This window comes from Peptoniphilus olsenii (genome assembly GCF_040545475.1).
Taxonomy (GTDB): Bacteria; Bacillota; Clostridia; order Tissierellales; family Peptoniphilaceae; genus Peptoniphilus_A; species Peptoniphilus_A olsenii.
The window spans coordinates 115,344-173,014 of the sequence record NZ_JBEPMA010000001.1 but is presented as its reverse complement, the minus strand read 5'-3'; the positions used below and the strand labels follow the sequence as shown (position 1 = coordinate 173,014).

Below are 57,671 nucleotides of genomic sequence, written 5' to 3'. Positions count from 1 at the left end.
TAAAAATATATAATTATTTGAAAGATAATGATATTGATATAAATGATTTTTATTTAGTTAATTATATAAAAGAAGAGATTTTAACCAAGAGATCTTATGATAAATTGATTGAAATGAAAAATCAAATTGATAATATTCTGAATAAAGTTAATAACGAAATTAATAAAAAAAATATTGAAGTACTTACAATAATTGATAAAGATTATCCAAATGAACTTCGTTATATTGAAAATCCTCCATCGGTATTATATATACGAGGTAATTTGATATTGAATAATCCATTGGCTTTTGTAGGAGCAAGGTCACATTCAACTTATGGGAAAGCTATGGTAAATAAAATAATTGATGATTTAAAAGGTTATGATTTTACAATAGTTAGTGGTATGGCTTTTGGCATAGATGCTCTGTCTCATCGGAGAGCACTTAAAAATGATTTGAATACAGTTGCTGTATTAGGTAGTGGAGTAGATTATATTTATCCAAAATCGAATAGAGATTTATATAATAAGATTTTAGAAAGAGGAGCAATAATAAGTGAACTTCCATTAAAAACTATTCCAAATAAATTCACTTTTCCTATGAGAAATAGAATTATATCTGGTCTTTCGAAAGCAGTTGTTGTAGTTGAAGCAAAAGATAGAAGCGGAAGTTTAATTACCGCTAGACTTGCTGCTGAACAAGGAAAAGAAGTCTTAAGCGTGCCTGGTAATATTAATTCTATATATTCTGTAGGAACAAATAAGCTAATTAGAGATGGTGCTACTCCTTTAATAGAAATCCAAGATATATTGGATATATATCCTGATTTAGTAAATACTGATGAGAAGATATTTAATATAGATTTAGATCTTGAAGAATTAGAAATTTACAATTTAATACAAAATGGACACACTAGTGTAAATGCTCTTTGTATTAAAGCAAAAAAAGAGATAAATGATACGAATAGAATATTAACTATACTTGAACTCAAGGGATTAATAGAAAGACTATCGATGAATGAATTTCAAATTATAAAATAAATTTATTTCTGAAATATATTTGCTTTTATTAAGGAATTGATATAAATTATATAATTAGTAATTGTAAAATGTAAAAAGAATAATTTAAGAATAGATAGGAGAGTTAATATTGGCGAAAAATCTTGTAATTGTAGAGTCACCTACAAAAGCCAAAACTATTAAAAAAATGCTTGGTCGCAATTACAAAGTAATTGCTTCTGTTGGACACGTAAGGGATTTACCTAAATCTAAACTAGGTATTGATATTGAAAATGATTTTGAACCACAATATATGAATATATGGGGTAAAGGTAAATTAATTAATGAAATAAAAAAAGAAGCTAAGAAATCTGACAATATAATACTCGCAACCGACCCAGATAGGGAGGGAGAAGCTATTTCATGGCATTTATCCCATATATTAAATTTAGATCCCCAAGGCAAAAATCGAGTTACTTTTAACGAAATTACTAAAAATACTGTCGCTAGAGAAATAAAAAATCCTAGACAGATAGATATGGATTTAGTTGATGCTCAACAAGCTAGAAGAGAGCTAGATAGACTAGCAGGCTATAAAATATCTCCATTATTGTGGAAAAAAGTAAAATCTGGATTGTCAGCTGGAAGAGTACAATCTGTTGTTTTAAAATTAATTTGTGATAGAGAAGATGAGATAAATAACTTCATACCAGAAGAATATTGGACTGTTCAATCAGATTTAAGAAGTGGAAGAAAGAAAATTTTAGTAGATTATTATGGTATAAAAGAAAGTGACAAGATTAAAAAAATAAATTTAAAAACAGAAAAAGATGCAGATAAAGTAATAAACAATATTGATAAAGATAATTTTAAAGTAGAAAATATAAGAAATGGGAAAAGGTCAAAAAAATCTTCAAAACCGTATACTACTTCTACTATGCAACAGGATGCTTCTAGAAAGATTAATTTTCCAACAAGAAAAACAATGATGGTTGCTCAAAGTCTTTATGAAGGTATTGAAATACCGGGAGAAGGGTCAGTAGGTCTTATCACTTACATGAGGACTGATTCTACTAGAGTTTCTGCAGAAGCAAAAAATACAGGATTAAAATTTATCGAAGAAAATTACGGGAAAAATTTTTTAGGTGCAAAAACGTCTAAAATAAATAATAATAAAGAAAAAATTCAGGATGCACATGAATGTATAAGACCGACAGATGTATTTAAAACACCTTATTCAATTAGTGATTCGTTGACGAAAGATCAATTTAAATTGTATTCTTTAATTTGGAAAAGATTTGTGGCCTCTCTTATGGCAAATGCAATATATCAAACAATAAGTGCAGACATAAATTCTAATAATGAAATTTTCAGAATAAATGGTTCAAAATTAGAGTTTGAAGGTTATTTGAAAATTTATGATGATATTTTAGCTAAAGAAATAAAGAAGGCCTTACCAGATCTTACAGAAGGTCAAGTCCTAAAATTCAAAGATATAATGAAAGAACAACATTTTACTAATCCACCAGCTAGGTATAATGAAGCTTCTTTGATAAAGGAACTTGAAGAACTTGGAATTGGCAGACCTTCCACTTATTCACCAACAATCTCAACTATAAAAAGCCGATACTATGTAGTTCTTGAAGAAAAAAAATTTGTTCCTACTGAACTGGGTTTTACTGTCAATGAAATTATGGAGGATAATTTTAAAGACTTAGTAGATAAAAAGTTCACAGCACAAATGGAAGATGAATTAGATTTAATAGCTGAAGGTAAAAAATACTGGAAAGAATTAATTAGAAACTTTTATAGTGGTTTAGAAGACGATTTGGAAAAGGCTTATAAAAATATTGAAAAAATTCAAATAGAGGATCCAGTAACTGATATAAAATGTGATAAATGTGGTAGAAATATGGTTATAAAAATGGGACGATATGGTAAATTTTTAGCTTGCCCAGGATTTCCAGAATGTAAAAATACCAAACCTCTTGTTGAAAAAATAGGAGTTAAATGTCCAAAATGTTTTGATGGAGAAATTGTTATAAAAAGAAGTAAAAAAGGAAGAATTTTTTATGGATGTGATAATTTTCCAAAATGTGATTTTGTCTCATGGAATAAACCTATTGATGAAAAATGTCCTAAATGTGGAAGTATCTTAACAGAAACTAAAAGCGGTAAAAAACAAATAATAAAGTGCAGTAATAGTACATGTGATTATAGGAGATAATATGGTTTCAATTTCAAATGATTTAAAGACAAAAATCACACAGATTTTTTGCAAAAAACACAATATTGTTCCAATAATGGAAGATAATACAGTAGCGATATTTAATGTTTTAAATTATGATGAAAATTTGAAATCGAATCTAGAAGAAATTTTAGGTAAAACAGTTGAATTTAAAATTTCTCATAAAAATGATATATTTAGAAAAATAGAAGAAATTTATAACTACGATATTAATAAAGAAATCAAAGACATTACAAGTAAAGAAATAGTTGATAATCAAGCTAGTCTTTATGAAGAGGACTCTCCAGCAGTGAGAGTTCTAAATTATATTTTGGACACTTCTATTCAACTGGCAGCTAGTGATATTCACATTGAACCTCTATTCGTTGATGTTTTAGTTCGTATAAGAGTGGATGGTTCTTTAGTAAAACTTAAAAAAATTCCTAATTCATTATATCAAACTGTTGTGTCAAGAATTAAGATATTGTCTTCATTAGATATTTCTGAGAAAAGATTACCTCAAGATGGTAGGTTTAGTTACAATTTTGGTAAAGAAAATATCGATATACGTGTGGCAATTATACCAACTGGAAATGGTGAAAAAGTTGTATTAAGAATTTTAGATATCCAAAGAATAGCCTATACTCCTGAAGGTATAGGACTTTATGGTGAAAATTTAACTAAAATTATGAGTCTTATTAATCAACCATCTGGTCTGATCCTTTGTTGTGGTCCTACTTCATCTGGAAAGACATCAACACTATATACTTTGTTAAAAAGGCTTAATAAAACGGATATTAATATTATGACTATAGAAGATCCAATTGAATATAAAATTGAGGGGATAAATCAAATCGAAGTCAATCATAATACAGGTTTAGATTTTGAAAAAGGACTCATGTCTATATTAAGAATGGACCCAGATAAAATAATGATAGGAGAGATTCGCAGTTCTAATACTGCAAACATAGCTATATCATCTTCAATTACTGGACATCTAGTGTTATCGACACTCCACACGGAGAGTTCACCTTCATCTATAAATAGACTAATTAATATGGGTATAGAACCATATTTAGTATCTGCAGGCTTAATAGGGGTAATATCACAACGTTTAATTAGAAAATTATGTCCCGACTGCAAGAAAAAAGTAAAAAATAATTTTGAACTTATAGATAGTGATTATATATATAAAGCTGTCGGTTGTTCCAAATGTAATAATGGTTATTTGGGGCGAAATGCTGTATACGAAATTATGATAGTAGATAATGAAATAAGAGAGTTGATTATTTCTAGAAAAAGTACAGCTGTTATTAAAAGTATTGCAATAAAAAAGGGCATGACTACTTTATCTGACGAGATTTTAAAATTGATAAAAAATGGGGAAACAACTATGGAAGAATATTTTAAGAATATTCATACATTAGGCGGTTTTTGACTTTTAAATATTTGTAGATAAAGTATATTAATTATGTTAGGTAATCGTTTTTTAATTTTTTAGATGGTGAGAGATGATATTTGATTATAAAGTTTTTAAAAATAAAGAAATCTCTATTGGTAAAATAGAAGCTGATAATAAAGAAATTGCAATTAAAAACTTAAAAGAACAAGGACTAGAGCCAATAAAAGTCGAGGAATCTATTACAGATAGTAATAAGACTACATTTACTAAGTGTTTCAAAAATGATGAATTATACATACTTTTTAAGGAATTATCTTTGTTATTAGATTCAGGTTTAAATATTGAAAAAGCTATAGATATTTTAAGTGAGCAATTCAAAAAAAATAAATATATTGCTTTGAACAAGATTAGCATTGGTCTTAGAAAAGGGTTGAATCTGTCAGATGCTATGGAAGAAACTCACGCATTTCCTATTTTTGTCACGAGTCTTGTTTATGTTGGCGAAAATACTTCTAGTTTAAGAGATGTTTTTTCTAATTTAGCAGTTTTTTATAAAAAAAATAACGAGATTAAATCAAAAATTATTAACGCTTTGGCTTACCCTATTATACTTTTAATAACGACTGTTTTAGTGGTTAATTTTTTGGTCAGCAATGTTATACCGGGTTTTCAAGAAATATTTGAAAACTCTGGAACTCAACTACCTTTGATTACTAGTATTATCGTTAATATTTCTAGATTTTTGAAAGAATATAATTTATTTATATTAATACTTCTTTTTTGTTTCTTCGCTATTCTTTTATATATTAACAAGAAAAATCCTAAAATAACACATAATCTATGGATTAAAAACAAATTTTATATGCTAGTTAAGTGTCTATATTTTTCGTTTAATATGAATATTTTACTTACTTCTGGTTTAACTATAGATAGGAGTTTATTGATAATTTATCAAACAGAAAATAATATTATCTTAAAAGAAAAATATATTTGGATTATTGAAAATTTAAAAAAAGGAAATTCATTGTGGGATAGTTTTAAAGAAATTAATATTTTTCCAAAGATATTAGTCTCCTTAATAAAAGTTGGAGAAGAATCTTCAAATCTTCAAAATTCTTTTAAAATTAGTAGTGAATTTTATAGTGAACGTTTAAATATAATGAGTAAAAAATTTCTCAATATTTTAGGACCCATATTAATCATTATTTTGTCTTTTATTATAGGTGTTATAGTATTAGCTATTGCACTACCAATTTTTGATATGGTTAATCAATTTTAGGAGGATATTATGAAAAACAATTTAACAAAAAACAAAGGGTTTACTTTATTGGAACTAGTTATCGTTATAGCTATCATAGCAATTTTGATTTCTGTTGCTGCAATGAAGTATTCAAATTCAAGTTTATCTGCACAAGCAGCAGCACATAACTCAAATGTAAGAGTGCTAAAAAATGCTGGTATTTTATATTTAATTGATAATCCAGAACATTCAGGAAAGATTGATGAATCAAATTTGAAGTCTTACTTGGAAGATGGCAAAATGCCTAAACCTGCAAAAGCTTTAGGAAAATCGAGTTCTTTTTCTGTAGAAGCAACTGAAGGGGACATAATTGTGAAACCAGGTTTAGTCAAAATAAAAGATAATAAAATTATAATGGACAATGATGAGTAATAATTTATATTTTTATTATATAATTTTATTTTTATTTGGAAGTTCATTATCTTCATTTTATTATTTATTTTTTTATAGAAGAGAAAGAAAAGAGGATTTTATCTTCAAAAGGTCATATTGTGAAAATTGTAAAACTACCTTAAGTATTGTAGATATAATTCCTGTGGCTTCATATATTTTAAATAAAGGTAAATGTCATTATTGTAAAAATGAAATTGGAATTGATAAGTTTTTGACAGAATTAATTGTAGGTTTATTATCATTATTATTTGGATATAAACATGGATTTAGTTTATCGTTGATTCTAATTATTATGGAGCTAAATATAATTTTTTATATAGGATTTATTGATTATTTAACAGGTTATATTTATAATATCGATGTGGGATTGTTATTTATTATAAATTGTATATACAAAATTTTATATACTGAACAAATAACTTATTCATTGATAATATCCTTAATTCTAGGGCTTATATTCTTATTAATTTATTTTTTCACCCATATGATAGGACTGGGTGATTGTATTTATGTGTTTGTCTGTGGTTTTATATTGCATAGTATTTATGATGCATTTTTATTCTTTAATGTCACTTTTTTAAGTGCTGCGATTATATCTATTATTCTACTTGTTACAAAAAGAAAAATGTTAAAAGATTCTATTTCTTTTGGCCCTTTTATAAGTGTTGGACTTTTAACTGCATTATTTTTTAGGTGAAATATGTTTAAACGTAATTATATTATAAAAATTAAAGATGGTTATTTCGAATATATAAATACTGAGAAGGAAATTTTTTCTGAAAAATTTTATTTTCCCTATAAAATCTATAAAGATGGACGTATTTTAGATTATCATCACTTTTTTTATAAATTTAAGAAAATGATTGGAAACTTAAATTTAGATAATTATTCAAATCTTATTTTATTAATAGAATCTAGTGAATTTTTGCATTTTAATCTCAATATTCCTAAAATAAATGAAGATGAGATTATGAATTACTTAAAAATTAATATTACGGACTATATCAATGAAGAAATCAAAAATTTTAAAATTTTTTATGATTTTATATATATTGATGATAGTATAGCTTTATCCATAGATTTAGTTAATAAAGAATTTATAAATACTTTAGAACAAATTTTAAAAAAAATAGAAATAAAAAATTATGAATTTTTTCCGATTAATCATATTATTCACACGAATGGAATATTTTTAGAAATTGGAACTAATTATATTAATAAAATCACTGTTAAAAATCACTTAGTTTATAAAAGTGAAAAAATATATAATAAAAATTTAGAAAATTTAATTGCTGACTCTAATTTAGAGACTAAAAATGTTGAAAACATTTTAAACAGAAAATATGATCCAGAACTGAATAATTTAGATGAAGATTTTGTTTTTAAGTATACAAATTATTTTTTAAATAATATTTCTTTTTTTCAATCATATGAAAATGAAGAAAAAAATATATTTATCCTAGGTTCATTAAATGAATCAACTCCAGTATTAAAATTACAAGAATTTATTCCTATCCCCCTAAAGGATGGAAATAATCTTGAAAAATATGATGTTTTTATTAAAAAACCTAAAAGAAAAATAGTTTTTAATAAGGAAAAAATTTTTAATTATATATTACCTATCATAATTTTCAGTATATTTCTAATTAATATTTTGTACATTAAAAATTTAAATTCACAAATAAATGAACTGACTAAACTTGAAAGTAGATATATTACAACAGAGGATGATAATTCTAGTGATAAATTTCAACAAAATAATAAAAAATTTATGAATTTAGTAATTGAAATTCAAAAACTAGAAGATTCGAACTTCTTTGTAACTGATTATTTATTTGATAAAGGAGATATATTAATTAATGGAGTAGTAAAAGATGAAAACTATCTCCGCAATAAGTTAAAAGGTTTTAAAATTATCAATAAGAATATTTTTAACGAAGATGGTTTTTATAAATTTGAGATTAAACTTAAAAATTAAACAGGAGTGTTATCTTTGAAGATAGGCAAACTTAAAAGTAGTGAATTGGAAAAATATGTTTTAAAAAATATTAAAGCATTAAGAAATGAAGTATTAATTAGGGGAGGAACAGGTATAGATACTGCAGTATTAGATTTTGATGGTGACTTAATTGTTACATCTACAGACCCCATTACAGGTGCTTCAAAAAACATCGGAAACCTGTCTATTAATATTTCAGTTAATGATATTTGTTGCCAAGGAGCGGACCCTGTTGGAGTATTATTAACAGTATTACTTCCAACAGATGCTGAAATAGAAGATTTAGAACTTATTATTAAAGATTGTAATAAAACTTGTGAAAAACTAAATTTAGAGATAATAGGTGGTCATACAGAAGTTACTGATGCTGTTTCTAAAATTATTATTTCTACAACTGTGTTAGGGCGCGTTAATATTAAACATATACCGAAGGTAGATCAAGTTCAAGAAGGTGATATAGTTGCTATCTCAAAATATATTGGCATAGAAGGTAGTAGTATTATTTATCACGACCTATATGACGAACAAAAGATATTGTCAAAAAATGAGAAAAAATTTGCTAATGAATTAAATAATTTTATTTCGGTTATGGAAGAGTCGAAACTTGCATCTTATTATAATGTAAAATATATGCATGATATAACTGAAGGTGGCATATATGGTGCAATTTGGGAGAGCTCAAAGGCAATAAATATGGGAATTGACATTGATAAAAATAAAATACCAATATTAGACCTAACCAGAAAATTATGTGAGTATTATAAAATTAATCCATATAAGTTAATTTCTAGCGGCAGTATGCTTATGATATTTAATCCGAAAGATTACAATGAATTTAAAAAAGAAGCAAGTTTTACGAATATAAAAGTTACAGAAATAGGAAGTATTACAAATACTAACTTACCGCGTGTTATTGATGGTAATAAATTTATTTTATTAACTGATCCTGAACCCGACGAATTATACAGAATTATTATATAAAGATTTCAATTTGGTTACAATGTTGACAAAATAGTAAATAAAATATAAACTAAAATTGCCAAGGAGGGTTTTATGAAAAAAATATTTTCAATAGTACTTTTGATTACGATAATTGTAATAAATCCAATATATGCTAGTAGCAATTTTAGTGTGAGTATAAATAATAGTATTTTTAAGGTTAAGTCGGCTAGTGTAAAAGTTAATGGTGAAAAACTCAATCCTGAATTTAAACCTTATATTAAAAATGGTAGGACTTTTGTACCAATTCGTGATATAACCGAAAAGTTAGGTGCTGATGTAAGTTGGAATAACTTAAACAAGTCAATTACAATAAGCTTAGATAATAATACAATAAAGATGCAAGTGGATAGCCCAACGGTTTTTGTTAATAATAAAAAGATTAATGTGGGTAATGATCAAGCACCGCAATTAGCCCTTTATCAATATCCCCGTAAAGAAACAAAAACAATGGTTCCTCTTCGATTTATTTCTGAAACTTTTGATTATGAAGTTGACTGGGACAATGATGAAATAATGGCAGCAATAAATACTTTTAAATCTGCAAATTTAACTTACGAAGATAAAAAGTCTAATATACAAAAAGTTTCTTTAAACAATAATAGCTCTTTAAACAAAAATTCAAATGGTTATTATCAATCTAAAGAAGAAAAAAATGAAACAAATAAATTAGATAAGAATATTCGTGGTGGGAGAAAAGAAGAAGTTTATGATTCATTATCACTGGATTTAGAAGATGAAAAAAACAATCGAATTATTAACGAAAAACTCAAAGTTAATGGCAAATTAAGAATAGTAATAGATCCAGGGCATGGAGGTAAAGATTCTGGGGCTATTGCAGCAGATTCAAAAACATTAGAAAAGAATCTTAATTTAGACGTTGCAGAAAAATTAACTTCGAGGTTACAACAGAAAGGTTTAGATGTTATTCTTACAAGAACAAGGGATGAATACATTAAGTTAGTGGATAGGGCCTCTATTTCCAATGATAATAATTCCGATCTATTTTTGTCTATTCATTTTAATAGTGCAAATAATTCAGATGCAAATGGTATAGAGGTATTATACGCATCTGAGAAAAATGTTAAAATTAAAGATACAGTTCAAAAAAATTTTGCTAATTGTTTACAAAAAGCATTAATAAAAGAAACAGGTGCTAATGATAGAGGAATAATTAATAAACCAGCTATAGCTGTAATTAGTAAGACAAAAACGGTCGCAGCATTAGTCGAACTAGGATTTCTATCTAATGAAGAAGAATTAAATAAATTAAAAGATGAAGATTATAGAAATTTATTAGTTAGTGGTTTAGTAAACGGAATTGATACTTATATCAAAAATTATACAGAATAATAAGAGTGATAACGTGAGAGAAGATAGACAAAATAATGAAGTTCGTCCTTTAAAAATTATACCTAATTATTTAACTCATCCAGATGGTTCAGTATTAATTGAATGTGGACAGACTAAGGTGGTTTGCTCAGTAATGATTGAGTCAAAAGTACCATCCTTTCTTCGTGGAAAAAATAAAGGATGGCTTTCTTGTGAGTATTCTATGCTTCCGGGCTCAACAGCATCTAGGAAGATTAGAGATATATCTAAAGGGAAAGTAGATGGTAGAAATAGTGAAATATCTAGAATGATAGGTAGATCATTGAGATCTTGCATAAATCTAGAGAAAATTGGAGAGAGGACTATATGGGTGGATTGTGATGTGTTAACTGCTGATGGAGGGACAAGAACCACTTCTATTACAGGATCCTATATAGCGTTAGAGCTGGCTATAAAAAAATATTTAAAAGAAGGTCGATTGATAGAAAACCCTTTAATATATAAAATCTGTGCCGTTTCAGTAGGAAAAGTAAATGGAACTAGACTTGTAGATTTAGATTTTAAAGAAGACTCTAATGCACAAGTCGATCTAAATTTAGTTATGAATGATAAATTCGAAATTATTGAAATACAAGGCACTGGAGAAAAAGGTACATTTTCAATTGAAGAATTAAATAGTTTTATAGAGGATGCAAAAGTAGGTATTATTGATATTTTTAGGTACTTTGAAATTTTGGAGAATTATATATGAAATTAGTTTTATCTACTGATAATAAGAATAAAACAAAAGAAATTACAAATTTATTGAAAGATTTAGATATTGAAGTTTTAACTAAGTCAGATATTGGATTTAATATAAATGTTGAAGAAAATGGGAGAACTCTCTATGATAATGCGTTACTAAAGGCAAATGAATTAGCGAAAAAAACAGATTACTATATATTAGCAGACGATACTGGCTTATTCGTGAACAGTTTAAATGGAGAACCAGGAGTGTATTCTGCTAGATATGCTGGAGTAGAACATAATGATAAACTTAATAGAGAAAAACTTCTCGAAAATCTAAAACTATATCAAGATAGAAGTGCTTATTTTAAGACTCAGTTGATATTAATTGATAACAAAAAAAACATTATTCCTATTGAAGGAGTATGTCAAGGAATAATCACAGAAGAAGAACGTGGAAGTTCAGGTTTTGGGTATGATCAGATTTTTCAGCCACTGGGATATAAGCAAACTTTTGCCGAAATGAGCATAGAGGATAAAAATAAAATCAGTCATAGAGGCAAGGCTTTACAGAAATTAAAAATAAAATTGACAGAAATAAAATAATCATTGACAAATTTTAAAATCTTTGTTAAACTAATATTGTTGTGGTGGATATGGCCTAGCTGGTTAAGGCGTCAGATTGTGGTCCTGAAGATCGTGGGTTCGATTCCCACTATCCACCCCACAATATTTGAAGTGTCTTTTGACACTTCATTTTTTTAAGCTAGAGTGGCGGAATTGGCAGACGCACCAGACTCAAAATCTGGCGATCGAGAGATCGTATGGGTTCAAGTCCCATCTTTAGCACCAGAGTTATTATTTTTGGCTTTATAAAAAATGGCATAAGATTTTTGGCTAGACAAATACATATTTGTTGCCTGTAAACTTTATTAGTTTTAGTATCTTTTCCAATCAAAAAAGCCAATAGGCATAGAATTGCGTACTTTACATTTAATACGTTGCTTCTATGCCTGTTTTTTTAAATAATTTTAACTTTTATATTTTATAATATTATTTATTTTGAAGTGAATTTCTAATTTTTCTATATTCTATTATAGGTAAGTCTCCCTTAATTAAATTCTCATTCATCTTAAGAGTACTTTTTTTAGGGAACTGTGTAATTACAACTCTTTTATCTTGCCTTTCTACCACAAAATTTCCTATTTTGCCAATTTGTGCAATAATTAAATTTATAAATTTTGAACTTGTTAACCTGTTGTAAAATCTAATATATAAAATTGTGTTATGCTCATCAACAGGTGCAAAAAATATAATTATTTTTATTTTATCCGATACATTATTAAGCCATATATTAGGAAAAAGGAAGTGTAAACTAGTATTTTTAATTTCTGCTTCATTATGATCTTTAGGTACTTGACCTCTATCAATTTCATTATCTGCAGAAGTTTTAATATATTGTTCTTGTATTATTACTTTTGGACCGTTTACTAAAGTTTTTCCACCTCTCCCAATAGTATTATGATGTACAAAAGGTAAGTGAACTACGTCTAATTGGTTTTCTATAGCCCTAGAATAGTGAGTATTCCACTTATCTTGAAATTCACTAAAAGAATAAGCTTAAAGAAGCTCCTCTATGTGGACAATATTCAGACAGACAGGATAATTTAGAATCCGAATCTCTGAAAAGAACTAGATTCAAACCACATCGTTTAACAGAAACTATCTGATTGATATTTATATCTGAGGAAGAAAGTATTGCGTACCACTGATTTTTTATCATAATCTCTAATAATTCTTTAAAATTTTCTATATAACCCTACAACTTTTCCAAGAATTGTCAAATAATTAAAGTACATAGGTTCCATAGTATCATTTTCAGGTTGCAATCTATATCTATAATCTTCCTTATAAAAAGTTTTAATAGTGGCTTCATCATCTATTAAAGCTAATACCTTGTCTCCATTTTTAGCAGTATTCGTTTTTTCTATAATAACATAGTCTCCATCTAAAATTCCAACATTGATCATACTTTCTCCTGAAACCTTTAATATAAATAAATCTCTATCATTTACAAAATTTAAAGGTAATGGCATTGTGTCGTCAATATTTTCTACGGCTAAAATTGGAGATCCTGCTGTTACTTTACCTACTATGGGGATATCTGTTGTTTTCTTTTTTGTAATTAACAAATCGTTGTCTTGAGTTATAATTTCTAAAGCACGTGTTTTAGATGCATCTTTACGAATATAATTTTTATCTTCTAATTTCTCTAATGCGTAATAGACAGTAGAAGTAGATTTAATTTTACATCCTTTACATATTTCTCTTACGGTAGGGGGATATCCCTTTCTCTCTAAAAACTTTTTTATAAATAGTAATATCTCTAATTCTCTTTGATTTAAATCTTCATACATTTATTTAACCTCCAAATAATTGTTTAGTTAAAGTTTATTAAATATATAATATCATAGATAAACATGCATTTCAAACAAAAGTTTAATATTTTATTTAAAACTATTGACAAATCAAATGTTTAATATTAACATATGTTTAGAATGGAAGTTTGGAACTAACATTCTAAACAAACTTTTAAACATATATTTAATATTTGGGGTGAATTTTAATGAAAAGAAGATATTATATTAAAAAGACTAAAGTTGTTATGTTTTTACTATTTATATTTATTTTTAATACTGGACTTACATTACAAAGAGAATCACATATACCTGATAAGATGGAATTTGAAGTATATACGGTGAAAGAAGGAGACACTATATGGTCCATAGCAAATTTTTATGAATTTAAAGATAAAATGATCTTTGTGTTAGAAATAGAAAGAATAAACAAAACAAATTCTCAAAAATTGCAACCTGGTGATAAACTAGCTATCCCTGTTATTTCAAGCATCTAATGAACTTTATTTATCAAGTACAAGGACATTAATCTGTTTGACTTATTATAATAAAAGATATACAATTAAGTGTAGGTAAGTAAAAATTACCTGCATTTTTTGATTATGAAACTTGAAAATTAAATATAGGAGGTGTAGAAATTGGGATTTAATATATTAATATCTATTATTGTTGGAATCATAGGTGTAGCTTGTGGCTATGCTGTTAGAAAATATATTTCTGAAGGCAAACTAAATAATGCTGAAGAATTATCTAAAAAAATTATTTATGATGCACAACATCAAGCACAAACTCAAAAAAAGGAATTACTTGTGGAGGCAAAAGAAGAAATTCAAAAGCTTAGAAGCGAACAAGATGCTGAAATAAAAACAAGAAGATCCGAATTAAAAGATATGGAAAATCGTATTCTTTCTAAAGAAAAATTAATAGATAAAAAATCTATACAAGTTGAAAAAAAAGATGAAAAACTTACTAGAAAACTAGAAGGATTAAAAGAAAGAGAAGACTATGCAGAACAATTAGTTGAAAAGCGTGAAGATGAGTTACAAAAAGTTGCAGGCCTTACTAAAGAGGAAGGAAAAAGCATTTTATTAAATGAATTAACAAAAGAAATTACTAACGAATCCGCTTTAATAATCAAAGAAAATGAAAACAGAATTAAAGAGGAATCAGGTAAATACGCTAGAAATGTGATTGCTCAGGCTATTCAAAGATGTGCTGCAGATCAAGTAGCAGAATCTACAGTATCAGTAGTAAATCTCCCTAATGATGAGATGAAAGGTAGAATAATCGGTCGTGAAGGACGGAATATACGTGCTATCGAATCATTAACAGGTGTAGATTTAATAATTGATGATACTCCAGAGGCAGTAGTTTTATCTTGCTTTGACCCTATTCGTAGGGAGGTAGCTAGAGTTGCTTTGGAAAAGCTAGTTAATGATGGAAGGATTCATCCAACCAAAATAGAAGAAACTGTAGAAAAAGCAAAAGATGAAGTTAATACTATTATCAAAGAGTCTGGTGAACAAGCAGCTTATGATGCTGGAGTTCATGGTTTGCATCCTGAAATAATTAAATATTTAGGCAGATTAAAATATAGGACTAGTTATGGTCAAAATAATTTAAAACACTCTGTAGAGGTTTCAGAGATAGCAGGAATATTAGCCAGTGAAATCGGAGCAGATATTAAACTCGCTAAACGTGGTGGTCTATTGCATGATATAGGAAAATCTATTGATAGGAATTATGATGATCCCCATGTTGATTTAGGTATTGAAATAGCAAGAAAATATAATGAATCGGAATACGTAATCAATGCTATTGAGTCTCATCACGGAGATGTAGAGCCAAATTGTGTAGAATCAGTTTTAGTACAAGCCGCCGATGCAATATCGGCAGCAAGACCTGGTGCTAGAAGAGAGACTGTTGAAGCTTATATACAAAGACTAGAAAAACTTGAGGAAATTGCAAATGATTTTGAAGGAATTGAAAAATCATACGCTGTGCAGGCTGGTAGGGAAGTCAGGATTATTGTTAAACCTGATAAGATATCAGAAGCTGAAATTACATTAATGGCAAGAGATATAACAAAAAGAATTGAATCTGAATTGGATTTTCCAGGACAAATAAAAGTTAATGTTATACGAGAAACTAGAGCTATTGAATATGCTAAATAAACCTGACTTGAATAGTCAGGTTTTTCTTTTTTATTAAGAGGTGATAAAATGATTAAATCAAATTTAATTGATGATTATTTAGATTATATGAAATCTACTAAAGGTTCATCTGATAACACCCTAAGAGAATATTATTATGATTTAAGAATATTTGTGCGATACATTAAGAGAAGAAAAGGTCTTGTTTCTGATGATATTAAATTTGATGAAATTACTATTGAAGATATCGATGCGAGAACACTTGGTGATGTAAGTAAACAAGATATATATGCTTATAATTCTTATTTAGAACGAACTAGAAAAATATCAAATCGTTCTAAGTTTAGAAAACTCTCTTCAGTAAGATCTTTTTATAATTATCTATTTAAAAAAATAGATGTCATTAAATATAACCCGGTTCAGGATATTGATATGCCTAAGATTGAAAAGACATTGCCAGTTTATCTAAGTTTGAATGAATCTTTAAATTTATTAAAAACTATTCAATCTTCAAAACAGAAAGAAGTATATAAAACTCGTGATTTTGCAATTGTAACAATTTTTTTAAATTGTGGTCTGAGATTATCTGAATTATCAAATATTAATATAGATCATATTACAGAAGATCACACTCTTAAAGTTTTAGGTAAGGGAAAAAAAGAAAGAACAATCTATTTAAATAATTCATGTATTGATTCTATTGATAGATATTTGAAATTTAGACCAGATATAAGCGAAGATGCTTTATTTCTATCTATGCGTCAAAAAAGGATGAGCAATAGATCTATACAACACATGATAGAAAAACATATGAAAAATTCAGGTTTAGATACTACAAAATATTCCGTTCATAAATTACGACATACTGCAGCTACTTTAATGTATGAATATGGAAATGCTGATATTAGATCTCTTCAAGAGATATTAGGACATGAATCGGTCAATACAACAGAAATTTACACTCATGTTAATAACGAAGCTTTAAGAAAAATGGTAAATTCAAACCCGCTTTCTAAATTAGAGGTTGATATAGATAATGAAAAAGATAATAATGAAAAGTGAGTAAAATTCTGATACAATAATTAATATGAAGGAGTGAAATAATGAAAACTAAAATTAAACTTACTGCAGCTTTGATTAGTCTGTTGTGTATGACACATATAAATATTTTTGCTGCAGGTAAATTACCAAAAGAAGCAAGTGATAGCAAGATAAGTATATATATTAATGATATAGAACAAAATATACCTGAAGATTATGGAAGAGCATACTTTGACAAGTCAACTAATAGAGTCATGGTTCCAGTTAGGTATATATCCGAAAATTTAGGTGCTAAAATAAATTTTTATAATAAGATTAATGAAAATAAGAGAGGAATACTTATAGGTAGTGTAGACGGTTTAATTGAATTAGACATCAATTCAAACAAAGCTAAAGTTTTGGATGGTGATAATGCTGAGTTTAAAGAATTAGATGCACCTGCGATTCTTTATGACGGCAGAACATATGTACCTATAAGATTTATTTCTGAAACAATGGGAATGAAAGTTGATTGGAAAAATAATACTGTTTATATAAAAGGTACTTTAGCAGGTGGAAAAAAACAAAGAGAAAAAAATAAAGATAAAAAAAATAATAATACGGACACTGTAAATGATTTAAATATCTTAGAAGAGAAAAAAGATAGTATAAGTAATAGAGATAATATACTTCCTAATAAAAGCTCTTCTAAAAATGATATCAAGATTAAAGGATCTTTATTTAATTATGAATAGTTTTAATAATTTATACTTTTATCTACAAAATATACATTATCAGTAATAGAAGAGGGCAAAAAACTTCAAATAATAGAAATAAAATTAGTCACAAAATAACAATTTTGTGACTAATTTTATTTTTTTGTTATTTTCTCCTAAATATATATTTTTTATGGTTAATAATTAAGCTTATTTATCATAATTACTTTTTAATATTAATTTTATTGTTTTGATCATTGTTTTATGATTTTTTTATTATTTTTAGATATCATATTAATTGTAAAAAATCCCAATGTCACATTTCTATCTAATTATTATATTATCTATTTTAATTAAATATTTTACTTCAAGTTTATCCATTTCTTAGTAGTTTATTTTTAATAAATTATATATGAATGGACATTCATAAAGTTCTAAATTAAAGATTTTTCTAATTTGTATTTAATAATCTTAATCATATATTTTATTGATTTTCCCTATTATGTTATAATTATTTATGGTGATATATATGTCCTTAGATGGAATTGTAACTAGAAATATTGTATACGATTTAAAAAATGAAATTATAAATGGAAGAATTGATAAAATTTATCAAAATGATAATTTTGAATTGTTAATAAATATTAGAAATAATGGAAAGAATAACAGATTACTGATATCAGCTTCTGCAAATCAACCGAGATTATACTTAACAAATAATAAAGATTTTAATAATCCTGTTAATCCCCCACCATTTTGCATGTTATTAAGAAAACATTTAGAAGGTGGTAAAATACTAAATATAAGTCAATTTAAAATGGATAGAATAATTGATATTGAGATAAGTTCAAAAGATGAGTTAGGAATTGATAAATCTAAAAGTCTTATAATAGAACTAATGGGTAAATATTCTAATATTATATTAATAGAAAATGACAATAATAGGATAATAGATGCTATAAAACGGATAAATTTTACCATGTCCAGTGTAAGAGAAATATTGCCAGGAATAACATATAATGTGAAAGATATATCTTTAGGTTTAGATCCTATTAACAACAAGGACTATATTTTGAATATAAAATCCTATTCTACTGAAAATGGGTCTTCATCAGTAAAAAATGCTTTAATGAAAATATATACTGGCATTAGTCCCAAACTATGTAATGAACTAGAATTTATTAGTGGAATTGAATTTTCAAGAACAATTAATAGTTTAACTGAGGATGAATTAGAAACTATAAATGAAATTTTAACGAAAATAATGATTAAAGTTGAAAATAATAATTTTAGCCCAATTATTGTTGTCGAGGATGGCTCATATAAAGATTTTTATTCATTAGACTTATATTCCATTGCAAAACAAAATAAAATATATTTCGGGTCAATTTCGGACGTTATTGAAGAATATTCTGCAAAAAAGCTTGTACTAAATACTATAAATTCTAAAAGTGTGAATTTAAAGAAAATAGTCAAAAAAGAAATTAAACGAATCAGAAAAAAAATTTCAAAGCAATCTGATGAATTAAATGAGGCTATCAATAGAGAGAAATATAAAGTATATGCTGATTTGATTTCTTCCAATTATCATTTGATTGAAAAAGGAATGAAAAATATAAAATTAGAAAACTTTTATGATGACATGAATATCATAACAGTTCCTTTAGATGATAAATTAGATGCTCATCAAAATGCAGCTCATTTTTATAAGAAATATTCTAAATTAAAAAGTGCTTCTCTTTTCCTAGAGGAGCAAATTGATGAAGGTACTGCAGAAATAGATTATCTAGAATCAATTCTTCTTAATTTAAATTTAGCACAAAATATCCAAGATGTAGAGGAAATAAGAGATGAACTTATACTCGCTGGATATATTAAAAAGAGAAATAAAAAAAATAATGATAAAGTAAAATCTAAAAAAGACAATATTTTAAAATTTACTACGGATGATGGTTTTATTATATATGTTGGTAAAAATAATAAACAAAATGACTTTATAACCTTTAAGATTGCTAACAAAAAAGATCTTTGGTTTCATGTAAAAGATGCACCAGGTTCTCATGTAATTTTAAAAAATAATGGGAATATTTTTACTAACGATTCAATGCTTATGGCAGCTAAATTAGCTGCTAAATATAGTTCATTATCAAGTTCTAATAATATACCTATAGATTATACCTTTAAAATAAATGTTAAAAGACATCCTAGTGGAAAATTGGGTCTTGTAAATTATATAAATTATAAAACAATTAATATTAATAAAAAAGATAATTTTTCTTAAAAATAAACGGTTGATTTTATTTAAAATCAACCGTTTATTTTTAATCTTCGTCTTCTTCAACGATACCTAGTCTTGTAAGTACTAGTTTATAACCATCAGCTCCATAATTTAAAGATCTATTTATTCTAGAAATTGTAGCAGTAGAAGCTCCAGTCTCGCTTTCAATTTCGTGATATGTTTTATTTTTAACAAGTAATTTTACTACTTGTAATCTTTGGGCTATTGCTTGAATTTCTTTTACTGTACATATATCTTCGAAAAATCTATAACACTCATTAAGATCTTTTAAAAGTAAAATAGCTTCAAATAAACCATCAGTTTGTTCGTTTTTTATTTTCGAATTGTAAATCATATTGTTATTCGGCCTCCTGTACAAATTATATACGTAGTTTATAGTAATAAAGTATTTTTGTTATTAATAAAACACGTAAGTATTTCATTAATATAGTAACAATTTTATATATTAAAGTCAAGTGCTTTAACTTATTAAATTATCCTCTTCCTGATTGTTTTCATTGACCTCAGTGATGCCATTTTTTATACTTACATTAAAAGATTTGTCACTAATTTGAGAAAGATGTGGATTATGGGTGACCATTATTATCTGTCTATTAAATAATGTAGAAGATTTTTTCAAAAACTCCCCTAAATTGAAAATATAATCATCACTAACATGTTTGCCAGGTTCATCTAAAATAATAGGGCCATCTAATCTTGGTTGGTGAATTTGAATGAAAGCAATTCTTAAAGCTAATGATACTATATCAACAACTCCTCCGCCACTCGATAATTCAGGTTTAGCTTTTACAGAATAACCTTCAGGATAGTTATTTTGTACAAAAAAGTCAGCTACAGGTATATCACGAGAGGTGGATAACTCTATTAAAAACTCTATATCAGTTTCGAAAATAAATTCTAAACACTTTGTTACCAAATCTTCTACTTGTTTTTTAGATTGTTCTCTAGCATATTCAGCCGTCTTTTCAAATAGTATTTTTACTTTACTTAAAGTTTCACTATATTCGGCAATATTTTTTAATTTACTTTCAATTTCATTTAAATTTTCTTTAAGAATATCGATTTTTCCTTGTTCAGAAAATATTTTTTCATTTAACTTATTTAAATTATCATCTAATTGTTTTAGACTATTCATTAAATCACAACCTTGGCATTAAATCTTCTGCCTTTTTAAATAATTCCTCAATTTCATTAGATAGTTTATTAATTTCTTCATCTAATTGGTCAGGTTCTACTCCCTCTTTAGATAGCTCTTCTAAAAGCTCTTTTTTTTGTATGTTTAGTTGTTCTAATCTAGCTTCAGCTTTATATTTTAAATTTTTTGCTTTATCCAGTCTTTCTTTTAAGTCATTTAATTGTTCTTCATATTTCATTTTAATCATTCCTTAAGTGATATTTTATGTGATCTAAAGATTCTTTGGTTATTTCCCTGTAACAAAATGGACATACATGACTCTCGATAATAATTTTTTCGTATTCATCAGCAAATTTCTTAATTCTATCTTTACATATATTTAAATTATTTTTAATCTCATTAATTTCATAATTAACAGGTTCAATGCGTTCTTTAATTGAAGTTAAATAATTATATTTATTATTTAAATATAGTAGTTTATTATCAACTAATATAAAAAGCTCATCTAAATGTTTAAAATTATTGTAATAATTATTGCCTATATTTAAAGACTTTTTATTATCTTTATAAGAAATATTATAACTATTTATTAGTTTAATTTTATCTATTTTAGACTGAGCTACCTCAATTATATCTTGTGATTCTTTTATATTTGAATAATAATGGGATATAGCATGTATTTTTTTAAATTCGATAATTAAACTTTTATATCTATTACTTAATATTTCATACCTATTTAATAAATACGATTTTTCACTTATAATATTTTTATATTTATTACATATCTTAATATCTTTTAAGCTTTTTAGTTGTATTTGTAAATTTTCTATCTCTTCATTTATAGAAGTTTGTTTTATATTTAAATTTTTTAATTTTATATGGTTATAAATATATTTTTCTAAAGAAAAAGCATATTTTTCTAATTTATGAATGGATTTATATTTTTTAAGTTCTTTTAAAGTAGAATCAATTTTTTGGTTAATATCAGACAAATTAATTGCATATTCTTTTAATTTAATTCTTTTATTTTGCAAGTTCTCAATTCTTTCCCTATAAGACTTTAGAGTTTTGTAGATATCTTTATAAGATTCCAAATATTCATATTTTTTGAGTTCTTCTTTAAGTCTTTGGGATTCATCATTTAAATTAGTTATATCAGAATTTAATCGTAAATTATCTCGTCGTACATTTCTTAAAGCATCATCTATATAGTTAACGCCTATTAATCTACCTATTGCAGCAGCTCTTGTAGATGGGGATTCGTTTAATAAAAAAGGACCTTCAAGTTGAGCAGAAATATTTAATATAGAGTTTTTATTTTTCTCAATTGTAACTTCATATATATTTGTAAGTTCTGTAACTTCTTTAGGTATTGTATTACCAAAATTTTCAAAACGCTCTTCTTCTCCATTTGGTTTTTTTATATAATAGCCATTTTTAGAAGGAGTTCTGTATCTTTCTAAAAATCCTCCATTGGAGAAAGTAATTTTCACAGATACATCTCTTTCACCTTGCCTAATAAAATAATCTCCTCTGGGGTCATTGTATAAAGCCCAACGAATTGCCCTTATGATAGCTGTTTTACCAGAATCGGAATTACCTAGTATAACATTTAAACCTCTATCGAAATTAATTTCGGTATAATAATGTGATTGAAAATTTTTCAGTTCTAGTTTCTCAATATATATCAATGTATATCAGCTCCGTCTATTTGCGCTTGTTCTATTCTTTTTAAAGCCTCTTTTTTCACATCTTCATTGATATTATTATCCCTAGATATTTTCAAAAGTAGTTCAAAAATATCTAGATTTTTCAGATTTATAGATGAGTCAATAATTTCTTTAAATTCTGCTATTTTTATACCTTTAAATTTGTGTCTTTCTATCTCAGACCTATCCATTATTTCAGCCCCAGGACGAGCTGTTTTCAAATAATAGTCAAGTACTTCCACAGTGTCTTTAGTTAATTCAATTATGTTTACTTTCGGCATTCTATTTATTTCTGCCATACTATTAGAAATTCTAATTAAAGCACCTGGATTAATAAAATATTTCCCATCTTTAAAAATAGTCTTAAATCCATAGTGATAATGACCAGCTAAAGTGATATCTGCTTTTGTTGATATAATATCTTCTACTAAAGTATGAGGGACTTCTTTAATAAATGGTTTATCTATTAAGAAGCCATGTGTCATATGAATGGCGTATTTACATGATGAATCCACTTCTTTAACTATATAATTGTCTGTATTATTATTTTCATCGATAGAGTAAATATAAGGAGATCCAGTTAATTGAACTCTAACATCTTTATTTAATATAATTTTTTTGTTATTTACTAAATTAAGCACTCCAATATTGCAAAGTAGACCCAACATAGTTCTATTTAAAGTATCAGGGTTATGTCCAAAAATATCATGATTTCCACTAATAATATAAACTGGAGCATTAAAACTTTGGAATATATTTGCAAATTCAGAAACAATACTTACAGACACATCTGGTCTATCAAATAAGTCTCCTCCGTGCAAAACATAATCAATTTTTTCATTATCTATAATTTCTTTTATTTCATTAAATTTAATTTTTAAAGTTTCATAATAATTATCTAATCGGTTTTTAGGATTAGTTCCTCTTATATGAGTATCAGTAAAATATAATATTTTCAATTAATCACATTCCAATATATTTATTAATATTGTTCTAAAATATTAATCTTTTGTGTCATCTTCATCAATTAGATTAAATTCTACTCTTACTTTTTCTTCAATTTCTGAAAGTATTTGAGAGTTCTCTTCCAAGAATTCTTTAGCCTTTTCTCTTCCTTGACCTAGTTTATATTCACCATAAGAATACCATGCACCAGCTTTTTTGACAATATCTGCATCAGCAGCAACATCAAGTATATTACCAACTTTAGAGATACCTTCACCGTACATAATGTCAAATTCAGCCTGTTTGAAAGGAGGTGCAACTTTATTTTTAACAACTTTTACTCTTACTCTATTACCTATAATTTCATCACCTTTTTTGATGTTTTCAGTTTTTCTAATATCTAATCTGACAGTAGAATAAAATTTTAAAGCTCTTCCCCCAGTTGTAGTTTCAGGATTACCAAACATAATTCCGACTTTTTCTCTAAGTTGATTAATAAAAACTACAGATGTTTTTGACTTATTAATAGCACCTGTTAGTTTTCTGAGTGCTTGTGACATTAACCTAGCTTGAAGACCGATTTGTGCAGCCCCCATTTCGCCATCAATTTCAGCTTTTGGAACTAGTGCAGCCACTGAATCAATTATGATTAAATCGACAGCATTAGATCTAACTAATGCTTCCGTTATCTCTAAAGCTTGTTCACCAGTATCAGGTTGTGAAATAATTAAGTTTTCTACATCAACACCTAATTTTTTTGCATATCCAGCATCTAAAGCGTGTTCAGCATCTATAAAAGCTCCAGTTCCGCCTCCTCTTTGCACTTCTGCTAACATATGAAGAGTTAGTGTTGTTTTTCCAGAAGATTCTGGACCATATACTTCAATTATTCTTCCTTTAGGAATACCACCAATTCCCAATGCTAAATCAAGTGCTAATGAACCAGTTGGTGTTGATTCTATATCAAGTTTAGCATCTTCGCCAAGACGCATAACTGCACCTTCTCCGAATTGTTTTTCAATTTGATTTAACACGTTTTTTAATGCTTCTTGTTTGCCGTTAACTTCTTTCATTTGCTAACTCCTTTTATTTTTTATTTAATACATACAATAACTGTGATAATACTGAATTTACAGTCCTATTACGTATTTTATTTCTATCTCCGTTGAAAAAATAATGTTTTAAAAAATATTTATCTTCATCAAAATATATACAACTATAAACATTTCCTACATCTGTTTCTGAAGGTTTAGGTCCAGCTTCACCTGTTGTAGAAATAGCTATGTCAGTACCTGTGCGTTTTTTTAACCCTCTTGCCATTTCTAGTGCTGTCTGCTGACTAATTGCACCATATTTAGACAGAGTTTTTGGGTTAACATCAAGATTTTGTATTTTTGAATCATTTGAATATGTCACATATGATGAGTCCATAATCTCAGCGGCACCGCCTATATCAGTTATTGAAGATGCTAACATTCCTCCAGTTATAGACTCAGCAAAGGATATTTTTAATTTATTCTTTTTTAAAACTGAAACTAAAATTTGAGATACCTCTACATTTTTTTCTGAATATATATGTTCTGAAAACTCAGTATACAATTTGTCAATAATGGTATCAATATCAAGAATAATATTTTCTGAATTTTGACTAATTCCAATGATTTTAATTTCAGTAAATCCTTGATGAGCAAAAGTATTTATTGAAATATTATCTTTTTCTATATTCAATCTTCTGATAGTATCTTCTACTTTAGATTCACCTAAACCTATGACATCTAGTGATTTAATTATTATTTTGTCTGTTGAATTAATGATATTTGGTATAAATTTATCTACCATTGGTTCCATCTCGTTAGGTGGCCCTGGTAAGAGAATATACGTTGTATCTTCGTACTCTATTAATTCCCCTAAAGCCACTCCCCAATCATTATTTAATTTTGTCGATCCTTCAATTAAACAAATTTGTTTGAGATTATTAGATGTCATTTTACTTGAATTATTTAAAAACCTTTTTTCCATTAATTTTTTTTCTGTTTGGTCTAAATATATTTTTTTATCTAAAAATTTAGCAAGACTTTCCCTAGTTATATCATCATTAGTAGGACCAAGACCGCCAATTAAAATAATTAAATCAAATTTTTTTGAGTCTGTTTTCAATTCCTCAAGTATATCTTCCATATTATCATCTAAGGAAACTTGTTTTAAAACTTCTACACCTAAATCAGTTAGTTTTGCAGAAATATATTTTGAATTAGAATTCAATATGGAACCTATCAAAAGTTCTTTACCGATTGTTATAATAGCTGCTTTCATATTTTCACCTAGATATTCTTTAAATCAAGAACACTTTTATTCTTTATAATGTAGTCAATGCCAGATACAACAGTAAAAAAAGTTGCTAAATAGAAAATTATTATCCCTGGCGCTTTTAAAAATTCTATATTTGTCAACAATAGAATTAAAGAAATTAATTGTGTTATTGTTTTGAATTTACCCAAAGGACTAGCTGCTATTGTAATATTATCAGAAGCAGCTATAGTTCTAAAGCCAGTAATCGTAAATTCTCTAGCAATTATAACAATAACCATCCATGCTGGAATTTCATTAACACTAGCTAGTAAAATTAAAGCTGAACACACTAGTATTTTATCTGCTAAGGGATCTGCAAATTTACCAAAATTTGTAACCAAGTTATTTTTTCGGGCTATATAGCCATCTAAAAAATCAGTAAATGAAGCTACAGAAAATATTACTGTAGCAATTAATCTAGCAGAACTAAAATCTTGATACATGAAAATAACAAAAATTGGTACCATTAATGTTCTTACTAGTGTTAATTTGTTTGGAGTATTCATTTTGCATCACCTATTAAATCATAATTTAAACTATCTTTTATTTTCACCTGAACAAATTCCCCATTTTCAAGAGCAATATTAGAATTTATATATACTATTCCGTCTATCTCGGGAGCATCCATATAAGTTCTGCCAGAATAAGTATTTTTATCTATTTTTTCTTCTACAATAGTTTCAAAAGTTTTATCGCGTAGAGATTCTAAGCGTTTGGCAGATATTAAACTTTGTTCTTGCATAATTTTATTGCGTCTTAACTCTTTGATATTTTCATCGATTTGAACGCTTAACGAAGAAGCAGGTGTATCTTCTTCTCGAGAATAAGCAAATACACCTAATTTATCAAATTCAAATGATTTAATGAATTCTACTAATTCATTAAAATCTTCTTCAGTTTCTCCTGGAAATCCGACGATAAAAGTAGTTCTAATAATAATATCTTTAACTTTTGCTCTTAATTTATTAATCAAATTAACAATATCATTTTTATTCGTTTTTCTGTTCATTTTATTTAGTATATTATTAGATACGTGCTGAAGTGGTATATCAACATATTTTAATAGTTTATCATTATTAACAAATTCATTGATTAATTCATCATCAAAATGGTCAGGATATAAATATAAAATTCTAATCCATTTTAAATCTTCAATTTTTGATAATTCTTTAATTAATTTTGGTAATGAGAATTTAGAATATAAATCAATCCCATAATCTGTCGTATTTTGAGCAATCAATATAATTTCACGAGTTCCATTTTGAACTAAATACATAACTTCATCAAAAATATCCTCGATTTTTCTAGATCTGTTAATTCCTCTAAGTTGAGGAATTATACAATAAGAACAATTGTTATTACAGCCTTCAGAAATTTTTACATATTCTGTTACTTGTACATTTTTCTTTCTAATACCTTCAATATAATCACTATTTAAATTATCAGTTTTTATAACTTTATTACCAGCAAGTGTTGAGTCTAATAATTCATTTATATAACTAATATTACCAGTACCAATTATTCCATCAACCTCTGGAATTTCTTTTAGTAATTCTTCTGGATATCTTTGTGCCATACAACCAGAAAGTAGAATTTTTTTACATATTCCGTTTTTCTTATATTCAACACATTCTAGTATTGTATCTATTGATTCCTCTTTAGCTGCAGCTATAAAACCACAAGTATTTATTATAATTATATCGGCCTCATTTACATTATTTGTAATAACATATTTATCTCTATCTAGAATCGAATACATAAGTGTAGTATCTACATCATTTTTCGAACAACCTAAAGTTACGATATAGATTTTATTCATTTTGCTCCCCCAATATTTTTTGAATTTCATCTTTTGTCATTAATAGTTTACGCGGTTTTGAGCCTTCATGAGGTCCAATAATACCAAATTCTTCCATTTGATCTACAATTCTTCCAGCACGGGAATACCCAATCCTTAATTTTCTTTGTAAATAAGAAATTGAAGCTTGTTCGTCTTCTAATACTAATTCAACTGCATCTTTAAAAAGTTCATCCGTTTGATTAGATATATCAGTTTTTTTATTTTGAATAGCTTTTTCAATTTTAGATTCTATTTTTTTATTAACTGCGTTATTATCTTTTACAAAATCAACAACTCGCTCAACTTCAGCATCTGTAATCATGGTCCCTTGAATTCTTTTTGGCTTAGGGTACTTTACAGGATAAAATAGCATATCGCCTTTGCCAAGTAATTTTTCAGCTCCGCCCATGTCCAAAATAGTCCTTGAATCTACTGATGAAGTTACAGAAAAAGCGATTCTAGAAGGAATATTTGCCTTTATAGTTCCTGTTATTACATCTACAGATGGTCGCTGAGTAGCTAAAATTAAGTGCATACCTGCAGCTCTAGCTTTTTGGGCAAGTCTTGCAATATATTCTTCGATTTCTTTAGATGCAACCATCATTAAATCTGCTAATTCATCTACTATAATTAATATTTTAGGCATTTTTTCTTCTGGTTTTCCTAGTTTTATCATTTTTTCATTAAATCCAGTCAAGTCTCTTACAGAATATTTAGCAAAAGCCTCATATCTTTTTTCCATTTCATCAACAGCCCAGTTTAGAGCAAACGCAGCCTTCTTAGGATTAGTAACTACATCAATCAAAAGATGAGGTATTCCATTATATACACTTAACTCAACTATTTTAGGATCTATTAGCATCAATTTTACCTCAGAAGGAGAAGATTTATATATAATGCTTGTAATTATTGAATTTATACATACAGATTTACCCGACCCAGTGGCCCCAGCTATTAACAAGTGAGGCATATCTTCAAGAGATGAAACTATTATATTGCCTTCGACATCTTTTCCTAAAGTAAGAGGTAATTTTGAATCTAATTCTTGAAATTCATTAGATTCAATTATTTCTCTAAGACCAACCATATCTTTTGTTTTGTTTGGTACTTCTATTCCAACTACAGTTTTGCCTGGAATAGGTGCTTCAATCCTTAAATCGGAACTTGCCAAAGCCATAGCTATATTATCACTTAAGCTTACAATTCTTGATAGCTTAACTCCAGGAGCAGGCTTAAGTTCATATGAAGTGATAACGGGTCCTCTATTAATGGCTACTATTTTTGACTCAATACCAAAATTTTGCATAGTAGATTCTATAATTTTTCCATTATTGAGAACTAGGTCTTTTGAAAAACTTTTTTTATTTCTATTAGAATTTAAAAAAGCAATATCGGGATATATATATGGCGCTAATCTTTCTTGCTTTTCTATATCTTCTTTTATAGAATCTTTTAAATTATTAGTTTCTTTTATATTTTCTTGGTCTAATAATTCTACAGATTGAGAATTATTGTTTTCTGTTTGCGTATCTTCATTCATTGATGATTCTTCGTTATTGTAATCTTTAACTACAATATTATCGGTGGATACACCATTATCAATTAAAATAGGTTCTTCAGATTGTTTTTTTGTTTTTTCTTGTTTTATAATATCATATTGAGCTTTCTTGTCTTTGATAGATAATTTTTTATCTTCTATATATTCTCCAACATGTTCAAAAAATATTATAATTTGATCAATATTAGTTCTAAGCATAAAATAAAGAGAAAACAATATTACACATATTAAAATCAAATATGTCCCTATTGACCCGAATAGCTTATAGCAAAAGAAGCCAAAAATAGCTCCAATAACCCCACCACTTATTGTTATATCTAAATATTCGGCAGAACGATTTATTCTATCAATAAGAGTCATATCTATTTCTTTTGAGCCATCTAAAAATATAAGAATACATAAAAGTATTATGAGTGTTGGAATTATGTATCTTTTCATATGAAATTTTGTAGAAGGTAAATTAAATAATATTCCCCAGAAAATAAATAAAAGAGGGATCAATATATTTGCACTTCCAGCTATAATTGAAAACAAACTATAAATTAAATTTCCTATTATTCCCATTTTTTGACTAAACAGTGAGATGAATGATATAATACCGATTACCATTAAAAAGAGTCCAGTCATTTCTTTTTTAGAAGAGATTTCAGCAATATTTTTATTGACATTCTTTTTAGTATTTTTATTAAATAGATTTAATTTATTTTTAGATTTTTTCGTATTTCTTTTTTTATTCACTAAAATCGCACCTCATTAATATTATAACAATAAGAAAAAATTATAACAATAATGTTTAGATTCCAGTATGACCGAAACCTCCATCACCACGTTCAGTTTCACTTATAGTATTTACTTCTATAATTTCAGGTCTTTCAATTTTCATAAAAACTATTTGAGCTATTCTATCCCCATTTTGTATTATTGCTTCATTCTGACTCAAATTAATAATTATAACTTTTATTTCTCCTCTATAATCAGCGTCGATAGTGCCAATTCCATTTACTAAGCTTAGTCCCTTTTTAATCGCTAAACCTGACCTAGCTCTAACTTGTGCTTCATAACCATCAGGTATTTCTAAAAAAACCCCAGTAGGTATTAATCTTCTTTCAAGTGGTTTAAGTATTATATCCTCACTAATATTGGCCCTAATATCTATTCCTGATGCCCCATTTGTTTCATAACAAGGATTAGGGTGTTCACTTCTATTTATTAGTTTTACTTTCATTATAACTCCTTTAAATTTATATACAGTTAAAAAAATCGCATTAATTTTCTTTTAATGCGATTTTTATTAATTATTTGTCTTCCTTTTCAACCTTAGGTATCAGTGCTTTTCTAGAAAGTGATATTTTTCCGTTATTATCATCAATATCTATTACTTTGACTTCAACATTATCACCAACATTTAAGACGTCAGTAACTTCTTTAGTTCGTTTATGAGCTATTTCTGAAATATGGAGGAGACCTTCTGTTCCTTTTTTTAATTCCACAAAAGCACCAAATTTCACAACTTTTTTTACTTTACCTAAATAAACATCACCAATTTCTACTTCTTTAACTATAGATTCGATTAATTTAATAGCTTCTTTAGCTTTGTTATCGTCATTAGAAAGAATAGAAATTTTGCCATCATCATCAATATCGATTTTAACTTCTGTTTGTTCAATAATTTTATTGATGATTTTACCCCCTGCGCCAATAACTTCTCCAATTTTATCTGGATCAATTTTAATTATATGAATTATAGGAGCGTATTTCGACAATTTTTCTCTCGGGGATTCAATTGTGTTTCTCATATTTTCTAGAATATGAAGCCTAGCTGTTTTAGCTCTTTGTAAAGCAACTTCTAATATTTCTTTTTTTATACCTTCTACTTTTATATCCATTTGCAGAGCTGTTATACCATCACGAGTACCAGCTACTTTAAAGTCCATATCCCCAAAATGATCTTCTAAACCTTGTATATCGGTTAGAATTTTAATTACTCCATCTTCTTCAATAAGACCCATAGCAATTCCAGCTACAGGAGCTTTAATAGGTACACCTGCATCCATTAAAGCGAGAGTTGAGCCACATATAGATGCTTGTGATGAAGATCCGTTAGAAGATAAAACTTCGGAAACAACTCTTATGGTATAAGGAAAATCTTCAATTTTTGGGATAACAGGTAATAAGGCACGTTCTGCTAAAGCACCATGTCCAATTTCCCTACGACCTGGGGAGCGGAATGGTTTAACATCACCTACACAAAAACCTGGGAAATTATAATGATGAATATATCTTTTAGGTTTATCATCACCTAGGCCATCAATAGTTTGTTCTTCAGCAAGTGAACCTAGTGTAGCAACTGATAATACTTGAGTTTGTCCTCTAGTAAATAGTCCGGATCCATGAGTTCTAGGTAGAAGACCAACTTCTGAAGATAATTGTCTAATTTCTTCTAGACCTCTATCGTCAGGCCTTCTCTCTTCTTCGAGAATACCTCTTCTTACTTCTGTAACTTCAATTTCTTCTATAGCTGCTTCTATATCCTTTGAAAATTCTTCCATTTCTTCTTCAAAGTGTGTTCTTATATCTTCTTTAGCATTTTCAGTTAGCTCCATGCGCTCTATTTTGTTCTTTTGTCTAATAGCGTTAATTAACATATCAGAACCATAATTTTTAACCATTGAAACAATGTTTTGGTCAGGTTCAAATACGTGGTAAGAAGATTTTTGTTTACCGACTTCTTCTGTAATATTTTCAATAAAACAGCATATTTCTTTAATTGATTCATGACCTTCGAAAATGGCTCCTAACATTTCGTCTTCTGTAACTTCATTAGAGCCCGATTCAACCATCATAATTGCAGATTTGGTACCTGCAAGCATCAAGTTAATATCTGATTTATTTTTTTCTTCTTCATTTGGATTAATGATATATTTTTTATTTATCATTCCAACTTGTACGGATCCTGTAGGACCATCAAATGGAATATCTGAAATAGAAAGTGCAATAGATGAACCTATCATAGCTGCGATTTCTGGTGAATAATCCTGCTCTACACTAAGTACAGTTGCAACTACTTGAACATCATTTCTATATCCTTCAGGGAATAGAGGTCTTAAAGGTCTGTCAATTAATCTTGCAGAAAGAGTAGCTTTTTCACTGGCTCTGCCTTCTCTTTTTATGAAACCTCCCGGGATTTTTCCAACAGCATACATTTTTTCCTCATAATCTACACTAAGAGGGAAAAAATCTATACCTTCTCTTGGTTTAGAAGACGCTGTTGCTGTGACAAGGACAACAGTTTCGCCATATTGGACTATACAAGCTCCGTTTGCCTGTTCTGCAACTTTTCCGATAGTAACCTTTAATTCAGAACCAGCAAGCTGCATAGTAAAAACTTTTTCCATTATTTCCTCCTTTTAAAAAGAAAGAGCGGATTTACCGCTCCTATTATCCTCTGATTTGTAGTTTTTTAATAAGTGTACGATATCTTTCTATATCACTATTTTTTAAATATCTTAACAAGTTTCTTCTCTTACCAACCATTTTAAGAAGGCCTCTTCTTGAATGGTTATCTTTCTTATGAGTTCTTAAATGTTCATTTAATTCATTAATTCTTCTTGTTAAAATTGCGATTTGTACTTCTGGAGATCCAGTATCTCCTTCGTGTGTTTGAAATTCTTCAATTATTACTTGTTTAATGTTTTTATCTAGCATTTTAATTCCTCCTATAATTTATTAACCAAATCATAGTAAGCGTCGAGGTTCGTCAAACCATGATGAGGTATTTCAACTTAAGATATAATACCATATACTTGGTAAAATGTAAAGATTATCTTGCTTCTGTTATCTTTACATCTTTAGCAATTTGTTTAAAAAGTTCATCTATATTTTTGAATTTTAGTTCTGGGCGTATAAAATCAAGAATTTCTAATTCTACAGTCTTTCCATATATATCTTTATTAAAATTTAATATATGTGCTTCCACTTTAACTCCATCATTTTCTACTGTTGGATTAGTACCAATGCTAGTGGATGCTTTATATTTCTTACCATCAATTATAATATTTGTATCATAAACACCAAATTTGGGGAGTACATAATTGTCGATAAGACTTAAATTAGCTGTTGGATAACCCATTTTTTTACCAAGACCTTTGGCGTGAATTATTGTTCCAATTAGTTTATAAGGTCTGGTTAATAAGAAATTTGCACGTTTAATATTTCCTTTTTCAATTAAATTTCTGATAAGTGAAGATGATATTTTTTCATTTGAATCCTTTATTTTATCAATAATTTCTATTACTTTAAACAAATTTTTATTTTGTTGTAAGAAACTTACATCTCCAGCTTTCTTATAACCATAAGTATAATCATATCCGACAACAACACCTATAGTTTTTAGATTTTGTACTAAAAAATCGTTTAGAAATTTATAAGGACCATAAGCCATAAATTCTTTAGTGAATTCGATTAAATATATAATATCGATACCTTGTTTCTCTAAAATTTCAAATTTAGTCTTATTATTAGTCAATATTTTTTTCTTTTTGATACTAATGAGATTATCAGTATGTTCTTTAAAAATTAATACACTAGATTTAACATTTAATCTTGAAGCTGTTTTCACAGCAGTATTTATTAGTTCTAAATGTCCTTGATGAACACCATCAAAATTACCCAGAGCAATTATAGATTCTTCTGTTGCTTTATAATTTAAATCAATTTCTATGATTTTCATACTTCACCCATCAATCTTTTTTTTATCTTTAAATAATAATCTCCATTTATTATTCTAATCTCACCTAAACCTATAAAAAAATTATTACAATATATTCTGTAGTCATTATTTTTGTAAGGCCTATTTAACTTATAAAACTGTCCATTTATAATATTATCATAAAAATTAGGATTTACATCTATTTTTTGTAAATGTTTTAAAGCTTCATCTATAGGTAATAGTTTTTGATTAATTTGTTTAGCATTTAGATTTTTAAAATCTTCTAAAGTTAAAGCATCTTGAATTTTGAAATCGCCAGATCTTGTTCTTCTTAAATTCGTTAACGTGCCATAAGTGCCTAGATAATTTCCAATATCATTAGCTAATGAACGAATGTAGGTTCCTTTAGATACTAAAACTTTTATTGTTATCTCATCTTTATTATTAAAATCTAATAAATGAATAGAGTGAATAATTATTTTTCGTTTAGGAATGCTTATATCTTGACCTTCCCTTGCATATTCATAAAGTTTTTTTCCTTTAATTTTAATTGCAGAATATTTTGGGGGAGTTTGTTCTTGAATTCCAAGAAAATTCTCCAAGCATTCTTTAATTTTAGATTTCTTAAAAAGGACATCATCATTTTTTAATACATTTCCAGTAATATCCAATGTATCAGTTAATATGCCCAATTTTATTTTAGCTATATATTCTTTGTCAGCTGCAAGTATATAATCACTGACTTTAGTAGCCTTACCTATACACATCACTAGTACACCTGTAGCCATCGGATCAAGTGTTCCTGTATGTCCAACCCGCTTTATGTTTGTTTTTTTACGAACTTGATAAACCATGTCATGAGAAGTTAAATCTTTAGGCTTATCAAAAATTAATAATCCATTCATTTATCAAACTCTTCTAAGACAGTTTCTATAATATATTCTTTTGCTTGTTTCATGCTTAATTCGAAAAAAGTACCCCCAGCTGCTCTTATATGTCCTCCTCCGTTAAATTGTGAAGCTACTTTTGCACAATTAACAAAGCTTTTAGAACGAAGAGATAATCGTATCGAATCTCTTTTTTCTTTTAAGAGTATTGCAACTTCTACTCCTTCAATATCTCTTACAAATTCTACTATTCCTTCGGAGTCTAATTTACTTGCATTAGTTTTGTTAAAATCTTCAATGGTGGTTGAAACAATAGCTATTTGATTATTATGATAATATTCAATGGAATTTAGAGCTCTTATTAACAAGTCAGTTTTTTCTTTAGAACGGGATTGATATAAACTTACATTAATTTCATTAAAATTAATATTATACATTAATAAGTCTGCTGCGATTTTAAAAGTTTTAGACTTTACTGAATCATACTTAAAAGAACCAGTATCAGAAGAAATTCCAGTATATAAAGAGGTTGCAATATTTTTATCAATTGGATATTTAAGTGAAGTAAAAATATCATATAAAACTTCACAAGTTGCAGTTGCATTAACATTTACAATATTAATCTCAGAAAAGAAATCATTAGTACTATGATGATCTATATTTACAGTTTTCTTTGAGTCTATAAAAAAAGGTTTTATATTACTTCCCATTCTTTGTAGGTCTGCACAGTCTAAAGATATAAACAGATCGAATTCTTTATTCTTAATATCTTTAGGATTTACAAAAGAATTTATATATGGGAGAAAAGACTCTGATTTAGGGATTTCATCATCTAAAATAAAAACGGGATTTTTACCTAAATTTTTTAGCATTCCATAAGTAGCAGTTATAGAGCCTAAATTATCACCATCTGGGCTTAGATGAGAAGCAATAGCTATAGAGTTTGATTCATCTATAGCTATTTTAAATTTATTTATTTCTTCTTTTATATTACTTATTATCATTATTAACCTCATCTATTAATTTATTTAACTCAAATGCTCTCTCTATTGAATCATCATTAATAAATATAAGTTCAGGCATTACTCTTAACTTCACACGTTTTGAAAGTTCTCTTTTGATAAACCCTTTTGCTGAATTGAGACCTTCTACAGCTTCATCCCTATCATAATCATCACCAAGTACGGTAACATAAATTTTTGCAAAAGATAAATCATTAGTAACTTCTACATGAGAAATACTAGTAAGAGTTGGCACTCTAGGATCTTTTATATCGTTTTGTACAATCTCTGAAATTGTTCTTTTAACTTCTTCTGAAATTCTATTGATTCTTTTACTGTTCATTATTTCCTTTCAACTTCCTTTAAAATAAATGATTCAAGTAAATCATTTTCTTTAATATCATTAAATCCATCTATTACAAGTCCGCCTTCATAACCTTGTTGAAGTTCTTTCACATCATCTTTAAATCTCTTTAAAGAATCAATATCTCCTTCATGGATAACAACATCATCTCTCAATACTTTTACTTTTGAATTTCTTAAAATTTTTCCGCTCAGTACATAAACACCAGCCACCATTTGATTGTTAGGTAATTTAAATGTTTGTCTAATCTCACATCTACCCAAAATCTCTTCGATAATATCAGGGTCTAACATACCTTTAGCAGCTTGTTCTATATCATTTATTATTTCATATATCACTCTATAAGTTCTTATTTCTACTTCCTCATTTTTAGCCAGTTCAATAGCATTAATATTTGGTCTTACATTAAAACCTATTACTATTGCATTAGATGCAGAAGCAAGTGTAATGTCAGACTCGTTAATACCACCAACGGCAGAATGAACGATAGAAATTTTAACCTCATTAGTGGATAATTTCATTAAAGATTGAACAAGAGCCTCTGCTGAACCTTTGACATCTGCTTTTACAACTATGTTCAACTCTTTTACATTTTCTTCATTAATTTTATCAAATAAGTTATCTAAACTAATTTTATTCGTTTGTGTAAGACGTATTTCTCTTGAAAGTTCTTGGTTTTTATCAGCAATAGCCTTTGCAGTTTTATCATCAGAAACAGCATATAATGTATCTCCGGCATTCGGTACATCATTTAGTCCTAAAATCACGACCGGCACTGATGGCCCAGCTTTTTTAATATCTTTACCTTTATCGTCTTGCATAGCTCTTATTCTACCCGAACAAACTCCTGATACTATAGAATCTCCAAATCTTAAAGTACCATTTTTTACTAGAATAGTTGCCATAGGGCCCTTTGATTTATCTAAATTAGCTTCAATAACTGTACCGATGGCTTTTCTATTAGGATTTGCTTTTAATTCACTTAATTCCGCTACTAATAAGATCATTTCTAGTAATTCATCAATACCTTCTTTGGTTTTAGAAGAAACGCCTACTACTATAGTATCTCCGCCCCAATCTTCTGGAACTAAATTATAATTCATAAGATCCTGTTTTATTCTTTCTATATTTCCTTCAGGTTTATCTATTTTTGTAATGGCAACTAACATAGGAACATTAGCAGATTTAGCATGTGAGATGGCTTCTACTGTTTGTGGCATAATTCCATCATCTGCAGCTATAACTAATATAGCAATATCTGTTGTTTGTGCCCCTCTAAGCCTCATAGAAGTAAAAGCTTCGTGACCAGGAGTATCTAAGAAAGTAATTTTTCGGCCATCTAAATTTACAGTATAAGCTCCTATATGTTGCGTGATGCCACCAGCTTCTTGTTGCGTTACATGAGAAGACTTTATACTGTCTAATAATGAAGTTTTTCCGTGGTCAACATGGCCCATAACTGTCACTACTGGAGGTCTCATTTTAAGATCTTTATTTTTATCTTTCTTTATAAGACCAAACTCTTCTTCAATAGTTTTTTCAACTTCTTGTTCTACGATATTTATTTCAATATCTAATTCGTCAGCTAATAATATGCAAGTATCTTCATCAATTGTTTGATTTTGATTAGCCATAACGCCTAATCCAATTAATTTAGTAATAACTGTTGAGACTGCTAACCCCACTTGGTCGGCAAAGTCTTTCACTGTTATTGGTGCTGTAATATCTATAATTTCCTCCTCCTTTTCTACATTTTTATTTTTATGTTTCTTGTTAGTTTTTTTCTTAGATAAGTCTCTATTTATTGTATTTTTATTATTAGAATTTTTACGAGTTTTATCTTTCTCTTTATTTTTATTTAAACTTTTATCATTTTTTAAAACATCTTTATTCTCTTTTTTATTATTATTGTGTTGTTTATTGCCTTTGTTTTTATTACTTTTTGATTCATTTTTAAATTTGTTTGTTTTTTTAGTTTCTTTTGGAGAGTCATTTTTATGAAAGTTCTTATCATAAAGTTGTCTTACTCTATTTTCATCTTCTTTAACTAATGTTGACATATGGTTTTTCACCGGAATTTCTAATTCGTTAAGTTTTGATAACAACTCTTTACTACTTATTCCAATTTCTTTTGCCAATGCATGTACTCTAATCTTTGACAAATTGAACACCTCCTCAAAAGCAACGTATTATTCCATAGATTTCTTTAGTTCTTCATAAACATTCTCATTAATATCCATGGAGAATGATCTGTTAAGTGCCTTAGTTTTTATGGCTTTATCTAAACAGTTAATATCATCACATAAATACGCTCCTCTTCCATTTGCCTTTCCTGTTCTATCAACAAAGACTTCATTATCTTTATTTTTTACAATTCTAATTAAGTCTTTTTTTGCTTTTTGCTCTCTACACCCTATACAAGATCGCATAGGTATTTTTCTAACTTTAGTCATTTAATACTCCATTAATTATAATTTAAATTTAAGTTAATCATTATCTTCATTTAAATTTTGAAAATCTGAAATATTTTCGATAAAATCATCAGTTGAATTGTTTACATTGTTATCAGAATTATCATAACTAATAATATTTTTTTCATCTGTTATTTGGCTAGTAGAATCATCTTTTATTATTTCAGAATTTTCTTCTGGAATTTTATTAAATTCTTCTACAAGCTCTTCTTCAGTAATATTATTAGTTTCTAGATAATCATTAAATTGTTCTACAGATTTTATATCTATTTTCCATCCAGTTAGTTTAGCAGCTAATCTTACATTTTGTCCTTCTTTGCCAATTGCTAAAGATAATTGATAATCTGGAACGATAGCAAGAGCAGATTTTTCGAACTCGTTAACAAAAACTTTTTCTACTTTTGAAGGACTTAATGAATTTGATATAAATTCTGCTACATCTTTTTTATAAATTACTATGTCTATTTTTTCATTGTTTAATTCTTCTACAATAGCATTAACTCTTTGACCTTTGTAACCTACACAGGCTCCTAAAGGATCAACTTCTTCATCTTTAGAATAAACTGCTATTTTAGTTCTTGAGCCAGCCTCTCTTGAAATAGAATATATTTCAACTATTCCTTCGGTAACTTCTGGTATTTCCAATTCGAATAATCTTTTGACTAAATCGGGGTGTGACCTAGATAATACAATTTGAGGACCTTTGGTAGACTTTTTAACTTCAAGGATTAACATTTTGTATCTGTCGCCTTGTTCATATCTTTCGCCCTTTATTTGTTCACTAATCGGTAAAATTGCTTCAGTTTTACCCAAATCAACATAAACATTATTATGAGACATTCTTTGGACATTACCTGTTATAATTTCACGTTCTCTTTCAGCGTACTCATCAAAGACGACTTCTCTTTGAGCGTCTTTAATACGTTGGATAACTACTTGTTTAGCAGTTTGTGCTGCAATTCTACCAAAATTTTTAGGATGAATTTCATTATTATAAATGTCCCCTATTTCATAACTTGGATCAATTTCTTTTGCTTTCTCTAAAGAAATCTCCATATGTGGGTCGTCAACTTTTTCAACTACTTCTTGTGCAGCAAATAACTTGAGATCACCAGTAAGTCTGTCCATATGAACTATGACATTTTGTGAAGTTCCATAATTTTTTTTGTAACTAGAAACTAGTGCTGATTCAAGTGCTTCAAAGATAATCTCTTTGGAAATGCCTTTTTCTTTTTCAATTTCTGTTAAGGCATTTATAAACTCCTCGTTCATTATTCCCTCCAATTTAAAATTTTATTGTTTGTTTCATAGAAGATATAGATTTTATTGGTATTTTTATATTTATATCTTCAGATTCATCTCTTATATCAAGGTATATATTTTCATCATCATAATCAGCAAGAATACCGTTAAAAATTTTATTGCCATTTAATGGTGCATATAATTTTACATCTAATTCATTTCCAATATTTCTTCTATAGTCATCTTTCGTTTTAAGAGGTCTATCGAGTCCTGGAGACGAAATTTCTAAATAATATGGTTTATCTAAAAAGTCTAGATTATCTAATTTGGAATTTATTTCTCTACTCATATCTGCACAATCATTAAGATCAATCCCATCTTTTTTATAAATATAAATAGTTAATAAATCGTGTTTAGTTCCCTTAATGAAATCAATATCTACTATTTCATAATTAAGATTTACTGCAGTTTCTTCTGCAATAGGATAAACAGTTTTTAAAACTTCAGATTTTTTCACCTTGCACCTCACAATTCAAAAAACAAAGAGTGGGAAAACCCACTCTTTACTAAATACTTATCTTTCTAAATAAAATTATAACATATACTCATCAAATTACAAGTTTATCACATATTAAATAATGATATTTGGTTTGTTTCATCTAAATTATTTAATAAATTATTATTTTTTAAAACAATAATAACTGACTTTCCAGCTCCAGTTCTTTTTGAAAAATCTTCAACTGATAAAAATTTACTTTTTTCAGCTTCTTTTTCAATACTTAAAGCACAATTCTCGCCGACTCCCGGAAGTGCTCTGAGTGGCATTCTAATTTTTCCATCTTCTATAGTAAATTTTGAAGCCTTAGATTTATATAAATCTGGTGTTAAAAATTTATAACCACGAGCGTACATCTCAAGACAAACATTCAATACAGCCCGCTCACCTTTATCTTTTGCTGTCATCTTTTCTCGCATGTCAATTTCTTTAATTTTATTTTTTACAGTTTCAACTCCACATTTTATGATTTCTCCATTAAAATCGTTTAATTTTATTGTAAAATGAGTAGCATAAAATGCGAGTGGATAGTTAATTTTATAGTAAGCAATTCTAAAAGAAAGCATTACATACGCAACAGCATGAGCCTTAGGAAACATATACTTTATTTTTTTACATGAATCTATATACCATTCTGGCAAATCAAGAGTTTTCATTAAGCCCTCTTGTTCTCCAGTTAGCCCTTTGCCTTTCCTTACTTTTTCCATTGTGTCGAAAGCCATTTTATTCTCAGCACCAGCATTTATTAAATAAATCATAATATCTTCTCTCGTGGCGATAACTTCTTTTAATTCGGCTCGTTTAGAATTAACTAATTCTTGTGCATTAGATAACCACACATCTGTACCATGAGAAAGGCCTGAGATTCTAACAAGATCTGCAAAAGATTTTGGTATAGTCTCCGTCAACATACCTATTACAAAGTTTGTCCCAAATTCAGGTATACCTAATGTTCCAGTCTGAGAATCAAAAATTTCTTTATCAACATTTAAGGCATCTATGCTACTAAAAAGAGATAAAGTTTTTGGATCGTCTAATTTAATATTAGTTGAGCTAATGCCAGTAAAATCTTCTAGCATTTTAATAATAGAAGGTCCATCGTGACCTAATATATCTAATTTTAAAATTTTACCGTGAATGAAGTTATAATCAAAATGAGTAGTTATTACTCCAGAACTAGCATCATCTGCAGGATACTGAATAGGTGTGAAATCATAAATTGTATTACTCTTTGGAACAATCATGACACCTCCAGGGTGTTGCCCGCTAGTTCTTTTAACGCCAGTGATTGATTTTGCCAGACGATCAACTTCTATTGGAGATATATTTTTCCCCTCAAAGTATTTCAGGACATATCCATACGCAGTTTTTTCGGCAATAGTTCCAATTGTTCCTGCCCTAAAAACATAACCCTCACCAAATAATTCCTCAGTATACTTATGAGCGCTAGTTTGATATTCTCCAGCAAAGTTTAAATCAATATCAGGTTCTTTGTCACCGTAAAATCCTAAGAATACTTCGAATGGAATATTATGCCCATCTTTTCTTAGAGGAGTATTGCAATGAGGACAACTTTTATCTGGCATATCTATACCACTACCATATTCTAAGCCATCAATAAATTCAGAATATTTGCATTTTGGACAAACATAGTGAGGTGGTAATGGATTTACTTCTGTAATGTCAGCCATTGTCGCAACAAATGAGGAGCCTACGGATCCTCTAGAACCTACTAAAAAACCATCATCATTTGATTTTTTTACAAGTTTTTGAGCAATTATATATAAAACCGCATATCCATTTGTAATGATTGAAGTCAATTCTTTGTCAAGACGTTTTTCAACAACCTCTGGCAGAGGATTTCCATAAATTTCTTTAGCCTTTTTATAAGTCATATTTTTAAGATCTTCATCAGAACCTTCTATAACTGGAGGAAAGGTACCTTCAGGAATAGGGTTGATTTTATCTATTTTATTGGCCAATAAATTAGTGTTTGTTATAACTACTTCATATGCTTTCTCATTACCTAAGTATGAAAACTCTTCAAGCATCTCTGCAGTAGTTTTAAAATATAATTTTTGTTTTTGTAAAGCAAGTGGATTGGGTCTACCTGGCTTCCCATTTAGAACGATTCTTCGACAAAGATCGTCATTTTTTTCTAAATAAAAAGTATTAGAATCTGCTACAACTAATTTATCTAAATTATCTCCTATTTCTACAATTTTTTTGTTTATCCTTTTGATATCTTCTATCTTTAATTTACCACTATTTATATCAATTAAGTTATCCATTACAGGTTGTATTTCTAAGAAGTCATAATAACTAGCAATCTTCTTTATTTCCTCATCTGGACACATTCTGTATATAGCATCAAAAAGTTCGGAACCACTAGTTCCTGAACCCACGAGAAGTCCTTCTCTATATTTATCAATTAGTGAACGAGGAGTTTTAGATACAATATGATAATAATTCATATGTGATTCGGAAATTAGTTTGTATAAATTTTTAAGTCCATCTAAATTTTTTGCTAAAACTAAAACTGAATTTTCGAACAAACGTTTAGAATCTATATTTTCAACAAGTTCGTTCCATTCATCAAAATTAAATTTATTTTCTTTTTTAAGTTTATCTTCTAATTTAATGAACAATTCAGCTGTAGCCTCTGCATCGTTGACAGCTCTATGTGCACCAATTAATGAAATCCCCATTTTCTTACAAAGAGTGCCTAAATTAAATCTCTTTAATTCAGGCATAAGAGCTCTAGACATTACTAAAGTATCCAATATTGGAAAATCAAAAATCAAACCATTCATCTGCAATTCTCTACGAATAAATGATATATCGAATTTAGCGTTATGTGCTACTAATACAGAATCTTTTATAAATTCATAAAAGTCTTTGATTACAACTTCTATAGTTGGCTCATTTTGCACTAATTCGTTTGTTATTCCCGTAAGTTCTGCTACTACATCTGGAATTAATTTTTCAGGATTAATCAATTGTGAAAATCTATCGATAATTATTCCGTCTTTTACCTTAACGGCACCAATCTCTGTTATTTTATCATTGATAGAAGATAAGCCTGTAGTTTCAATATCAAATACCACATAGGTATTGTATGATTTTTTTTCCGAATAATTAGTTACAATTTTTTCTCTGTCATCTACAAAGTTTAAATCACAACCATATAAGATTTTTAAATCATACTTTGAAGATGCATCCATGGCTTCTGGGAATCCTTGTACATCACCAGTATCAGTAATAGCGATGGCAGTATTATCCCATCTTTTAGCAGTTTTTGCAAAAGAATCAAATGAGCTAACTCCTGACATTTGAGACATTTTAGAATGAATTCTTAATTCTACTCTCTTCTCTTTTGCCATGTCTTCTCTAAACTCTTTTATAGAACTTTCAATATATTTTATCATGATAGTTTCACATCTTGCATAGTTGTCATATCCAACATCGCCAGTAATTAAAACATGATCACCGATTTTAATATTGGTTAAAAACTCATCTTTTTTATCAGGTTTTAAAAAGATTTTTGCAAGCGTTGAAGAAGTATAGTCAGTAACAGATAAGGAAATTAAAAAGTTTTTGTTTTTTAATTCTCTTACTTCTATGTCAAAAATATCAACTTTAATAGTTATTCTTTGGGAATTTAAATCCATGTTTGATAGTATTGTTATATCGTTAATTTTTTTTCTTCCAAAACTGTAATTATCTTTTATTTCTAAGACATCAGATTTTGAAGATTGAATTTCATTTTCTATCATTGCAGCTTGTTTTTCTGTAAAAATAACTTCCTCTTTTTGGATTTTTTCGATAAAAAAATCTTTATTATTGTCATTAGAATTTTCATTTTTTAATAAATTGACTTTATAATTATCGAATGCTTTTAAAGACTCTTCTAGATTAGACAAAAAACCATTCTTAATTAAAGAATAATATATTTCAGTTTGAGGAACTGTAATATCTATAATTTTATCATTTTTATTAATATTAATAATTAAATCTTTTATCCAAGATTTAGATGATGGATTATATTTGAGTATTTCGTTTTCAATTAAAGATTTTTCATCTTTATAAGACTTTTTTGAATAATATTTAAAATATAGCTTATAATTATTTAGATAGTTTTTAAAGGATTCTTCAATCAATTGTTTATCTTCTGAAGAAAGTAACGAATCAGATCTTAGTGTAATCAAGACTTCATTCTTAGATTTTCTATATTTTATTTTTGGTAGAAAGATATTTTTTTCATTTAAATTAAGATTGATTTTCATTTTTTGCAGAATATCTGTTAATTTAAGCAAAATTACACCTTACTTTTCTATTTCTTTTATAAGTTCTTCAATTAATTTTTCTTCCGAAACTTTTTTAATTATTTGACCTTTTCTGAAAATAAGTCCATTCCCTTCACCAGCTGCTATTCCAAAGTCAGCTTCTCTAGCTTCACCAGGACCATTTACTGCACAACCCATAATGGCAACTGTTATATCTTTATTGATTTTATCTAATTTTTCTTCAGCTTGTTCCACTAAATTTATCAAATTAATTTTTGTACGAGCACATGTTGGACATGAAATTAAATTAACTCCATATTTCCTTAAGTTCAGAGATTTCAAAATATCCTTACCAACTTTTATCTCATCCAAAGGATCAGATGTTAGAGACACTCTTATAGTGTCACCTATACCTTGTGAAAGCAAAGCTCCAATACCTACAGAAGACTTTATAATGCCAGTAGAAGGTGGGCCAGCTTCTGTAACACCTAAGTGTAGAGGGTAATTACATATATTAGAAAATTTTTTGTAGCTTTCTATTGTCAAAACAACATCAGAAGCTTTTAAAGAAACGGCTATATTATAAAAGTTATTAGATTCTAGTAGTTCAATTTCTTCTAATGCACTGTAGCAAATGGATGATGCATTGACACCATTATATTTATCTAAAAAATCTTTTTTTACGGAACCTGAATTGACCCCAACCCTAATAGGAATATTTTTATAAGCACAAGATTTAAGAACTTCACGAATTTTCCAATTTGCACCAATATTACCAGGATTTAATCGTATAGCATCTGCACCATTCTCACTAGAGGCAAGCGCAAGTTTATAATCAAATTGAATATCAGCAATAAAAGGTATATTAATTCTTTTTTTTATTTCAGAGATTGCTTTTGCATCCTCTATATCATTTACAGCACATCTAATTAAATCGCAACCTTCATGCTCCAATGAAAGGATTTGATTTACTGTAGATTTTATATCTTTTGTAACAGTATTAGTCATTGATTGTACTGTTATATCGCTATTTCCACCTATATATATATTTCCAACACTTATTTTTTTTGTGTTTTTTCTTTCAATTGTCATTTGAACAACCTTCCTAAGTCATTAAAAATTGTAACATAAATCATCAAACTAAAAAGTATAATTATTCCTATGAGTGTCAATTTTTGTTCTAATTTTGGGTCTATTGGTTTACCTCGAAAAAATTCAATTATTAAAAATAAAAATTTTCCTCCATCCAATGCAGGTATAGGTAATAGATTAAATATACCTAAATTCACAGATATAAGACCTAGTATTTGCAAAAAATAAATTAACCCTTTAGAAGATTCTGAACCAATAATTTTTACAACTCCTACAGGTCCTGATAAGTATTCCATTTTAAAATTACCAGTAAAAATCATATTAAGAGTTTCAAATATAGTTTTAGATGTAAAAATTAATCTATCAAAACCAACTTTAAAAGATTTCAGAACAGAATGTTTTGTTTTGGCAGTAAATCCTATTAAATAGGTTCTATACACATCAGAGTATACAGGTTTTATATTTTTAGTAATAATAATCCCTTTTCTTAAAATGTTAAATTCTATTTGTGCTCCATCACTTGAATTAATAATTTTATTAATATCCAATAGATCATTAACTTTTTTATTATTCAGCGAAATAATTTCATCACCTTTATTTAGCTTAGCAAGTTTTGCAGGAGAACCATCTGATATATTTTCTATAACATTAGAACCGTATCCTGTAATTAAAACAATTAAACTAAAAGCCAAAAAAGCAAGTATAAGGTTCATAAATGCACCCGCAAGTATTGTAGCCATGCGTTTTTTTATATTAGCATTTTGAAAAGAACGAGGATCTTCAGAATTCAAATCTTCTCCCTCTAATTGAACATATCCTCCAATAGGTAAAACTCTCAAAGAATAAATAGTCTCACCTTTTTTCTTTTGTGCTATTTTAGGCCCCATTCCTATAGAAAACTCATTGACTCTAATACCTGATATTTTTGCAACTATAAAATGACCAAACTCATGAATTATTACAACTAAAAGGAAAACTACTAAAGAACTAATAAAAGTAATCATAAAAACTCCTAAATTATAGTATATGGAAAAGCACATAAATAAATGGACTTACAAAAATTATACTATCAAATCGATCTAATACTCCACCGTGACCTGGTAAAATATTTGCGTAATCTTTAATTCCTGTATACCTTTTTAAGTAAGATGCAAAGAGGTCACCAAATTGCCCAGCTACAGAAGCTAGGATAATGATAAGTACAACATAAAAGTTAATGTGTATATTAACAAAATTTTTGCTTATATAATAGAAATAAATTGTTGTGATTATGGTAGCAGAGAATGTACCACCAATAGCGCCTTCTACTGATTTATTAGGGCTAACCCTTTCAATTAGTTTATGTTTACCAAAAATTGAACCTATAAAATAAGCAAAAGTATCAGTAGAAAAAGATACAACAAAAGCTGAAATAATTAGCATTATATCATTTGATATTGCCAACAAAGTAAGCAAGAAAACTGAATAAAAATAAGCAAAAAATGTATATATGGAATTGTTCAAGCTATAATCATCAACTATAATAGTGCAAATAGAATTAATTATAAAAAATGCTATAGGTGCAAATAAAATATTTAACTCAAAAAAAGAAACAACAAAAGTAATTACCGAGCCAAAAAATAAAGTAGGCAGAAAAAGAGTAATACCTTTTTTTATCAAAGCATTATAAATCTCTCTTATTGCTTCTAAAGTTACAATGAAGAAAAATATTTTAATAGCTTCAATTCCTAAATACATAATTAAAATTAAAGCAAGTATACCAATTACACCGGTGATAACTCTTTTGTGCAAATCTTTCAACTAAAGTCCCCCAAACCTTCTATGTCTAAGCTGAAATTCATATATCGCTTTACAGAGCTGATTTTCGTCAAAATCAGGCCATAAAACATCAGAAAAATAAAATTCAGCATAAGCCAATTGATATAATAAAAAATTTGATACTCGTAATTCTCCACTTGGTCGAATAAGTAAATCTAAATCTGGAGATTCATGAGTATACAAATATGATTTAAAAATTTCATTATCTATCTCATTAACTTCTATTATACCCAAATTAACATCTTTAACAATATTTTTAGTAGCTCTCACAATTTCATCTTGACCACCATAGTTAAGAGCGATATTTAATATCATTTTATCATTTGAAGATGTCTCCTGCAACGCCTTAGTAATTTCATCTACCACTCTTGGAGGGAATTTGGTGTAATCTCCTAAAACATTTATTTTTATATTATTTTTTTTAATTTTATCTAGTTGTGTCTTTACATAGAAAATTAAAAGTTCCATCAATTTTGAAATCTCTTCGTTTGGTCTCTTCCAATTTTCTGTAGAAAAAGCAAAAAGAGTTAATGCTTTAATATTCAGATTATATGCGGATTGAACAATTTCTACAACCTTGTCTGAACCAGCCTTGTGTCCAAATGATCTTGGCAAGCCTCTTTTTTTTGCCCATCTACCATTACCATCCATAACAATCCCGATATGGGATGGAATATTATCCAAATCTAATAAACTTTTATAATTCATAATTCACCTTAAAAAAAGCCTTAGATTTCTCTAAGGCTAAAATGTCTCAAATTTCCATAAGTTCTTTTTCCTTAGCTTCTGTTATTTTGTCAATTTCTTTAATATATTTATCAGTTAGCTTTTGGATGTCTTCTTCATACATAATTTTTTCATCTTCGGAAATTTCTTTGTTTTTTTCTGCTTTCTTAATTTCTTCCATAGAATCTCTTCGAATATTACGGATAGAAACCTTACCTTCTTCAGAATATTTTCCTACAACTTTAACAAGATCTTTTCTTCTTTCTTCGGTAAGTTGTGGGATAACTAATCTAATCAATTTACCATCATTAGATGGATTTATACCTAGGTCAGATTTTTGAATTGCTTTTTCTATATCTGGAATAATTTTTACATCCCAAGGTTGAATTACTAATAATCTTGCTTCGGGAGCAGATACACTTGCCACTTGATTAATTGGCGTAGATTGTCCGTAATAATCAACATTAATTTTATCTAATAAACTAGTATTTGCTCTTCCTGCTCTAATTGATTGAAGATTTTCTGTTAAGGAAGTTACAGTTTTCTTCATTCTGTTTTCAGTATCTTTCTTCAGATCAGATATCATAATATCCTCCTATTTAACTTTAGTACCTAAATCCTTACCACAAACTACATCATACATAGAATTTTCATCATCAATACCAAAAACAACTAGAGGTATATGATTGTCCATGCATAAAGTTGTGGCAGTAGCATCCATAATTTTCAAATTATTTTTAAGAATCTCTCTATAATTTAAGGAATCATATTTTTTGGCATCAGGGTTGAATTTTGGGTCAGAGTCATAGATACCATCTACACCTTTTTTTGCTAACAAAATAACATCAGCATTAATCTCAGCAGCTCTTAAAGCAGCTGCTGTATCTGTAGAAAAGTACGGATTTCCAATTCCTGCAGAAAAGATTACGACCCTTCCCTTTTCTAAATGTCTAATAGCTCGTCTTCTAATATAAGGTTCGGCTACTTCTTTCATCTCAATAGCTGTTTGAACTCTTGTGAGTACACCCATTTTTTCAAGACAATCTTGTAGAGCTAACGCATTCATAACTGTACCGAGCATACCCATGTGGTCTGAGGTTGCCCTGTCAATATTATTTGCTTCTCTTCCTCTCCAGAAATTTCCACCACCGACAACTATGCCAGTTTCAACTCCAAGATTATGAATTTTTTTAACTTGTTCAGCAATGAGCTTAATATAATCAATTTCAATGCCAACAGAGTTATCCCCAGCCATAGCCTCGCCACTTAATTTTAGAATTATTCTCTTATATTTAGGTTCTGGCATAAATTCCCTCGATTATTGGTTGATTTGTTTTGCTACTTCTTCAGCGAAATCTTCTTCTCTTTTTTCTAGTCCTTCTCCTACTTCAAATCTAACAAATCTTCTTATTTTGATATTTTCACCAATTTTAGCAATTAAGTCATTAAGAAGCTCTTGAATAGTTTTATCAGAATCTTTGATGAATTTTTGATCTAATAAACAAACTTCTTCATAATATTTTTCAAGTCTACCTTCAACAATTTTATCTAGTATGTGTTCAGGTTTGTTTTCACTCTTAGCTTGTTCAGTTAAAATTTCTCTTTCGTGTGCTAATTCTTCTTGTGGGACTTCTTCACGTGAAACATATTTTGGTCCAATAGCAGCTATTTGCATTGCAATATCTTTTACAAAAGATTTAAATTCTTCATTTTTAGCGACAAAATCTGTTTCTGAATTTACTTCTACTAAAACTCCAATTCTACCACCATGAATGTAAGATTCAACAATACCTTCAGAAGCAATTCTAGAAGATTTTTTTGCTGCAGAAGCTAATCCTTTTTCGCGTAAAAAGTCAACTGCTTTTTCCATATCTCCATCTGTTTCTTGTAATGCTTTTTTACAATCCATCATACCTGCTGATGTAATTTCTCTTAATTCCTTAATTTGTGCTGCTGTAATTGCCATTTTAATTCACTCCTTATATATTTTAAAAAAAGAGTTATAAAGGATCACTTTACAACTCTCAAAAATTATCTTACTCTTCTGTAATTTCTTCTTCACTAGAAGCTTCGTCAACAGATTCTTCTAACTCTTCTTGATTGTTTTCATAATCACTTACTAAAGCTTCGTCTTCAGTTTGATTCCCTTGTTTACCTTCAAGAACGGCATTTGCTATAGTTTCTGTAATTAATTTAACAGCTCTAATTGCATCATCATTACCAGGGATTGGTAAATCAATTTCATCAGGATCACAGTTAGTATCAACGATACCTATAACAGGAATTCCTAGAATATGAGCTTCTTTAACAGCTATGTTTTCTTTCTTAGGATCTACAATGTAAAGAGCATCAGGCATACCTTGCATATGTTTAATTCCACCTAAGAATTTTTCTAATTTTTCTCTCTCGTGTAGTAATTCAGCAACTTCTTTTTTAGGAAGAACTTCAAAAATTCCTTTTTCTTCCATATCATAAAGTTCAAAAAGTCTGTCGATTCTTCTCTTGATAGTTTTATGATTTGTTAAAAGTCCACCAAGCCATCTTTCGTTAATGTATGGCATACCACATTTGATAGCTTCTTTTTCTATAGCATCTTGAGCTTGTTTCTTTGTACCTACAAAAAGAATTTGTCCGTCATTAGCTGCTATTTCTCTAGCAAATTCATATGCTTCTTCAACTTTGTTAACAGTTTTTTGAAGATCGATTATATAAATACCATTTCTTTCTGTAAATATAAATCTCTTCATCTTAGGGTTCCATCTTCTAGTTTGATGACCGAAGTGAACACCAGCTTCTAATAAATTTTTCATTGATATTACTGACATTTTATAACCTCCATGTTTTATCCTCCATTTTCATCAACTGATAGAAGGACGAGATCGCAACTCTTCTATCATCAAAAAATGTGTGTTTTTAATACCGTTAAAAAGTATATCATAGATGGCTAAAATTAGCAATAATATAAATTAAAAAACTCTCCTTTAATACATAAAGGAAAGTTTTTTTAATAATAAAATTAATATTCAACAAATTTATCTTTTTTACATCCACATATAGGGCAAGCTTCTTCTGTGTCATCAAAAGTGATGTATCCACATATAGGACATAATAAGATTTTTTCAACATCTAAATCTTTACCTTGATCAACAAAGTCCTTAGCTTCTTGATATCTTTTTGCATGTACTTCTTCAGCAGCAGTTGCGTATTTCATAGCTCTAACAGCTTCTTTTTCTTCTTGCATTTCAGCTACTGCGATATAAGCTGGATACATTTGTGTAGATTCAAATATTTCACCGTTTTTTGCTCCAACTAAGTTTTCAGAAGTTTCTTTTATACCAAAACCAGCCATAGAAACTACAGGGAAATCACCATCAACATCTCTTAACGCGTTGAAATGCAATGTAGCATGGATTCTTTCTGCATCAGAAGTAGCTGTAAAAAGTCTTTTTACATTAGGAAATCCTTCTTTTTCTGCAACATCTCCCCAAATTAAGTATCTCATATGTGCTTGTGACTCTCCGCCAAAAGCTGATCTTAAGTTATCACTTGTCATTTGATTCATAATATTACCCCCTTAAAATAAGTTATAAACTTTACATATATATTATAGTTTATAGAAATATAAAAATCAAATAATTAAAAATATCATAAATATTAATTTAACTTAATTAGTTTTATCAATATTAGATATTTTTTGAGTTTGATCATAGGCTATTAAAGCATCTATTATTTCATTTAAATCTCCATCGTTAATCGCGTCAATTTTATGGGTAGTAAAGTTAATTCGGTGGTCGGTTACCCTACCTTGTGGATAATTATAAGTTCGTATTCTCTCGGAGCGATCACCTGTACCTATTTGAGATGATCGTTGTTCGGACTCTTGTTCGTTTTGTTCTTGCAATTTTAGATCATATAATTTAGCTCTTAATAATTTCATCGCTTTTTCTTTGTTTCGAAGTTGTGATTTTTCATCTTGACAAGAAATTACAATACCAGTTGGAATGTGAGTTAATCTTACTGCAGAATCTGTAGTGTTAACACATTGTCCTCCATTTCCACTAGCTCTGAAGACATCAAATCTTATTTCGGATTGGTTTATTTCTACTTCAACATCATCTATTTCTGGCAAAACAGCAACTGTTGCTGTAGAAGTATGAATACGGCCTCCACTTTCTGTTTCAGGAACTCTTTGTACCCTATGAACTCCCGATTCAAATTTTAATCTTGAATATGCACCATTACCTATAATCATAAATACTGCTTCTTTGAAACCGCCAATTCCTATCTCATTAGTAGATATTGTTTCTACTTTAAATCCCGACCTCTCAGCATAACGGGTATATTGTCTATAAAGTACACCGGCAAAAAGTGCAGCTTCATCTCCACCTGCTCCTGCTCTAATTTCCATGATAACATTTTTATTATCATTCTTGTCTTTTGGTATTAAAAGTATTTTTAAATCATTTTCAAGTATTTCTAATTTTTTTTCAGATTCACTTATTTCTTCTTTAACTAATTCTCTAAATTCATCATCTAATTTTTCTTTTATTAGTTCTTTATTTTCATTAAGTGTATCTAAAGTTTTTTTGTATTCTCTATATTTTAAAACAATAGGTTCAAGCTCGGCGTGTTCTATTGCTTTTTGTTGATATAGCTTAGAATCATTTATTATTTGAATATTGGATAAATCATTTTCTAACTGTATGAGTTTATCTTCAAAAACTGATAATTTTTCGTACATGTTAACTCCTCATTTTACCTACTATTACTCTGTCTAAATTATTTAAATCTTTGTAAATTTTTGTCTCAAAGTTTTTACACATAAGTTTTACTAATTCATGACCTTGATTATAACCTATTTCAAAGATTAAATAACCATCTTTATTTAAAAAAAATGGTGCTTTTTTTATAATATTTTTGTAAAAATAAAGTCCATCTATACCACCATCTAATGCTAGTCTTGGTTCAAAGTTTTTAACTTCAACCTGTAGATTATCTATTTCTTTCCTTTCTATATAGGGAGGGTTAGAATAAATAATATCAAAGGTGCCGTCGATATTATCAAATAAATTACTCTCAATAAATAGTACATTTGAATGTAATAGTTTTGCGTTATCAGATGCGACCTCTAAGGCTTTTTTGCTTATATCACAAGCAGTTGTATTGATATTACTCTCTGAATTAACAGTAATAGCTACTGCACCACTCCCAGTACCAATATCTAATATAGAGTCAATATTATTATTTTTTATTATATCTAACAAAATTTCAATAGATAATTCCGTATCTTGTCTTGGAATTAAAACATTTTTATTTACAATAAAATCTCTTCCAAAAAATTCTGTTTTTCCTAATATATATTGTAGTGGTTCTCCTCTTCTTCTTCTGTTTAGGATTTCAATATATTTTTTTTCGATTAATGGCGAAAGTTTCTGCTCTGAATGTGCAAACAAATATGAAATGTCTTTATTTAATAAATGAGAGAGTATATATCTTAATTCTTTTGAAGATGAAGAATATTTGATATCTTTTAAATATTTCTCACCTTCGTTTAAAGCTTCTGTTATATTCATTATCTTTAATATTAAAAAAGGTTAGCTTGGCTAACCTTTTGATTATTTTTCTCTTTTGTATCTCTTGTTGAATTTTTCAATTCTTCCGCCGTGATCAGAGAATTTTTGTTTTCCTGTAAAGAAAGGATGACAAGCTGAGCACACTTCAACTTTTAGGTCTTCTTTTACAGAACCTGTTGTGAATGTATTTCCACAAGCACAAGTAACTGTTGCTTCTTTATATTCTGGATGAATTCCTTTTTTCATGTATATTAGCCCCCTTATTCTTTTTATAACTCAATTTTTAAATTATAACATTAAAAACTGATAATATCAACCATTAATTAAATAACATTAATATTATACAATAATAATATTTATTTTTCAAATAATAATTTTAAAGATAGTAATAGCTATATTCTATACTTTTTTAAGAATTCTTCATTATTAATTGATTTATCTAGGTTATCTATGAATTGTTCTGTAATCTCATTCTTATTCTCTTCGTTTAATTTTTTTCTGAATGAATGATTAAATTTTAATTCATTTTGATTTAATAATAACTCCTCTTTTCGAGTACTTGATTTGAATATGTCTAATGCTGGGAAAATTCTTCTTTCAGACAAGACTCTATCTAAGTGTAGTTCCATGTTACCAGTGCCTTTAAACTCTTCAAAAATAATATCGTCCATTTTAGAACCTGTTTCAACTAGAGCCGTTGCAAGTATAGTTAAGCTTCCACCTTCTTCAATATTTCTAGCAGCACCAAAGAACCTTTTAGGTTTATGAAGTGATAAGGGATCAAGACCACCAGATAGTGTTTTTCCGCTTGTTGGAGTTATTAGGTTGTAAGCTCTCGAAAGCCTCGTTAAAGAGTCTAATAAAATTACTACATCCTCTTTTTGTTCAACTAATCTTTTAGCTCTATCAATTACCATTTCAGCAATTCGTGTGTGATTTTTTGGGGTTTCGTCAAAGGTTGAATATACAACTTCTCCTTTAACTGATCTTTGCATGTCTGTTACTTCTTCAGGTCTTTCGTCAATAAGTAATACTATTAAATGAATATCTGGATAGTTTTTGCTAATTGATCGTGATATTTTTTTTATTAATGTAGTTTTACCTGATTTAGGTTGGGAAACAATCATACCTCTTTGACCTCTTCCCACTGGAGACAACAAGTCTATGACACGAGTAGCTATGTCTTTGTCCTCAGTTTCCAAGATTATTTTTTCATTAGGATATATAGGTGTTAAATTATCAAAATAATCTCTATGGACTATATTATTTGGATTTTGTCCGTTAACTTTCTTAATATATAATAGAGCATTAAAATTTTCACCTTCTTTTGAAGGAGAAACTGCACCTAAAATTTCATCGCCATTTCTCAGTCTAAATTTTCTTATTTGAGATGGTGAAACGTAAATATCTCCTTCACTTGGCAAATAATTAAAAGTTCTTAAAAATCCATATCCATCTTGATGTAAATCTAAGATGCCTTTAACATAAGTAGTGTCTTCTAAATTTTCCAATGCTTCAGCAGCATTATCAGACAAATCTAATTTCTCAATATCATTTTCTTCTATTATATCTGCATTCTCCTTTCGTGAATTTATTCTTGCAATTAATTCATCTTTTTTTAAAGAATAAGCTTTATCTATATCTAAATTCTTGGCTATTTCTCTAAGTTCAGAAACTTTTAGATTATTTAAATCTTCTTTTTTTTCGGGTATAATTCCTTTAACTATAAAATGTTTATAGTCTTGAGCATTGTAATTGTTACTCAATTTCAAACCCATAGATGCAGCTATTTTTTTTAAATCTTCTAAAGATTTTTTATTTAATATTTCATAATCATTTCTGCTTTTCATAATAAAATCACTTCGCGTAATCTGGTTTAAGATCAAGTGCATGCACTGATTTAATAAATCTTTGAGTTCCACTAGGTAGTCTCAAAACTAAAGATTCAGTTGTAGCTTTATTTTTACCGTAATATTTTACTCCATCTAAAATCTCGCCAGACGTTATGCCAGTTACAGAAAAAATAACCTCATTACCTTTTACTAAATCATCAATATTATAGATTTTATCGAGATTAGAATTTAAGTTTTTACATCTTTCTATCTGTTTGTCATCTGTTGGATGTAATCTACCTTGGAAGTCTCCGCCTAAACACTTTAATGCTGCTGCAGCGATAACTCCTTCAGGAGCTCCACCTCTACCTATAACTAAATCTATACCTGAATCTTCATAACAAGTTTCTATAGCTGTCACAATATCTCCATCGGAAATTTTTTTAATTCGTGCACCAATGGACCTAATTTCATCGATAATATCTTCGTGTCTTGGTCTATCAAGAATCGCTACAGTAATATCTTCTACATTTTTGTCTAAGGCTTTAGCAACTCTTTTTATGTTATCGCTAGGTGAATCATCTAAATTTATGCAACCTTTTGCTTTGGGACCACATGCTATTTTATCCATATAAATATCAGGTGCATGAAGTAGGCAGCCTTTTGGTGCAACTGCAAGCACAGCAATAGAATTAGCCATTCCATGAGCGATAGAATTTGTACCGTCGATTGGGTCAACAGCAATATCAACTTCATTTTCACCAGTTTTAGTTCCAATATTTTCGCCAATATATAGCATTGGAGCCTCGTCTATTTCTCCTTCTCCAATGACAACTGTACCATCAATTTCAACTGTATCAAACATTCTTCTCATTGCATCAACTGCAGCTTTATCAGCAGCATTTTTGTCTCCACGACCAAGCCATTTTCCAGCAGATAATGCAGCTGCTTCAGTTACTCTTGCTAGATTTAAAGCTAAATTTCTATCCATTAGTTAAGTTCTCCTTTTGTTTTTACATTTTTAAAATCATCAAGAAATATTTTCAAACCTTTATCGGTTAAATCATGTTTTATCATTTCTTTAAAAATTTTATATGGTATTGTAGCAATGTCTGCACCAGAATTAGCAACCAATTCAACATGAGTTTGATGTCTAATGCTGGCGGCTATAATTTCAGTATCATAATCATATTTATTAAAAGTATCTTTTATATCTTTAACTAGTTTTATACCACTTTCTCCAATATCATCTAGTCTACCCATAAAAGGACTTATATAAGTTGCTCCAGCATTGGCAGCAAGTAATGCTTGTGATAAAGAAAAAATTAAAGTTACATTAGTCTTTATTCCTTCTTTACTTAATATATTTACAGCTTTTAGTCCTTCCTCAATCATAGGAATTTTAATTACAATATTTTTTGATATTTTTGCAAGCTGACGAGCTTCTTTAAGCATATTTTTGAGGTCTGTAGAGATTACTTCGGCTGAAATGGGACCTTCTACAATAGTAGATATCTCTTCTACAACTTCCTCAAAAACCCCTCCACTTTTTGCAATTAAACTTGGGTTGGTAGTTACACCTGATAAAATTCCCCAAGAATTGATTTCTATTATTTCTT

56 protein-coding genes and 2 tRNA genes (1 of these 58 only partly in view) are annotated in these 57,671 nt (G+C 28.3%); 18 read left to right on the top strand and 40 right to left on the bottom strand.

The genetic code is table 11. The features are described 5' to 3' along the window. Window positions 1–17: 17 nt before the first annotated feature. The 13 genes from dprA to ABID14_RS00830 all read left to right on the top strand — a co-directional run bounded on the left by dprA (window position 18) and on the right by ABID14_RS00830 (window position 12,207). Window positions 18–1,019, top strand: coding sequence for a DNA-processing protein DprA (gene dprA / locus ABID14_RS00890; protein WP_354366562.1), 1,002 nt, complete (start codon window positions 18–20; stop codon window positions 1,017–1,019). 109 nt (window positions 1,020–1,128) lie between these two features. After that, window positions 1,129–3,204 carry a type I DNA topoisomerase gene (gene topA, locus ABID14_RS00885; protein ID WP_354366561.1) on the top strand — a complete coding sequence of 692 codons (2,076 nt, stop codon included), beginning with the start codon at window positions 1,129–1,131 and terminating at the stop codon, window positions 3,202–3,204. Window position 3,205: 1 nt separating this feature from the next. Beyond that, a complete protein-coding gene (locus ABID14_RS00880) occupies window positions 3,206–4,642 on the top strand; it encodes a GspE/PulE family protein (RefSeq protein WP_354366560.1) in 1,437 nt (478 codons plus the stop codon). Between the two features lie 73 nt (window positions 4,643–4,715). Then, entirely contained in the window at window positions 4,716–5,885 is a 1,170-nt protein-coding gene (locus tag ABID14_RS00875) for a type II secretion system F family protein (RefSeq protein ID WP_354366559.1), read from the top strand. A 9-nt stretch (window positions 5,886–5,894) separates the two neighbouring features. Further along, on the top strand, window positions 5,895–6,278 hold the full coding sequence (locus tag ABID14_RS00870; RefSeq protein WP_354366558.1) for a prepilin-type N-terminal cleavage/methylation domain-containing protein: 384 nt from the start codon (window positions 5,895–5,897) through the stop codon (window positions 6,276–6,278). Next, window positions 6,271–6,996 (top strand): prepilin peptidase, encoded by a 726-nt coding sequence (locus tag ABID14_RS00865; protein ID WP_354366557.1) that lies wholly within the window; start codon window positions 6,271–6,273, stop codon window positions 6,994–6,996. Before ABID14_RS00870 ends, ABID14_RS00865 begins: the two co-directional genes overlap by 8 nt. A 3-nt stretch (window positions 6,997–6,999) precedes the next feature. Further along, the gene (locus tag ABID14_RS00860; protein ID WP_354366556.1) at window positions 7,000–8,277 is read left to right on the top strand and encodes a hypothetical protein; all 1,278 of its coding nucleotides are present in this window, start codon (window positions 7,000–7,002) and stop codon (window positions 8,275–8,277) included. Between the two features lie 15 nt (window positions 8,278–8,292). Beyond that, on the top strand, window positions 8,293–9,279 hold the full coding sequence (locus ABID14_RS00855) for an AIR synthase family protein (RefSeq protein ID WP_354366555.1): 987 nt from the start codon (window positions 8,293–8,295) through the stop codon (window positions 9,277–9,279). Window positions 9,280–9,351: 72 nt separating this feature from the next. Further along, a complete protein-coding gene (locus tag ABID14_RS00850) occupies window positions 9,352–10,650 on the top strand; it encodes an N-acetylmuramoyl-L-alanine amidase (protein WP_354366554.1) in 1,299 nt (432 codons plus the stop codon). A gap of 13 nt (window positions 10,651–10,663) precedes the next feature. Continuing rightward, window positions 10,664–11,380 (top strand): ribonuclease PH, encoded by a 717-nt coding sequence (rph, locus tag ABID14_RS00845; RefSeq protein WP_354366553.1) that lies wholly within the window; start codon window positions 10,664–10,666, stop codon window positions 11,378–11,380. Further along, window positions 11,377–11,961 carry an RdgB/HAM1 family non-canonical purine NTP pyrophosphatase gene (rdgB, locus tag ABID14_RS00840; protein ID WP_354366552.1) on the top strand — a complete coding sequence of 195 codons (585 nt, stop codon included), beginning with the start codon at window positions 11,377–11,379 and terminating at the stop codon, window positions 11,959–11,961. The genes rph and rdgB overlap by 4 nt, the downstream gene beginning before the upstream one ends. 44 nt (window positions 11,962–12,005) lie before the next feature. Beyond that, window positions 12,006–12,082 (top strand) — tRNA-His (locus ABID14_RS00835). Window positions 12,083–12,120: 38 nt separating this feature from the next. Next, a tRNA-Leu gene (locus tag ABID14_RS00830) sits at window positions 12,121–12,207 on the top strand. A 201-nt stretch (window positions 12,208–12,408) separates the two neighbouring features. On the opposite strand, the gene ABID14_RS00825 is transcribed toward ABID14_RS00830, so the two are convergent. The 3 genes from ABID14_RS00825 to lexA are packed head-to-tail and all read right to left on the bottom strand — an operon-like array spanning window position 12,409 to window position 13,772. After that, window positions 12,409–12,921 (bottom strand): Rieske 2Fe-2S domain-containing protein, encoded by a 513-nt coding sequence (locus ABID14_RS00825; protein WP_354366779.1) that lies wholly within the window; start codon window positions 12,919–12,921, stop codon window positions 12,409–12,411. Between the two features lie 40 nt (window positions 12,922–12,961). Further along, entirely contained in the window at window positions 12,962–13,138 is a 177-nt protein-coding gene (locus ABID14_RS00820; protein ID WP_354366551.1) for a Rieske 2Fe-2S domain-containing protein, read from the bottom strand. 16 nt (window positions 13,139–13,154) lie between these two features. After that, a complete protein-coding gene (gene lexA / locus ABID14_RS00815; protein ID WP_354366550.1) occupies window positions 13,155–13,772 on the bottom strand; it encodes a transcriptional repressor LexA in 618 nt (205 codons plus the stop codon). 209 nt (window positions 13,773–13,981) lie between these two features. On the opposite strand from lexA, the gene ABID14_RS00810 reads away from it, so the two are divergent. The 5 genes from ABID14_RS00810 (at window position 13,982) to ABID14_RS00790 (ending at window position 19,942) form a co-directional block, all read left to right on the top strand. Then, a complete protein-coding gene (locus ABID14_RS00810) occupies window positions 13,982–14,269 on the top strand; it encodes a LysM peptidoglycan-binding domain-containing protein (RefSeq protein ID WP_354366549.1) in 288 nt (95 codons plus the stop codon). 141 nt (window positions 14,270–14,410) lie between these two features. Next, entirely contained in the window at window positions 14,411–15,946 is a 1,536-nt protein-coding gene (rny, locus tag ABID14_RS00805) for a ribonuclease Y (protein ID WP_354366548.1), read from the top strand. A gap of 48 nt (window positions 15,947–15,994) precedes the next feature. Beyond that, a complete protein-coding gene (locus ABID14_RS00800; RefSeq protein WP_354366547.1) occupies window positions 15,995–16,987 on the top strand; it encodes a tyrosine recombinase XerC in 993 nt (330 codons plus the stop codon). 41 nt (window positions 16,988–17,028) lie between these two features. After that, entirely contained in the window at window positions 17,029–17,700 is a 672-nt protein-coding gene (locus tag ABID14_RS00795; protein ID WP_354366546.1) for a copper amine oxidase N-terminal domain-containing protein, read from the top strand. Between the two features lie 490 nt (window positions 17,701–18,190). Then, on the top strand, window positions 18,191–19,942 hold the full coding sequence (locus tag ABID14_RS00790; RefSeq protein ID WP_354366545.1) for an Rqc2 family fibronectin-binding protein: 1,752 nt from the start codon (window positions 18,191–18,193) through the stop codon (window positions 19,940–19,942). A 40-nt stretch (window positions 19,943–19,982) separates the two neighbouring features. On the opposite strand, the gene ABID14_RS00785 is transcribed toward ABID14_RS00790, so the two are convergent. From ABID14_RS00785 to fsa, 37 genes are all read right to left on the bottom strand, one after another. After that, window positions 19,983–20,294, bottom strand: a complete 312-nt coding sequence (locus tag ABID14_RS00785) for a YerC/YecD family TrpR-related protein (protein WP_354366544.1) — start codon at window positions 20,292–20,294, stop codon at window positions 19,983–19,985. A gap of 126 nt (window positions 20,295–20,420) precedes the next feature. Then, window positions 20,421–21,095, bottom strand: coding sequence for an AAA family ATPase (locus tag ABID14_RS00780; RefSeq protein ID WP_354366543.1), 675 nt, complete (start codon window positions 21,093–21,095; stop codon window positions 20,421–20,423). 4 nt (window positions 21,096–21,099) lie between these two features. Further along, window positions 21,100–21,342 (bottom strand): hypothetical protein, encoded by a 243-nt coding sequence (locus ABID14_RS00775; protein WP_354366542.1) that lies wholly within the window; start codon window positions 21,340–21,342, stop codon window positions 21,100–21,102. Further along, window positions 21,335–22,786, bottom strand: a complete 1,452-nt coding sequence (locus tag ABID14_RS00770; protein WP_354366541.1) for an AAA family ATPase — start codon at window positions 22,784–22,786, stop codon at window positions 21,335–21,337. The genes ABID14_RS00775 and ABID14_RS00770 overlap by 8 nt, the downstream gene beginning before the upstream one ends. Continuing rightward, on the bottom strand, window positions 22,783–23,763 hold the full coding sequence (locus tag ABID14_RS00765; protein ID WP_354366540.1) for a metallophosphoesterase family protein: 981 nt from the start codon (window positions 23,761–23,763) through the stop codon (window positions 22,783–22,785). Before ABID14_RS00765 ends, ABID14_RS00770 begins: the two co-directional genes overlap by 4 nt. Before the next feature lie 42 nt (window positions 23,764–23,805). After that, entirely contained in the window at window positions 23,806–24,822 is a 1,017-nt protein-coding gene (gene recA / locus ABID14_RS00760; protein WP_354366539.1) for a recombinase RecA, read from the bottom strand. A gap of 13 nt (window positions 24,823–24,835) precedes the next feature. Then, window positions 24,836–26,062 carry a CinA family nicotinamide mononucleotide deamidase-related protein gene (locus ABID14_RS00755; protein WP_354366538.1) on the bottom strand — a complete coding sequence of 409 codons (1,227 nt, stop codon included), beginning with the start codon at window positions 26,060–26,062 and terminating at the stop codon, window positions 24,836–24,838. A gap of 8 nt (window positions 26,063–26,070) precedes the next feature. Then, complete coding sequence (gene pgsA, locus ABID14_RS00750) at window positions 26,071–26,604, bottom strand: CDP-diacylglycerol--glycerol-3-phosphate 3-phosphatidyltransferase (protein WP_354366537.1); 534 nt, start codon at window positions 26,602–26,604, stop codon at window positions 26,071–26,073. Next, a complete protein-coding gene (gene rimO / locus ABID14_RS00745) occupies window positions 26,601–27,917 on the bottom strand; it encodes a 30S ribosomal protein S12 methylthiotransferase RimO (protein WP_354366536.1) in 1,317 nt (438 codons plus the stop codon). Before rimO ends, pgsA begins: the two co-directional genes overlap by 4 nt. Next, the gene (locus ABID14_RS00740; RefSeq protein WP_435529936.1) at window positions 27,910–30,234 is read right to left on the bottom strand and encodes an FtsK/SpoIIIE family DNA translocase; all 2,325 of its coding nucleotides are present in this window, start codon (window positions 30,232–30,234) and stop codon (window positions 27,910–27,912) included. Before ABID14_RS00740 ends, rimO begins: the two co-directional genes overlap by 8 nt. Window positions 30,235–30,289: 55 nt before the next feature. Next, window positions 30,290–30,721, bottom strand: a complete 432-nt coding sequence (gene dut / locus ABID14_RS00735) for a dUTP diphosphatase (RefSeq protein ID WP_354366535.1) — start codon at window positions 30,719–30,721, stop codon at window positions 30,290–30,292. Window positions 30,722–30,791: 70 nt separating this feature from the next. Continuing rightward, window positions 30,792–32,891 carry a polyribonucleotide nucleotidyltransferase gene (locus tag ABID14_RS00730; RefSeq protein WP_354366534.1) on the bottom strand — a complete coding sequence of 700 codons (2,100 nt, stop codon included), beginning with the start codon at window positions 32,889–32,891 and terminating at the stop codon, window positions 30,792–30,794. A gap of 43 nt (window positions 32,892–32,934) precedes the next feature. Continuing rightward, window positions 32,935–33,201 carry a 30S ribosomal protein S15 gene (gene rpsO / locus ABID14_RS00725; RefSeq protein ID WP_354366533.1) on the bottom strand — a complete coding sequence of 89 codons (267 nt, stop codon included), beginning with the start codon at window positions 33,199–33,201 and terminating at the stop codon, window positions 32,935–32,937. A 115-nt stretch (window positions 33,202–33,316) separates the two neighbouring features. Next, window positions 33,317–34,225, bottom strand: coding sequence for a bifunctional riboflavin kinase/FAD synthetase (locus ABID14_RS00720; protein WP_354366532.1), 909 nt, complete (start codon window positions 34,223–34,225; stop codon window positions 33,317–33,319). Beyond that, the gene (truB, locus tag ABID14_RS00715) at window positions 34,222–35,109 is read right to left on the bottom strand and encodes a tRNA pseudouridine(55) synthase TruB (RefSeq protein WP_354366531.1); all 888 of its coding nucleotides are present in this window, start codon (window positions 35,107–35,109) and stop codon (window positions 34,222–34,224) included. Before truB ends, ABID14_RS00720 begins: the two co-directional genes overlap by 4 nt. Continuing rightward, window positions 35,106–36,095, bottom strand: a complete 990-nt coding sequence (locus ABID14_RS00710) for a DHH family phosphoesterase (RefSeq protein WP_354366530.1) — start codon at window positions 36,093–36,095, stop codon at window positions 35,106–35,108. Before ABID14_RS00710 ends, truB begins: the two co-directional genes overlap by 4 nt. Continuing rightward, on the bottom strand, window positions 36,082–36,435 hold the full coding sequence (gene rbfA / locus ABID14_RS00705) for a 30S ribosome-binding factor RbfA (protein WP_354366529.1): 354 nt from the start codon (window positions 36,433–36,435) through the stop codon (window positions 36,082–36,084). Before rbfA ends, ABID14_RS00710 begins: the two co-directional genes overlap by 14 nt. Then, the gene (gene infB / locus ABID14_RS00700) at window positions 36,435–38,618 is read right to left on the bottom strand and encodes a translation initiation factor IF-2 (protein ID WP_354366528.1); all 2,184 of its coding nucleotides are present in this window, start codon (window positions 38,616–38,618) and stop codon (window positions 36,435–36,437) included. The genes rbfA and infB overlap by 1 nt, the downstream gene beginning before the upstream one ends. A 27-nt stretch (window positions 38,619–38,645) precedes the next feature. Continuing rightward, complete coding sequence (gene rnpM, locus ABID14_RS00695) at window positions 38,646–38,909, bottom strand: RNase P modulator RnpM (protein ID WP_354366527.1); 264 nt, start codon at window positions 38,907–38,909, stop codon at window positions 38,646–38,648. Between the two features lie 33 nt (window positions 38,910–38,942). Further along, the gene (gene nusA, locus ABID14_RS00690) at window positions 38,943–40,199 is read right to left on the bottom strand and encodes a transcription termination factor NusA (RefSeq protein WP_354366526.1); all 1,257 of its coding nucleotides are present in this window, start codon (window positions 40,197–40,199) and stop codon (window positions 38,943–38,945) included. Between the two features lie 13 nt (window positions 40,200–40,212). After that, window positions 40,213–40,686 carry a ribosome maturation factor RimP gene (gene rimP, locus ABID14_RS00685; RefSeq protein WP_354366525.1) on the bottom strand — a complete coding sequence of 158 codons (474 nt, stop codon included), beginning with the start codon at window positions 40,684–40,686 and terminating at the stop codon, window positions 40,213–40,215. A 107-nt stretch (window positions 40,687–40,793) separates the two neighbouring features. After that, a complete protein-coding gene (locus ABID14_RS00680; protein ID WP_354366524.1) occupies window positions 40,794–45,041 on the bottom strand; it encodes a PolC-type DNA polymerase III in 4,248 nt (1,415 codons plus the stop codon). A gap of 9 nt (window positions 45,042–45,050) precedes the next feature. Next, a complete protein-coding gene (gene ispG, locus ABID14_RS00675) occupies window positions 45,051–46,103 on the bottom strand; it encodes a flavodoxin-dependent (E)-4-hydroxy-3-methylbut-2-enyl-diphosphate synthase (protein ID WP_354366523.1) in 1,053 nt (350 codons plus the stop codon). Next, window positions 46,100–47,107: an RIP metalloprotease RseP gene (gene rseP / locus ABID14_RS00670; RefSeq protein ID WP_354366522.1), complete on the bottom strand. Its 1,008-nt coding sequence runs from the start codon at window positions 47,105–47,107 to the stop codon at window positions 46,100–46,102. The genes ispG and rseP overlap by 4 nt, the downstream gene beginning before the upstream one ends. Window positions 47,108–47,120: 13 nt before the next feature. Next, a complete protein-coding gene (locus ABID14_RS00665; RefSeq protein ID WP_354366521.1) occupies window positions 47,121–47,903 on the bottom strand; it encodes a phosphatidate cytidylyltransferase in 783 nt (260 codons plus the stop codon). Next, window positions 47,904–48,629 carry an undecaprenyl pyrophosphate synthase gene (uppS, locus tag ABID14_RS00660; RefSeq protein ID WP_354366520.1) on the bottom strand — a complete coding sequence of 242 codons (726 nt, stop codon included), beginning with the start codon at window positions 48,627–48,629 and terminating at the stop codon, window positions 47,904–47,906. Between the two features lie 46 nt (window positions 48,630–48,675). Beyond that, on the bottom strand, window positions 48,676–49,233 hold the full coding sequence (gene frr, locus ABID14_RS00655; RefSeq protein WP_354366519.1) for a ribosome recycling factor: 558 nt from the start codon (window positions 49,231–49,233) through the stop codon (window positions 48,676–48,678). 9 nt (window positions 49,234–49,242) lie between these two features. After that, window positions 49,243–49,953 carry a UMP kinase gene (gene pyrH, locus ABID14_RS00650; RefSeq protein ID WP_354366518.1) on the bottom strand — a complete coding sequence of 237 codons (711 nt, stop codon included), beginning with the start codon at window positions 49,951–49,953 and terminating at the stop codon, window positions 49,243–49,245. Window positions 49,954–49,965: 12 nt separating this feature from the next. Beyond that, window positions 49,966–50,613 carry a translation elongation factor Ts gene (tsf, locus tag ABID14_RS00645; protein ID WP_354366517.1) on the bottom strand — a complete coding sequence of 216 codons (648 nt, stop codon included), beginning with the start codon at window positions 50,611–50,613 and terminating at the stop codon, window positions 49,966–49,968. A gap of 70 nt (window positions 50,614–50,683) precedes the next feature. Next, the gene (rpsB, locus tag ABID14_RS00640) at window positions 50,684–51,472 is read right to left on the bottom strand and encodes a 30S ribosomal protein S2 (RefSeq protein ID WP_354366516.1); all 789 of its coding nucleotides are present in this window, start codon (window positions 51,470–51,472) and stop codon (window positions 50,684–50,686) included. 191 nt (window positions 51,473–51,663) lie between these two features. Continuing rightward, window positions 51,664–52,209: a rubrerythrin family protein gene (locus tag ABID14_RS00635; RefSeq protein ID WP_354366515.1), complete on the bottom strand. Its 546-nt coding sequence runs from the start codon at window positions 52,207–52,209 to the stop codon at window positions 51,664–51,666. Window positions 52,210–52,311: 102 nt separating this feature from the next. Then, complete coding sequence (prfA, locus tag ABID14_RS00630) at window positions 52,312–53,388, bottom strand: peptide chain release factor 1 (protein WP_354366514.1); 1,077 nt, start codon at window positions 53,386–53,388, stop codon at window positions 52,312–52,314. Between the two features lies 1 nt (window position 53,389). Further along, a complete protein-coding gene (gene prmC, locus ABID14_RS00625) occupies window positions 53,390–54,220 on the bottom strand; it encodes a peptide chain release factor N(5)-glutamine methyltransferase (protein WP_354366513.1) in 831 nt (276 codons plus the stop codon). A 42-nt stretch (window positions 54,221–54,262) separates the two neighbouring features. Further along, complete coding sequence (gene rpmE / locus ABID14_RS00620) at window positions 54,263–54,466, bottom strand: 50S ribosomal protein L31 (protein WP_354366512.1); 204 nt, start codon at window positions 54,464–54,466, stop codon at window positions 54,263–54,265. Between the two features lie 146 nt (window positions 54,467–54,612). Further along, the gene (gene rho, locus ABID14_RS00615; RefSeq protein ID WP_354366511.1) at window positions 54,613–56,070 is read right to left on the bottom strand and encodes a transcription termination factor Rho; all 1,458 of its coding nucleotides are present in this window, start codon (window positions 56,068–56,070) and stop codon (window positions 54,613–54,615) included. A gap of 7 nt (window positions 56,071–56,077) precedes the next feature. After that, complete coding sequence (gene glpX, locus ABID14_RS00610) at window positions 56,078–57,043, bottom strand: class II fructose-bisphosphatase (RefSeq protein WP_354366510.1); 966 nt, start codon at window positions 57,041–57,043, stop codon at window positions 56,078–56,080. Next, window positions 57,043–57,671 carry the 3' portion of a fructose-6-phosphate aldolase gene (gene fsa, locus ABID14_RS00605; protein WP_354366509.1) on the bottom strand. 31 nt of this gene lie beyond the right edge of the window, so the window shows 629 of its 660 coding nt (coding positions 32–660); its start codon lies beyond the right edge, outside the window; the stop codon is at window positions 57,043–57,045. The genes glpX and fsa overlap by 1 nt, the downstream gene beginning before the upstream one ends.

What these genes read in the sequence shown, in the direction of transcription:
- ABID14_RS00880 (WP_354366560.1), top strand. Translation starts at nt 3,206, where the DNA reads ATGGTTTCAATTTCAAATGATTTAAAGACAAAAATCACACAGATTTTT.
- ABID14_RS00875 (WP_354366559.1), top strand. Translation starts at nt 4,716, where the DNA reads ATGATATTTGATTATAAAGTTTTTAAAAATAAAGAAATCTCTATTGGT.
- ABID14_RS00870 (WP_354366558.1), top strand. Translation starts at nt 5,895, where the DNA reads ATGAAAAACAATTTAACAAAAAACAAAGGGTTTACTTTATTGGAACTA.
- ABID14_RS00865 (WP_354366557.1), top strand. Translation starts at nt 6,271, where the DNA reads ATGAGTAATAATTTATATTTTTATTATATAATTTTATTTTTATTTGGA.
- ABID14_RS00860 (WP_354366556.1), top strand. Translation starts at nt 7,000, where the DNA reads ATGTTTAAACGTAATTATATTATAAAAATTAAAGATGGTTATTTCGAA.
- ABID14_RS00850 (WP_354366554.1), top strand. Translation starts at nt 9,352, where the DNA reads ATGAAAAAAATATTTTCAATAGTACTTTTGATTACGATAATTGTAATA.
- rdgB (WP_354366552.1), top strand. Translation starts at nt 11,377, where the DNA reads ATGAAATTAGTTTTATCTACTGATAATAAGAATAAAACAAAAGAAATT.
- ABID14_RS00820 (WP_354366551.1), bottom strand. Translation starts at nt 13,138, where the DNA reads ATGATAAAAAATCAGTGGTACGCAATACTTTCTTCCTCAGATATAAAT.
- lexA (WP_354366550.1), bottom strand. Translation starts at nt 13,772, where the DNA reads ATGTATGAAGATTTAAATCAAAGAGAATTAGAGATATTACTATTTATA.
- ABID14_RS00810 (WP_354366549.1), top strand. Translation starts at nt 13,982, where the DNA reads ATGAAAAGAAGATATTATATTAAAAAGACTAAAGTTGTTATGTTTTTA.
- ABID14_RS00800 (WP_354366547.1), top strand. Translation starts at nt 15,995, where the DNA reads ATGATTAAATCAAATTTAATTGATGATTATTTAGATTATATGAAATCT.
- ABID14_RS00795 (WP_354366546.1), top strand. Translation starts at nt 17,029, where the DNA reads ATGAAAACTAAAATTAAACTTACTGCAGCTTTGATTAGTCTGTTGTGT.
- ABID14_RS00790 (WP_354366545.1), top strand. Translation starts at nt 18,191, where the DNA reads ATGTCCTTAGATGGAATTGTAACTAGAAATATTGTATACGATTTAAAA.
- ABID14_RS00785 (WP_354366544.1), bottom strand. Translation starts at nt 20,294, where the DNA reads ATGATTTACAATTCGAAAATAAAAAACGAACAAACTGATGGTTTATTT.
- ABID14_RS00780 (WP_354366543.1), bottom strand. Translation starts at nt 21,095, where the DNA reads ATGAATAGTCTAAAACAATTAGATGATAATTTAAATAAGTTAAATGAA.
- ABID14_RS00775 (WP_354366542.1), bottom strand. Translation starts at nt 21,342, where the DNA reads ATGATTAAAATGAAATATGAAGAACAATTAAATGACTTAAAAGAAAGA.
- recA (WP_354366539.1), bottom strand. Translation starts at nt 24,822, where the DNA reads ATGAAAGAAGTTAACGGCAAACAAGAAGCATTAAAAAACGTGTTAAAT.
- ABID14_RS00755 (WP_354366538.1), bottom strand. Translation starts at nt 26,062, where the DNA reads ATGAAAGCAGCTATTATAACAATCGGTAAAGAACTTTTGATAGGTTCC.
- pgsA (WP_354366537.1), bottom strand. Translation starts at nt 26,604, where the DNA reads ATGAATACTCCAAACAAATTAACACTAGTAAGAACATTAATGGTACCA.
- rimO (WP_354366536.1), bottom strand. Translation starts at nt 27,917, where the DNA reads ATGAATAAAATCTATATCGTAACTTTAGGTTGTTCGAAAAATGATGTA.
- dut (WP_354366535.1), bottom strand. Translation starts at nt 30,721, where the DNA reads ATGAAAGTAAAACTAATAAATAGAAGTGAACACCCTAATCCTTGTTAT.
- ABID14_RS00730 (WP_354366534.1), bottom strand. Translation starts at nt 32,891, where the DNA reads ATGGAAAAAGTTTTTACTATGCAGCTTGCTGGTTCTGAATTAAAGGTT.
- rpsO (WP_354366533.1), bottom strand. Translation starts at nt 33,201, where the DNA reads ATGCTAGATAAAAACATTAAACAAGTAATAATTGAAGAATTTCAAACA.
- ABID14_RS00720 (WP_354366532.1), bottom strand. Translation starts at nt 34,225, where the DNA reads ATGAAAATCATAGAAATTGATTTAAATTATAAAGCAACAGAAGAATCT.
- truB (WP_354366531.1), bottom strand. Translation starts at nt 35,109, where the DNA reads ATGAATGGATTATTAATTTTTGATAAGCCTAAAGATTTAACTTCTCAT.
- ABID14_RS00710 (WP_354366530.1), bottom strand. Translation starts at nt 36,095, where the DNA reads ATGATAATAAGTAATATAAAAGAAGAAATAAATAAATTTAAAATAGCT.
- rbfA (WP_354366529.1), bottom strand. Translation starts at nt 36,435, where the DNA reads ATGAACAGTAAAAGAATCAATAGAATTTCAGAAGAAGTTAAAAGAACA.
- rnpM (WP_354366527.1), bottom strand. Translation starts at nt 38,909, where the DNA reads ATGACTAAAGTTAGAAAAATACCTATGCGATCTTGTATAGGGTGTAGA.
- nusA (WP_354366526.1), bottom strand. Translation starts at nt 40,199, where the DNA reads ATGAACGAGGAGTTTATAAATGCCTTAACAGAAATTGAAAAAGAAAAA.
- ispG (WP_354366523.1), bottom strand. Translation starts at nt 46,103, where the DNA reads ATGACAATTGAAAGAAAAAACACAAAAAAAATAAGTGTTGGAAATATA.
- rseP (WP_354366522.1), bottom strand. Translation starts at nt 47,107, where the DNA reads ATGATTACTTTTATTAGTTCTTTAGTAGTTTTCCTTTTAGTTGTAATA.
- uppS (WP_354366520.1), bottom strand. Translation starts at nt 48,629, where the DNA reads ATGAATTATAAAAGTTTATTAGATTTGGATAATATTCCATCCCATATC.
- frr (WP_354366519.1), bottom strand. Translation starts at nt 49,233, where the DNA reads ATGATATCTGATCTGAAGAAAGATACTGAAAACAGAATGAAGAAAACT.
- pyrH (WP_354366518.1), bottom strand. Translation starts at nt 49,953, where the DNA reads ATGCCAGAACCTAAATATAAGAGAATAATTCTAAAATTAAGTGGCGAG.
- tsf (WP_354366517.1), bottom strand. Translation starts at nt 50,613, where the DNA reads ATGGCAATTACAGCAGCACAAATTAAGGAATTAAGAGAAATTACATCA.
- rpsB (WP_354366516.1), bottom strand. Translation starts at nt 51,472, where the DNA reads ATGTCAGTAATATCAATGAAAAATTTATTAGAAGCTGGTGTTCACTTC.
- ABID14_RS00635 (WP_354366515.1), bottom strand. Translation starts at nt 52,209, where the DNA reads ATGAATCAAATGACAAGTGATAACTTAAGATCAGCTTTTGGCGGAGAG.
- prfA (WP_354366514.1), bottom strand. Translation starts at nt 53,388, where the DNA reads ATGTACGAAAAATTATCAGTTTTTGAAGATAAACTCATACAGTTAGAA.
- prmC (WP_354366513.1), bottom strand. Translation starts at nt 54,220, where the DNA reads ATGAATATAACAGAAGCTTTAAACGAAGGTGAGAAATATTTAAAAGAT.
- rpmE (WP_354366512.1), bottom strand. Translation starts at nt 54,466, where the DNA reads ATGAAAAAAGGAATTCATCCAGAATATAAAGAAGCAACAGTTACTTGT.
- rho (WP_354366511.1), bottom strand. Translation starts at nt 56,070, where the DNA reads ATGAAAAGCAGAAATGATTATGAAATATTAAATAAAAAATCTTTAGAA.
- glpX (WP_354366510.1), bottom strand. Translation starts at nt 57,043, where the DNA reads ATGGATAGAAATTTAGCTTTAAATCTAGCAAGAGTAACTGAAGCAGCT.